This window comes from Geovibrio sp. ADMFC3 (assembly GCF_054687035.1).
Genome location: NZ_BAAFZG010000002.1, coordinates 2,818,100 through 2,875,235 on the forward strand (window position 1 = coordinate 2,818,100; position 57,136 = coordinate 2,875,235).

Consider the following 57,136-nt stretch of genomic DNA (forward strand, 5'->3'; position numbering starts at 1 on the left):
TCTTGGTGCTATAAGGGTGCAGTGTTGCCCTAATTCTATATAAGTTTTTATAGTTGAGATTTCCTTTTCTCTGCCTATGACGATAGATGAAAGTCCACCAGCGTTTATTCTCATGCTACACCTTTTATTATTTTATCTGAGCAGGTAAACTGTAATATAGGTAAATATGCCATTTATGTCAAATGCTATAAATTTTATTTATCAAAATCAATAAAAAACTATTGCATTAATATTGCAAAAGACTATCTTAGAAAGTATAAACAGGGTGGGAATACTGTTTGGGAGAATATCATGGATAAAATAACTGATGACAGAAAACCAAGAACTTTTATGGACGCTTCTGGAGAGGAAATATTTGATAAGTATGTCGATATTTCTATTGCAGGAATGACCAAAGGAAAAGCGTATGAAAAAGCAATGTGGTTGTATTTCATGAAGCTCCTTTTATATTTAGTTGTAAGTGGAGTGGTTATTTTATGTTTCTCTCTCTACATTGCCAAAGATTTTAATGAGGCTCTTGGGTTCGCTTTTTCATTATTTCTTCCCGCAGTTTTTGTCATTATATTTATCTGGGGAGCTAGAATGAATACTGTCCTTGCTCGTAATTTTATTGATATACGCCAGAAGCAAAAGAGTAAAGATTAAAAAAGAGGGGTAGCCTTCCACGGCTACCCTGTTAATTCATCCAGTATCTTATTTTAAGTCTGCAAGGGTTGCTTTTGTTTCAGGAGTCCCTGTGTCACTGCTTTCAGGGTCTCCGTGAGCTTGCACATCTTTATAGTTTTTGCCTACCTCTGAATAGAAATTGCCAGCTTCTTGGATAGTGTCCAAGCCTTTTTTGCCAAGCTCAATCAAGGGTGCATCTTTTGATATGTCACCTCTTATGTCGTTCATTTCGCTCCTAAGAACATCTGAGACAGTTTGTCCATATCTCTCAGTTGAAAAACCACCACCAATTCCTGCTTTTGTTGCTATTTTTTCCATATCATATACTGCATCCATTTTTTCATCTATTCTGGACACGATCTCATTCCGTGAGCGACCTTGATCGGCAGAACCGTGAACATCAATCTTAGCTCCAATGCTAGCACCCGCATTAACTCCTCCGACCACGGGGATTTTATCATTAAGTTTCTTTTCAAATCCTGCGTGTGCTTCTCCATATCCTTGTACTCCCATACCCATCTTGTAGTCACTGGATATTTTCCCTTCCTTCTCAAGTGTATCTGCGAGGTTTTGTTTTACTGCTGTTGTGAATATTTCCTGACGACCATCACCTGATGCTCCAAACTGGGATGCGAGTGATGCAAAGTGCTTACGGCCGTCCTCAGTAGAGAGCATGTTTGCCACAGCATTTTTCTCAAAGATGATCTGCTCCCCATTAATTTCATAACCGTAAGCTTCATTTTTGTATGAATCTTTTATTTGAATTTCGTTACCCGTTTTCAGTGTCGTTGAATCATCTTTCATTACGCTCCTATCAATAACAGTTTTCGCCGTATCAATATTGTCACGGTTCTTTTCGGTTTTAGCAGTGTCCACCTGATTGTGATTGCGTTCCCAAGAACCATCTTCCTTATAAGCCCCTTTATAAACGGTTTCTTTGTCACCGCTTACATCGCTTCTGTAGTTAATGCTTCCGTCATCATTGAACGATGCTGTAGTAGTACGATCTCCATTCGACCATGTGACATTAGCAAGTTTTTCTTGACGCATGAACCCGGCAATTTCATCATTATTCATATCGCTGAAATTCTTACCTAGAGTTGTTTCATATTTTTGCATAGATGAAGCTGTTTGTGCCGCATTGAAGCGTCCATGATCAGACGCAGTTACGCCCTGCTGCTCCAGATTCCTTATTTGTTTAGTTCCTGATTCAGCATCCCAAGCGGCTTTAGCGCCTATATCCTGCTCAGTAACTCCGTTTGCCTCTTTATTTATAGCTCCTGCATACTGCTCTGTTTTTTGACGAGTGGACACAAAGTTCATCATGTCTTGTTCTTTGCCGGGATCTAGGATGCCGTTCTGATTTCTATCCCACTGCCCTATCATATCTCGCATATTATCAGCCTTTTCAAAATGCTGCTGTGCTCGTCCTACATCCCCTGCACTGAGAGCTCGTTCGCCCATCTGCCTATGATAAGACTCTTCTTTCATCAATCCCTCAAAAGCTTTCTGAGGAGCATCCAGTGTACTTTTTGCACCCGCAAAACTGTCACTTGCTCCTGCCTTTGCCATTACCTGTGAATAATCTCCGAAGCGATCCATTCCTTGATTGGCGGCAATCTCACTTTCCGCTGCAAACCTGTTTGCCGCATCTATATTCCTTGCTGCTCCTGCGTTGTGCATATTCTGTATCATGAACATCTTCTCTATACCGCTTTCGTTGAGTGCTTTTTCTTCTGCGGTCAGATACCCTGCGCCTTTAACGGCGTTCGGGTCTACGCTCATTGCTCCGGCGCCCATCGCTGCCGATGCAAGCCCCTGACCGAGCTGAGCGCCCATGAATTTACCACCCCGGAGAACCAAGTGGGCCAGCATTGGTACGGAGATCATCATATACCCGGCAACTGCAAGATAAGAGTTCGAGAAATCACCCCAGTAGCCGAAGCTGTGTATTGTGAAACCGCCGATTTCCGTTACTTTCCCTGCTGCTGAGGCTTCCATTACCGCTGATAAGTTCATAACCATCTGCATAACAGCAAGAATAGGGTTCCATAACTGGAGCCATATGAGTGACAAGATATACTCCCATATCAGTTTGTAACCGTTTGGCAGAAGGAACAGGAGAAACACTATAGGCAGCGTGGCGATCATTAATATTTCCATCACATTCCGGAAAATGGGAATAAGCTTCATTGCGACTCTCGAAATGACTTCTCCCTGCTGTTCGAATTTAGCAATGCCCAGTTCTGCCATGAACTGATTATATTCCTCTCGTCCGTTTGCGAGACTGCCGCTGAGGCTTCGGATAGCCGTTTTTACCACTGCCGATTGGGTCATAGCGTTATATGTAGTAAGCGATTCGCCGGTAAAGAATGCCATTGAGCTCGACAAGCCTGACATATAATTCAGCAGTTTCGGTTCACTGCTTAAAATGGCCTCAGAACCTCCAATTGACGCAACTATACGGGGGTAAAGATTGGCTACGTAGTACGTAGCGCATTGGGACTTTACTCCGCCGATAGTTACCGGCACATAGAAGCGTGACGAGAGCCCATTAGGTATCACGTCAGGACTTGACAGCTTGAGGTTCTCCTTAAAAATCTTCATTTCTGAACTATTCAGCCCCATCACATCCCATTTTGCGCATTTTTTGACATATTCATAAAAGTCGGCCTGAATCTGCTGATCAGGGAGCTCAAAACTCCCTAAATCTTTGATCATTTTGAACGGACCTGCAAACCCTGACTTCGAGTATGTAAGATTTAATGGCATGGCGTTACTTTTTCCAAAAAGCAAGGTTGTTATGGGAACCGCAAAAGCTGTATCGAATTTCTCTGTAATGAAATGGCCGGCAGATGAAACGGACTCGCCAAGGAACCCAAAAGCCTTTGGGACATTATCCACAACGTACAGTTCATCCTGTATAACATCATGAATTACTACTCTGTCTTTTGAGTAAAGAAAAAGACCGAGTATAAAAAAGCTTATGATGGCATATTTGAGCACGTCCCAGCGTTTAAGAAACGCTGTCATATAAAAAGATGCCAGGAATGCCAGAATGAACACGAACCGAGTCAGGTTAATGAAGCCGCTGTCATTGAAGATCATCGCAATTGCATTGTATGTTGAATGCAGCATAGCCCCGTTACCGTAGGTGTAAAAATTATACTCTGCAAATGCTGAAGCAGGTACGACTGCCAGCATTATAAGAAAAAGTATTTTTTTCATCTTAAAACCCTCCATTAAGGGCATGTTTAACCCATAGGGAAATAGCACACGCAATTCCTATCAGAATACCGCTGTTGAAGATAAAAGAAGCAACCCCGTGATGAGTTGTTTTCAGCCTCAAAACGACAGATGAGGCGAGAGCAATGAGTGATACCACCGCTATAGTAATGTTTGTCTTAGCGCTGAAATCCAGCATGAACACAGTAAATATAACTATTGCAAACAATCCGAATGTAAGCGCTGCGAGCGCTGTATAAGCCGATTTGATTTTGTTGACTGCACTATTTTTCCCTTTTTTCTGCGGATTGAACGGAACAATCGTGAATATCAACCATGAGATCACATAGGCTCCTACTATGATGTAAGGCAGACTTATAATGAGCTTTTCCATATAATCCTCCTATCTCTGTCCGGCGCCGCTTAGGCTATTGCTAAAGCTGCCGGAAGTGAGAAAGTATCCGCTCTCAGAAGCTTTTATTTTGCCGAGTTCAAACTCTTTGTTAAATAATTCCATATCTTTAACGAAATCCATTCTGGCCTGATAGAATCTTCTATTCAGGCTCGAATAAGAGCCTTTAAAGTTTTCAAGCCACTCTGTAAGTGCTCTATTTACATTCTCGGTAGGGGTTTTGCGTTTTTGGAATTCAGGTACGCTGTAAGTTACTGAGTCCCAAAGATATGAAAGTATGTACTCAAGCAGAATGTAGCCATAGTGTGATGAAAGCACTTCAATATCACTCAAAATAGGCACACCCATTTTTTTCTGTATTGCCAGATACAGAATAATGTCCGTAATATTAGGGACAACTGCGACTTCAAGATATTTGATATCATCTGTGTCGATAGGATATCCGAGTACAAGCCGGTCAACTGCTTTAATTAACACTGTTTGTACATCATTTTTTATGCCTGTAACTGTTATTTCCCCGACGGAAAGATCAAGACAGGTGGTGTTGATAATACCTATGGCAGCGCATTTTACTCCACATAAATAACCAGTGATTTTTCCACCGTTTATGAGCTTATTAAGAGTGTCTTTTGCATCAATTTTTGCCGGATATACTGAAATTGATGCTGTGGCTTCAGAGACTTCAGTTGGAGACGGATTGCAATCCCCTGATTCATCTGTGCTGGGGTGCCACTCAATAGTGCCAAACAGCGCCATCATTGCCTCTATTGTTTCTTCATCCAGCGGCAGTCCCGGTATATCTGCTATTGTGTCGTAAACAATATTACCTCTTTGTTTTTTGACCATTCTTCCGGGATCATCGTATAAGTTTTTCAACGCCGTTTCGAACGTGCTTGAGCTTCCTGAGGCAACATCTTCACCCTGCTTTTCTTGCCGTGCATTACTCCACAGCTCGTCCCCGATTTTTCTTCCAAGGTTTTCGCCAATCTGGCACAGATTCCCTGACAATTCCTGCATCATGCGTACATACTTTTGAATTTTCTCAAAAACATTCGCAACTGTCGGGAGAGAGTAAGACAGCCCGATTAAGAGCCCCCATGCAAGAGTGGTTCCGCCTCGTGACAGCAAGTCTTGGATCACATCGAGACTAAGGATTGAAACGAGTCCAGCATTAAAATCCAGTCCTGAGCACGACACCCGCAACGATGGTGGCTGGAATGTGGCAATAGGCGGAATATTATTATTAAAACGCATGCTCAGGCTGCCGCCGCTGAATACATGTCTGCCTCCAGCTTCAAACGAACCCGGGGTTGTGATATTTGACATCACGCCCAGATCATCAAGAAAACCGTGCATATCATCACTCAGCCCAGCGTAAGCCGGCGCCGTTGTAACCGTTAAATATGTAAGCGTAAGCAGTAATGCTATTGTCTTTTTCATTGAACTATCCTCATTGATTTAAAGTTTGCTGATACTGCTGGAGGGCTTGCTGGAGGACCTCTGTGTCTTCTGTCCGCCAAATATTGATAAAATCATCCTCGGTGATGAGCTTCTGCTCCAGCAGAAAGGCCTTGAGATTCAATTCGATTTGGTCCGCAGGGGTGTAACCCTTGGCAATCACTCTCATCTGTTTTGTGACGTTGTTGAAGGCGCCTAAGGTGGGAACAGACGTTATTGTATGTTGCTCAAAGAGACGGGGAGCTACGCGCGTCTCAAAAGGCATATCCGCTTTTGCATCAGCGGCGTCATAAACTACACCGATAATTGTGAAGTTATATCTTCCCTGAATAACCTGAAGCGGACGTATGATTGCATCACAGTAATCGCACCCTTTTTTATAAAAGAAAAATAAGCCAACCCTGTCTGCTACGCTGTTGAACACATCTTTGTATTTCTTCTGTGCTACTCCGGCAGCCACAATCTGACCAATAGGCTGATCAGCCATGCCCTCAAAGCGGTAGACGATATCGCCGTATGTCAAATACGCATTGCGAAGGCTTCTCGCTATCTGCTCATTGTGCTTAAAGTATTTACCCTGCCATGCAAGCCACTCTTTTGCGTTCTCTTCTGTCGGCTCTTTGAGCCATTTGGCGAGAACCGGAATACTCTTTGCTTCGTCAGTCAGCGGAAACTCAAAATCCCTGACAGATGTGTTCACTGTAGGGGTCTTGTTATCCTGCTTGGGTTCCTCCGGAGCCTTTACAATTTCTTCTTTGGGTTTTTCTTCCTTTTTCTGAACAGGCTTTGTTTCGACTTCCTTGGCGGGATCATCATACCAATGCCAACCGCGCCTCGGATCATCCTTCGCCAACTGAGCGAATACCGAAGCTGCTACAAGGACGAAGAAAGCAACAAAAACAACTTTCCGCATAGTCCACCTCTGAATTTTTTTCAATTCAGCGTAGAGCACCGCGCGACTTTTTTTTGTGTCTTTTTTAAAAATAGGGGGGTGGAAGAAAGATTTTTTAGTCCCGTGCCCTGCAATAAGAAACAGGGCACGGGTGGAAGAGGGGGACTATGTCGCCTTAACTGCGTAAATCAGCAAGGACTCTCTGAATTGTTTTATCTCCGGGATTTGCTTTATAGATTTGCTCAACTAAGTAATCCAATCTACTGTCTCCATAAACAATGTAGTGGTAATCACAATTGACCGGCTGGCTGCTGCATGACGCATAGACAAGAGCCGGAACTTTTTTCACATTCAGATCCCTGAAAAAGAATGGATCCATTCTGACTTCTTGGTTATCAATCTTGCCTTTCTCAACCTGATGCTCAATAAATCTACGGAGATCTTTGTCTGTCTTGCCCTTAAATCCTCTTATGCAGCCAGTGAACTCCAGTGAGGTGATTTTTTTTGCCTGAGCAAAAACGTTTTCCATTGTGATTGCAGGAACACTGTCCGAAAAAAGATAAATCAATTGGGGTGTCTTTGTAGGACCTTCTTTTCTGAATTTATCCGTAAACTCCTGCATTTGCCCATAAACCTTGTCCATATCATATGTTATTTCCGGCTGCGGCATATTATTGAACTTAAAACCTTCGGAATATGCCACGGCAGTAAGGGCGGTTATCATAATTACACTTATTATAAGCTTTCTCATCTTGTGCCTCCTATTCATTATCTGTATCCGGATGAGCACCGCGGTCATCCATCTGCTCTGAAAAGTCCGTATAAAAATTACCTATTTTATCTTTTACTGAGTCCTGTAATTTTGTTGCTTCAACATCAATCTTATTTTCCAGTTCATCAATTATTTCAGACAAGTCCATTGCTCCGAAATCAAGATTGTTCAGATCATCCAGAGTCAGTCCGTTGCAACCCGAATCCCAGCTTTTCCCGAGCTGAAGGTAAGATTGCTCAACGAGAACTCTGGCGAGCTTTGAGTCATAGCAGCAAAACTTTTTAGTGTGTTCGAGGCAAACCGAACCAAAACCCATTTCAATGCGGTTTGTACAATCGGTTTTCAGGAAATGACATAGTCCCTTTTTATTTAACTCATAGGACTTTTGCTGTTCAGGTTTTTGCTGGAAGCACAGGAAACCGCCTTCTCCTGTGCAGTTATTGCAATAGACACCGCCAAGACCATTAACAAAGTATCCATAGGAGCATTTTTCATATTCACCACTCCAGATAGAGTTTATATCATCCAAAATACCCAGAATTCCGAGCGATTCAGAGAAACCTGTCATATTGTCACTTTCCAGTGCAACATTCGGCAGTGTTACTACCTGATCTCCGCATATAACTTCTTCTTCCCAATCTTCGCAGACTAAACGACTACCTGTTTCCGTGCAGTCCATATAAAATGCACTCTGTGTGCAAACTGCTTTAGTTATATCATGTATATCTTCAAGCCATCTTGTACACAATGGAGGCTCTGAGTTTTGAACACAATTAGAAGGGGAGTCCAACAAATTATAATCATTGTAACAATAATATGTTTCCTGTGTATTAATAGGAAACTCAAAGAAAGCATATCCTTCACCACCGCCTTCCACAGACACCCTGAGCAGTAAATTATTAACTCCTTCAGTCAGGTACTGCTTTACATCAACATTTGGCGAACGGGTCCAGCTTGTACTTGGTTTCCAACAACTGCCAGTTTCCGGCGGAAAATGTCCTTCGACTCTTGTTCCTTCGCCTTTATAAACCAAATTGTCATTAACATATATCTGTACAAAGTCATCCCACTTCACAGTCTTTAAAATTGCTTCGTGAATTCGTTCCAGATTAGTAATATTGATTGAGTAGTAAAATTCAAAAATTGTACAATTTCCTCTGAGGCTGTTATCATCGATCCTGCCAAGCGTCACTATAATAGAGTTTTGACCTGTAGATATATTACCCGTGCCTCCGATTATTTGCACGGGTGGGTTTGAGTCTGACTGAACAAGTACACATTGATTATTATTTTTATATTGCTCACAGCCGCCGTCCTCTACCGTACATTTGTTTACATCAAAGTTTCTGTTAGCAACGAGTGGCCGTGCAATCGTTTCAGTATATGTTTCAGTGATCTGTTTCAAGCAGGTTTTTTCAGTTTGGCAGATTGTTTCAGTTCCGTCAGGACAAACCATCTTGTATTCTTTATTTTCGCATGTACGCACGTCAGTGGCTTCGCACTTATAAGTTTCGACTTCGACATCATACAGCCTTCTGTCATCAGTGAGCGCCGCTATTTCATTCGGATCATCCGTACATATTCTTCCGCCGGTTCCGGGGTTAGTAACCCACACACAATCGGTATTGAGGATGGTTGCTTCGTCTCCTATCTGTGTCGCATCATAAATCCGTTCACAACGAGGATTGTTAGCCAAATCAGCACATTCATCGACATAACATGCCGCCGGGCGTGAGCCGTTCGCGAGCATAGATGTACAATCAGTATTCTCACGCGGGCTATAGTATTTTTGGCACGTTACCTCCCCTCCTCTCAGACTGAGAGTTCCTCCGCCTGTGAAGAAGCCATAATCAAATTTTGAGAGTGTGAGTGTTCCCGATTGTCCATAATTCGAGCAATCGACATCTCTTGTTTCTCCCGTCGCTCTGACATCATAGGTCGATGGGCAATTATCTTGATAAAGCCCGGGGAAGCACCCTGCGCCGCGCTCACATTGCCCCTGAATACTGATTTCATCCGAACATATGACTTCAAGATTGCAATGCTCCTGATTGATCATAGAGAGCACATTCCCTAAGTCGCACCCTGAAGAATATCTTGTGAGCTCACGTTCAGCTTTCTTGCAATATGTATCCGAATCAGCACAAACGCCATCGACCTCGTGCTCACATATAATATCAACAGGCTCTAAACACTGCCATGTTTCTGCATAAGCTAAAGTATTAATGCAGAGGAGCATAAGTATAATTATTCTCTTCATAAAAAGCTCCTAGTTGATTTGCTGTGCAGTTATGTTGTAACTGCACTCAGTATAGATGTTGGTAATTTTACGCTGGCACGTTCCATTGCGTTCATAAGTCCAGCAGATATTTTCATTTCTGAGGCATGATTCAGGCGGCGGAGTTTTGCTTACACAGGTATTTCTCCAATCAACGCACGCATAGGAACCAAATGTACAATTAATCAATGGAGCAAACGATTCAGGTTCCAGTCTGTATATCAAACTGGCCTCATAACGTGTGTGCTCTTCGAGAATCGGCATATCCGAGCAGGAAACTGTTTTAAGGCATGTATCATCATTTATTTTTACATATCCTGTAGGGCATGTGTAATTTGTAGTTGCTTGCATAGTACACATGTTTGTCGTGCCATTAATCGTTGTACCCGGTACGCAGTATGCTGCTCTGTAGCAAATGGAACCAGACATGGTGAAACCAGAGGGGCAGCTCGATGTTAATGAAATTGTGCATTTATTCGTGGAAGCATTGAATGTTCCGCCGTTGTTGCATGTGGGCGTTTTAACGCACATGCCGAGAGCTGCATCATAGGTAAAGCCAGAGGGGCAGGATGTAGAAGCCGTCAGTTCGCATTTATTCGCGGCAGCGCTGAATGTTCCGCCGTTGTTGCATGTGGGTGTTTTAACACACATCTGAAAGGCGGCATCGTAGGTAAAGCCTGTTGCGCAGGAAGGTTCCGGTTTCGGCGCAGTTTCAATGACTGTGCAGATATTGTAAGAAGCTTTTCCGCCGTTGGGGCATATATACGTATTATTTTCAACACAATTATGTCCATCAAGCGGAGCCCATGATGAACCATTACAATACCATGATTGGTGTGTTCCGGATTTTCTGCACTTATATGGACATTCGGGATCCAGTCCGTATGATGCACCATATGTAGTAGTTTTAACGCACTGATTTCCTGATTCCGTATATCCTGCTGGGCAGGTTGCCGGAATTGCTGCAGTTGTACATTTCTTCAGAGACGAATTGTATGTTCCAGTGGAACAAACCGGATTAGCCTGACATTTATTCAAGCTGCTGTTGTATGTGTACCCGCTGGGGCAGCTTGTATTGGCACCGATAACACACTTCTTCGCAGTCGAGTTGTATATCCCCGTGGAGCAGACAGGGTTGGCCTGACAAATTGAACCGTTTTTAGTATATCCAGTAGGGCAAGATGTCGTTACAGGTGCTTCGCAACGATCAGTTGTGGTGTTATAGCTTCCACCGTTGGGGCATGACGGTGATGTTTCGCACACTCCTCTTGTCGGATTATATGAGCCGGCAGGACAAGTATAAACTATATCTGTTGATTGACTATCTTGGCACTCATTTGCACATTCAGCTTGATTCTCATAAGTCTGGCCATTCAATGCACAACGATAAACAGTTTTTTCAGACCAGTAATTTTCAGCATCCCAGACTATTTCATCAAGGATTCTTTTTTGCACAACTGCCACATTTTCATAAGTATATTCAGTGCGATTATCACACACCAACTCTCTTGTTTCTCGTGTTGTGATCACTGTGCATGAGTTAGTCAGATCAGTTCCGTAGTCATAAAACTGCTGTGCTGCGTCATTATCACCTACATCAGCAGAATTGGTGCGGGATTCATCATATTGTGGAGCAGTGTCTTTCATTTCATTTATTCCGCTCTCAGTCAGATTCCCGCTGTTTTTTGTTTTGTTTTGCATGTCTTTATAGTAGTTCTTTGAATAATTACTATTCCAAGTTTCACGGTAATCAGCAAATGATGTAGTTGATACTGCTATCACACATAAGATTGCAGTAATCTTCTTTATAAGAGACAACATTCTCTTTTCCTCCATAGTACATGAACATAATCCTCAAACCCCGGAGCCTTAGCAAAAAACTCGGAAACAAGAGGAATTACACCTATGGGCAAGCCATATCTGACAACCGGGCAAGCTGGCTGAAGCCAGTATTGAGACTTTATGATTCGTGGAAACGGTACGGGGTTACATATTGAATCTGGTACACCTTCTCCGGCTATGGCCTCACCGGGGCTTGTTGCCCAGAGCATGACCGCGTTATGCAGCTTATCAATCATGCGTGTGGAGACAAGATGCGAACCAACCACATCATTGCGCTTCTGTTCCTGCACATTACCACTGTCTGGAAATATGCTACCCCAGCAACCGGCACACCAATAGAGAGGGTTAAGCGGTCTGTTGAACGATGATGCAACGCAATCTGCGATGCACGCAGCCTGAGCGACAGGGTTTGCAAAAAGCAATTTTTCAGGCTGGACCAAATGGTTTAATTCATCGAATTCATGGTATGGATCGAGCTCCGACATATATCCGATATCAATAGAGGTTGGGTCTACCTGCAAACACAGTACGCTGGATAAAATATTTAAAACCCACATCACTGGATACCAGAGATAATGGCTCTGAATAGTGGAGCCACTATCACTAACCTGTGAACCGACTTTGTATAAACCAGAAAATACCCCTAAATTTAAATTGAAGCTTGGGAAAAAGAAGGGCTTCTGAGTTGTTTCGATCAGTGCTATCGGCTCAGCATAGCGAATTTTAAATCCTACTCTAGGCACTGGTGTTGTGCATATGCATATGCCGAGAAAGCGGAACTCACGTATGAACATTGACCAGTCAACATTCGTGATCGGATTGAAAAACGGCACACAGCCGGCAGCATGGGCGGTTTGAAAATTCGGAACTGCTGTAAATAGCATTATGGCCACAAGAGTTGATGCGATGAGACGTTTCATTTTTTCACCTTTTCTGTCCTGAACGACTGAACGCGAACCATTTTCCCCTCCTGGGATATCAGAGAAGGAGCGCATGAAAGATTAAACTTTTTCAGCATCCCTTCATTTGCTTTTCCGGCAGGTACATTAACTCCGTTTTTCTGGCTGAGTTCGAAGAACACCTGAAGGTCTCCGTTTATTGCAATAGGCTGAATGGGGTGTTCAGGGTTAGCTTTCACTTTTGAGAAATAGACCTTGAGGTGTTCGTTGTTATCTACATCAAGAAACATGTAGTTTCGCTGAAGATTGAAGTAGTCTAGCGGATTTACAGTTGTTCCTTTTGAGTACAGAATGTTTTGTGAGGCATCTGTGATGTTTCTTTCGAGTACATAGGTTGGGTCGACCAGCCTTATACTGTTATCTGTACAATCAGATACGTTAAGCCCTTCAAGTTTCATTACTTGTCCTAATTTTTTGGATAACTCGTCTTTTCCGAAGCCTTTCACAAGGTGCTGCTTTTTGGAAATCTCGGACATTAGCCAGTCATAGAAATCATTCTCTTCGATCTGATAGGTCTTGCCGTGGGTGCCAAGGTCAGTTACCGCATGAGCTGAAGCTGTCAAAAGCATCATAAATGCCAGAATCAGGTTAATACATTTCATGATTGGCCTCTGCTAAAAAGCTGTATCCTTTCGCAACGAGTCTTTTCCTCAGCTCATCAGTAAAGTCATAAAAGCCGCTGCCGATTACCGCGCCCTGTTCAAGGAAAACAGCAATCTCGTACTCTTCCTGAATCTCGGTTACTGTTTTTGTCATATCTGCCAAAAACTTCTTTGTGTATTCCTCTGTTATAGGATTGTTCTTTGATGTTGCCTGATCGAAGGCCCATATTTTGTATTGCTGAATAAGCTGTGTGGTGTTAACCGTTTTGATACTGTTCCTGACATCTGTTTTTATATACAGAATGCGATACTGGGTAATCGTTATTGCCGATATCAGCACAGCGATAATCAGAGTGAAAATATAGATTCCTATTCCTGAGTTCTTTTTGTTCTTCTTGGCTTCTTCTGACATGGGGAACCTCCGCTTCTTATTCGTTCCCCTTCCATACATTTTTTTTCTGATGGAAAGTGTGTCTTTTTATGCAGAAGCGGACTATCTGAAGGATTATAGAGATATGTCGTAAGTTTGATGGCAGGAGGGTTCACTCTTGATGTTGTTCGGATTGCACCTCTTTTTCTCTATGAACTTGTGCGAACCACTCAAGGAATTCATCTTCTACAAGGTATGATACCCCATCAAATGCTACTTCATTAATAAAAAGTCTTGTATCATCTCCAATAGCATCATCATCAAGCAGTAAATTAGCTAGCTCATAAGGGGTTTTGTGAGTGTAGACATATATAGTGTTTTCAAGTTCTTTCAGTTTGTATGGTTTAAATTTCCTCCGTTTTAATATTCCAAATATACTCTTAGCTTCATTTTTATACAGGATACATAAGACCCTTTTTAATTTCTTGGTTTTCATTCTTTGCCTCTCAATTTCTCACACAGTCTCATTTTAATTAAAAAAGACACGCATTGCATTGAATTTCTATCCTAGTATGAACGCAAGGAGGTGTCCAAATGAATGAACTACTCGAATGTTACAAAATGCTGGAAGATATATTTAATCGCTTTGAACAGGTAAAAGCAGAGATGAAAGAAATAATCAATAATCAAAAGTCTCGCTACAAGACAGGCGCTCTTTATGCAAGCCTCCATTATTGCTCAAAAAAGAATACTGGCTGTCTTTACTGTCCGCATCATTTCGAATGGCGCATGAGAATCAGCAAAGAGAAAGCAGATACTGAAGGAGAAGGGAAGTTTCGCAGCATCAGAGTGGCAACTAAAAAAATTACTCACGCCGATCTCCGTAAGATAGACAAAGACCGATTATACCCAATGCTGAAAGAACTGGAAAATAAGCTGAGTCCACTCCAAGAGGAACGTGATTTCCTTGCAAAAAAAATCCGTCAGATTCAGACAATATTAAAAGCTACATCTAAAAAAATCTGATCCTCGTTTGCTAATAAGGGGGGGAACACATGGGCTGATCAAAAGGGTACGGTTTAAATAGCAAACGAGCTTTTTGTTTTTTCTGAAAATGAAGATTTATAAAATTCAGAATCACTGTTCTTTATGCTGAATTTTATTCGCCCTCGTTCCCAAGATACTCCCGCCGAACCCGCATGACACTCCGCATATCAATTTCCTGTCTGGAAGCTCAGTCGCGTCCGTGTAGTCCCTGTTTGGTGAAATGACAGACAGGGACTCGTGAACTGATAATATCAATTAATAATCACAATGTACTCGAATAAGATACAGTGTTTATCCGTTAAAGTAGTCCTTTAAATATTAAAGGGGAATTTGACGGGTCTTTAAGAATGGGAAAAATTAAAGCCTTAGCATTATAAATTGTTAGCACTAATCATATTTTCTACAAATCATGTTGATTCAATATTTTTGCCAGATAACAAAAAAGACACGAAAATGAGGTCGTAAGAAATGTATGCTACTCCTGATAACTCTTATCCGGAGGTAGAGATGAGCAATAAGCAAAACCATAAGGAAAACCCGCCGAGGTATTGTATTTGCGGTAAAGAACTCCCGCCTTACCGCAAGTCGGCTTGCTCAAAAGAATGTAGGCAGAAGCTTGAAGAGCAGCGGAGAGAGGAGCGTGGTCTGTATATTCACCGTTGTATCGTTTGCGGTAAAGAATTCAGTTCTGCGAAGAAAGAGCGCCTTCTATGCGGCAGCCGTGAATGCCGTAGTAAACACGCCAAGATGTGCTTGACGAATAATGAGCGTAACCAGATAAAAGAGCCCTCCATAACAAGGGTAATAAAGCACAATGACCCACTTCTCGACAATCAAATACAATGGTTACTCATTCAAGGCAAAGATGCCGAAGCAAGGCATATCTCTCAGTTCAAGGACTATGAGGAATATAAGGAATACGAACGCAGTATTAAAAAGAATGGCCTTCCATGCCGTTCGTCTATTCTGGGTACGAGGGTACTGAAATGACAAAAGAAATAGTAAAGGCAAAGACAATCATCAATGAAACACTTGGCAAGAGTGTAGATGTGGTCACTTTTAAGGGCGCAGTATGGTTTTTCGGACGTGACGTGGCGAAAGCCTTGGGGTATCGCGGCAGCCGTCTTGCTAGTTGTATTTATAAATACTGCAAAGAGTCAGTTATGGTCAGGAGCGGGAGGGATTTTGCTATTGAGCCCATTGAGCTCCAGAACAGATGGTTTATCCACTTGAAGGGGGTTATTGAGCTCGCCAAACACTCGCCAGAGGACCCTACACCAGTGCTTGATTGGATTAACTCTTTAGCGCTTACTGAGAGCGGCGACCAAAGATTACCTTTGTTGGCAAGAGAAACATTTTTAAACTGGATGTTGTTATTAGACAAGTTGTTGAAAGGCGAAAAGCTAGAGTCAATCACTGTTGAAGCTTGGTATAGAACCCTGTCGGATATTAACGATTCTGATTTTGAGAAAGCTGCAATGTGGCATCTTTATAATTCTGAATTTCGCCCTACGCCAGCAGAAATACGGGCAACGGTAACGAGGTTTTCAGAACCAGTCAAGAAAGCTATAGATAAGGTAACGGTATTGAGGTTTTCAGAACCAGAGGAAGAACAGTCAGTTGAGTCAGTAAAACCAGCGGTTCCATCCGAAACAGACTTAATCGAAAGCGACTCACCCGTGAAGGGGAACACACCGGAACACCCTGTAGGCAATTCAACAGAAAGCTCCGAAACACAGGTATTGCAGGCTTTTCAGCACACTCAGTTCGGTCAGATAAGGATTATCGACAAAGACGGCGCGCCGTGGTTTGTGGCCAAAGATGTTGCAGAGGTTTTAGGTTATAAGGATACAACCAATGCTATCAAAGCACATTGTAGGGGGGTGGTAAAACACCACCCCTATGAACAGCGGGTTTCAGGCAGTCAACCGATAAACATCATCCCTGAATCTGACCTTTACCGCCTTATTCTGCGTTCCAAACTGCCGCAAGCTGAAGCATTTCAGGACTGGGTAACAATGGAAGTTCTTCCTTCAATCCGCAAGACCGGCAAATACCGTATCGACGACAGGAATATTAACAATCCAGCGCAGAAGGAAGCACCTTACTGGTATCAGTCTTTGGATAAAATGCACCCCGAAGCCCTTGCAGAGCTTGAAGGCGTAACCGCAGGGTATATACACCGTCTTGCTCAAATAGCAGAAGAAACGGTGTACAGCATGAGCTTTCTTAACGATTACTTCCTTCGTCAGATGGGCGTCAAAGACATTATGCACATCCAGACAGTTCCATTGCAGGATAAGGCAGATTATATCCTTGAAGAGCTCTCCGAATGGGCTCTTAGGCGCATGAAGAATGCACGCCTTATTTGCGATATTCTCGAAAAAGCCAAGAAGGACAACAATGGCCTTTCTTCAGAAGAAATATTCAGAGCAACTAATTACGCAGTGAGCCTGAGAGATTGTTACAGCATTCTCAATCTGCTGTGCAGTAAGGGCTATGCCACATATCGAAACGAGAAGTCTGGAAAGAGGGTGAAAATCAGGAAGTACTTCCTGAACAAGCACATAGACACAGATTATTTTGAAGACGATATCCCTTTTAAGGAGTTCTAAATGAAGCAACATGAAATTATTCAATATATTCGCAAGGCTAGGGGACTTACACAAAGAGAACTGTCAGAAAAGATTAATGTTGCCAGTTCGGTAATGTCACGTGCAGAGAATAGTGCCGCTAACAAAGAAAATACTGAGGCAATATGCAGAGCACTCGGTATAAACAAGCTGGAAGAACTAGAATTTACAGATGAGATAATTTATTTCGAATTAACTGAAACAGTTAATTCGGATATAGACCTCGCTTTTATCTATTTTCTGGCGCAAAAAAAGTCAAAGGTGTATTTGCTGCACTCGGATTTGAATTTATCTTTAAAAAATAAGAAGAAGTATTTCGGTTCTACGTGGATCGGGTTTGCAATCGATTATAAGGGCTCTTTGCTTGTTTTTCTTCGTGAGGAACGAATGCCGTTGCCTTGCGCACTGGGAGACTTCTTGCGGCAGTTTGCTTTAAATAAACACCCAGAAACTGAATTATTTATTACAGAGATTCGAAGAGAGATAGATTCTCTTTATAACCATGCAAGGTCTGCTGATAGCTTACGTGTCGTGTTACAGGAGTGCCAATCTACTCAATTGGAAATGTCTCTGATAGGTGACGAAAGGGAAAGCAGACCATATCAGGCAAAAAAAGATGCGGACGGGTTGATATGAACATATTGAAGCAGTTATCCAGCAATCTCAAAAATATAAGCAAAGGCTTTTTTATTAACGATTCGGCTCAAGAAAAGACTGTCTTTATGGAATTGACTCACCTGAACGGTTTTTGGTACGGCGGTCTTACTGCTCGGTTAAGCGCCGCCCGTGTGAAGATGTCTGTTGCCGATGAGTTTTGCAATAAAATCTCAGAAGACACGCCAACCTTGGAACCGCATATCAAGTGGTGGAGAGACAAATACTTGCCTCAAGAACACGACTATATAGGAGAGATATTAGAGCGCTGGGAAAGCTTTATGTATTCTTTAGGGCAGGGGATACACGAAAATGCTGTAAAAGTTGGCTCAACAGCGAAATCTTATGACTGGAAAGCATTTAATAATCATTTATTCTTTGAGGCTCAGTATGCCTCGAAACTGGGATATATGCTTGCTCTGAGTCAAATAAGCGGAGAAATCATAAGTGCTTCCAGTGTGCTGAAAAGCAAAATAAGCACTCCGCATGAGCACGGCTACACCAACAGGTGGCGTGATTATCTGCAAGGATTACTCAATGTACAAAAACATGTACGAAAAGGACTGTACGGAGAACAACGGCTGGCCTACGAAGCAACCATAAACACTGTTGTTGAAAAAATAATAAAAAAAGAGATCGGAGATTGGAGGGGGATATGACAGGTAATACAATCTCAGTTGATAAGGATACGAGAGACCCCGTTTTCGATATGCAAAAAGTATTTAAGGATTACCCGGATTTTACAAAACAATTGAATGATTATATCAAAATACACGGCAGACAAGTTCCTTCTCATATTTTTATGCCCGATCTTTTCTGGGCATTTATACTTGTAGAGCGTCGTAAACAACAATCATTTCCTGTTCCTATAGACATAGAAGGGATACAGAAAACCCAAATAATTCTAGGTGCTTTAGGAACATGGCGTTTTTCCCAAGGAATTTACAAATTCGACAACACACTTTTAGACGAAATTCTGAAAACAAAAATGGATGGAGATATTCCTTTTTTTATTTTTGAACACCTGCCTGAATGGTGCATATATATTGAGACGCAAGGGGTGATGTTTAAACAAAAAGCACTTCTTGGCTTTTGGGTTTACCATACTGAATTAGGCTTGTGTTTGATCTTTAATTTTGAAGACTCTTATCATTATGAGCTTATTTACTCAGACATGAAAACACTTAAAGACCGAAATATCCCTCTATCTGGCTGCGATAGTGAAGAATATGAACAAGAGCTCGGCGGATTGCTGGCTTTAGTGTTGTATATTTGCTCTCAGGAGCCGGAAATTAAACCAAGCAGATTGTGGGCGGGGAAACCTGTGCCCAAAAGGACAAAGAAGGGTTTACGCTTTTTTCCTGCGGACAAACCTTTGATATTTACAGTCGGCGAAAGCATAGGACAAAAGCTCAGAGAGCAATCCTCCCCCACGCATGGGAAAGAGGGTAAGGCCAAGAGACCCCACCTCAGAAGGGCGCATTGGCACGGGTATTGGACAGGACCAAGAGACGGAGAGCGGTCATTTATCTTGAAATGGTTGCCGCCTGTGTTTGTGGATAGCGAACAATATTTATAAGTATAAAGAGGTTATTATGTCAACAAGCAGAATTATCACAAGAATAGTATTATCTGATTCTTGGTATTATATCAAGCTCGCTGGGATGGTGGAGTACGAGGGGTACGATTGTTTTTATGAATTTCCTTTCGATTTGCACATAGAGCAGGGCAGTGATATATTTTTGCCTTGTATAGATAAATACGAGGAAGATGCCGCAAAGCTCGGAAAACCTAAATATTGGGTGCAGAAAGACGGAACTGTTGTTAAGGTTTATTTGTTACATATTGACGGAGATCCAGAAGATTCGATAACATTTAGCTCTGAAGAACACCCAATGGTATGGGACGATTTAAGAAAAGCGGGATGGATTTTTGGTAAGGATTATAGATGGTTAGGGTGATAAATAAAGTAAGCATAGGAAAAGGTTGGGAGAGCAGTCATGAGCTTATTGGAAATTAAACGTGACGAAAATAGAGGGAAAATCTGGAGCCACGTGCGCAGTAAATGGCTGATAGAAACACCTGAAGAGACAGTGCGCCAAGAATACTTGCTGGTGCTGGTCAACGAGTACGGATTCTCCCTTGATCAGATCTCTGAAGAGATGGATCTGACTGGAAGAGGTTCCGCCTCTGCCCGCGCCGACTTTGTCCTCTGGCGCACCGCGCAGGATAAGACCGATGACAACGCCCCCTTCATCATCGTTGAATGCAAATCCGATAACGTCACCATCAAGCCGCAAGACTACAGCCAGGGTGAAAACTACGCTCGCATCTGCGGCGCACCGTTCTTTGTCACCCACAATTCGCGGGAAACCAAATACTGGCGGGTCAAAAAAGACAAAGTGCCGGGCTACACGGAGGAAATCGAGAATATCCCCCATGGCAACGCTTCGGATAAGGATATCGAAGAGCTGTTCTCCAAGCTCCGCGCCTTTAAGGAAAAAGAGTTCGCCGACCTGTTGCACAAGTGCCACAATATCATCCGCAACCGCGAGAAAAAAGATCCGGCGGCCGCCTTTGACGAAATCGCCAAGGTTCTGTTCATCAAGGTTTACGTGGAACGCTCCCTGCTCACACGGCGCAACAAGACCAACCTTTTTACCGTCGATGTGCTGAAAGGCCAGATCGCTGAAAACCCGTTGGACAACCTCTTTCAGGAGACCAAACGAGCCTATGCTGCCGATAAGATTTTTGATGACGATGAACGCATTAACCTGAAACCAGCTACCGGCGAGGCCATCGTCAAGGAACTGGAGAAGTACAACCTCTCCGATACCAGCGAAGATGTGAAGGGAGTCGCCTTTGAGCGCTTCCTTGGCCGCACTTTCCGGGGCGAGATAGGCCAATTCTTCACCCCTCGCACCATTGTTGAATTCATGGTGCACATGGTTGATCCTCATGAGGGTGAGATTGTCTGCGACCCAGCAAGCGGTTCAGGCGGCTTTCTAATCAGAGTGTTCGAGATTGTACGTGAAAAGATCCTCGCCGATGCCGATCGCGAGTATAACGCCTTCAAAACTGAAGTAGAAGCCGACAAGTCACTCTCCGAGGCTCAGTGTGCCAAGAAACTCCAAGATAAATTCACCGAGGTGCAGGCGCTCATAGACCAGAAGCGCGAAGGCTCTCGTCTATGGAATCTCTCCAATCGTTGCATCTACGGCACCGACGCCAACGACCGTATGGCTCGCACCAGTAAGATGAATATGATCATGCATGGCGACGGTCACGGCGGCGTCCACCACCACGACGGCTTTCTGAATGTCAACGGCATATTTGAAGGACGTTTTGACATCATCCTCACCAATCCTCCCTTTGGAGCCAATGTCGAGCCCACCGACAAAGTACTGGATGTGGATATCAAGGTCAATCCGGTCGCAGAAGAGCGCTATCTGAAGGAATACGGCGACCTCTACCGTGAAGCCCAAAACAGGGTGAAAGCTGCTATAAATAAGCCCATCGCCAGCCTGTTCGAACTTCCCAAAAGCGACAAGGCCAAGATTAAGACTGAGGTGCTTTTCATTGAACGCTGCCTAGATCTGCTCAAACCCGGCGGTCGCCTTGGCATCGTGTTGCCGGAAGGCATTTTCAACAATCCATCCCTTGCTTACGTGCGCGAATTCACCGAAGACCGCGCCTTCCTGCGCGCCGTGGTCAGTCTGCCGCAGGAGACCTTTGTCAGCTCGGGGGCCAGCGTGAAATGCTCGTTGCTCTTCCTTCAAAAGTTTACCGAGGAGGAACAGCAGAGGTTTGACGAGACCTACGCCATCGCTAAGACGGAAATCGAAGCCCTTTACGCTGATGAGATCAAGGTGGAGCGGGAGCGGCTGGAAAATGAAATAGAGGCGGCAAAGCTGGCCAAGGACGCCGAGCGGCGCAAGGCCCTGCAAAAGGAACTCAAGGACTACCTGAAGGCGATGGAAGTCCGGCAGATTACCGAGACTCGCCAACTGCTCAAGGAGCGGTTCGACTACCCCATCTTCATGTACGAGGCGGAAAAGGTCGGCATCTCCGCCACCGGCGAGGAGGATCAAAACGAGCTTTACCCCAACGACCGCCAGCCCGCCGATTGTGACAAGACCTGCCTGGAGTGGTATCGGGAGTTTCTCGCCGATCCGAGCGCCTTTGCTCAAGCGGGAGGGGCTGAGTGATGGGCGAAGTGGCCTTTCGTGTTATTCAATACAGTGAGCTTGAACGCTGGGACGTCAAGTATTTCGCTGGCCGAATCAAATCGCAATATCCGCTTGTGTCTCTGGCTGATTTTGTTACGGAACATAACGAAAAAATCCGGCCATTTGATAATCCGAATGAGACTTTTAAAATACTCGGTGTGAATAATGTTGAGGGCATTTTTCATGCGTATGACGCACTTGGTAAGGATATTAAACAACCTTATAAAAAGGTGAATGCCGGTGATTTCGCTTACAACCCTTACCGCATCAATATTGGTTCTATTGGACGAGTACCACCAGAGCATGACGGTGCATACATAAGTCCAGCTTACGTCGTTTTTTCAGTAAATAGCTCTGTCATTCTCCCTGAAGTCTTCTGGTTCATACTCAAGTCGGATTTCTTCAATCAAACGCTTCGTGCAGCTACCGCAGGTTCCGTTCGGATGAACCTGACTTATCCATTGCTTGAAACGCTGAAAATCCCCATCCCGCCGCTGCCGATCCAACGGAAGATTGTGGACCATTGGGAGGCGGCGCAAAAATCCATAACAGCTGCCAAAGCACGTGTTGCTGAAATTGAAAAGGAGACACAGGCGCGGTTTCTCTCAGACTTGGGACTGCCTAAACCAAAGCGTTCCGCTCCGCCCAAATGCTTCGCGGCGACCTGGGAAAGTTTCGAACGCTGGAGCGTCAGTTACAACCAGGCCGCCATGTCGATGATAGAACTGACGCGTGGGAGGTATCCGGTTGTTGAGCTGGGTTCCATTCTCGAAATGGTCCAGTATGGAACCAGCGAAAAGGCGAATACCTCTGAAAAAGGCACGACTGTTTTGCGAATGAACAATATCAAGGACGGCTACCTTGATTATTCGAATTTAAAACACGTAGTCCTTTCGGAAAAAACACGAGAATCCCTCTTGCTTGTTGATGGAGATATTCTCTTCAACCGGACTAATAGCAAGGAACTGGTTGGGAAGTGCGCTGTCTTTCATAGCGTCGATGAATATGTTTTTGCTTCATATCTCATACGGGTTAGGCCAAAGCCAAGTACCGCAAATTCAGATTTTGTCGCTTACTGCATAAATTCCGTAATTGGTCGTCAGCAAATTGATGCACTAAGTCGCCAAATTATCGGTCAAGCGAATATCAATAGCCATGAATTGCGTAGCCTCCGGCTTCCACTCCCGCCGCTCAATGTTCAAAAAGAAATCATGGCACATATTGAGGCTGGTCGTGACGAGATCCTTGGTCAGATCGAAATTGTCAACAAGCTGAATTCCCAAACTCAGCTTGATATAGAAAAAATGATCCTAGGTATCCGTAAAATGGAGGAATGCTGATATGTCCAGAGTCCGCCAATACATCGAGTTCGAGGGACTGTTTTCGGAAAGCGTGTTGGGCATCTATGGAGACGCCTTCTCCACTAAAGCTATTACCGCAGGTATAAGCGAAAAAATAAATCACTCAAGAAGTACCCCGTCTCTTATAGGCGGGGTTTTCTATTTAATTACCTTTTATAAAAGAATGCGTTAAACCACTTCACCTTTTAAAAAATAACATTAATAATCTCTATTAAATTTAAGCCTCAAATTACGGTTTCAAAGTTCCCATGCCCCGCTTCGGCGGGGCTTTTTTTATCTCAAAATAAATCTAAAAATATTTAGATTTAAGTGTTGACAATCTAAAAATATTTAGATATTATTATCTCATAGACAGGGTGGACGGGAACACCGCCCTGAAAAAAAAAGAAAGGAGAAAGAAAATGGCAACAGTTACAATCAAAGGGGTCACAGGTTTTTGGAACGGTAAAACGTACAAATCAGAGAAAGCAGATCATAGAATCTATGTAGGAGAACAGGAATTGCATGTAACAAAAGAAGAATATCAGTCTCTTCTCGATGAAAGCACAAGAGCATCCGAAGCGGCAGTAGCGGCAAAATGTCGTCAGATTCGGGAGCTTTTTGATAGCCTTCCTAAAGAAAAAAAATGGAGCATAATAGGGGATATGGCTATAGATGCTGCTGAATCAACAGGGGATGAGAATATAGAAAAATCAGCGTTTGATTTCGATCATATGTTTTTTGAACTGCTGACAAACAAAAAATAATTACACGCCCCGCTCCGGCGGGGCTATAAAAAGGCGGTAAGCGGTCAAATGAAAGACAAAGAATTGGCTAAAATGTTGGGTATCACACCCAACGCTGTATATCTTATGGGGAAAAATGACCCAGTAAGAAAAGAGCTGCTGAAACATGCAGCGGAGGATTTTATGAAAACTACGTATGTGATAGACTATATAAAATGGGAACTCGGAGAGGGCGGTTTCTGCATCCCCGCAGACTACAAAGAAAGGGAAAAAAAAGGTGAGGGCTGGTCAGCTATCTGCATGACAGATAGCCAACGTGACCGTCTGCTAAACGAAGCAACAAGAGCGGGGGTAGAAATGGTCTATTGCCCCTATTCTGTCAAAATCATGAGTGCGTCCGGGGCAACATTTTTTGAGCATTTCCCTACTTTTGAAGAGGGGAAAGACTATATAGAAAAACTTCTCTCTGAGGGTGCTATGTTCAATCATTGCACTCATAGTGATCTGATAGAAAGATATCCGAAGGTGAAGAGGGTGTCAAAAGAGCTTTGGGACGCTCTGGGCAGATGAAGCACCTGCCTGATCTACACCTGAAGCTTGAAAAGGGGGCGGTTTTGCCCCCTGTTTCCCTCGGTGTGCTGACCGCTCACAGGGATTCCGGAAAGGTTGTGATCCGTATTCCCGCCGATCTGGTGGAAATGCTGAAAGAGACAGATTCACTGAAGCTCTCCGGAAACTGTCTTGAGTCTGTGGGTGGGTTCGGCTGTGTCTATATAGCAATGGATGCAGAACAAAAAACAAAAAGAGAAAAAAACGAAAGCGATGTAGAGGGCTTCTTTGTCTGGAATTCTCCGGACGGGGAAAAGGGGTTCTATCCCCTTGCTGAAACTGATGAAGGGGTATCTATATTTCCTCTCTGCGGCTTGCCGAGTGATGATGAACCGATGCTGAATCATGTCCGCAGACAAGCGAGGGCTTTTGACCCGGCGGATTTTGAAGCGGCTGTGAACTGGATAGTTTCTATATATTTCTTTGTTCAGGAGAGCTTCAGGGCTGAACCTGTCTCTATAGAAAAGGAATATACCGAAGCGCTTCAGCGCAAATACACAAATCTGAAAAAACGGGCTGTGGCGCACGCAAACGCTTTCAACAGGGTTTATCTGCAAGGCTGGAAGTCAATATCGGAAAAGCGGGAAGCCTTCGGAATAGGCAGATCACTTCAGGGTGCTTGGATTGTCCGTGGACACTGGCGGCAACAGGCGCACGGAAGCGGGCATAAAGAGCGCCGCTTGACATGGATTGCGCCCCACTGGAAGGGCAGCGGGGTTGTCACAGGCAAGGAATATGTCTTGCCAAAGCCGAAATAGATATGTATTTTTTCTTATGGTTGGATTCTTTCTCCTTCCATGTTCCCAAGCCCCGCTTCGGCGGGGCTTTTTCTTTTGAATCCCACATAATACAAGCGGTGGCTCGGAGAAATAATAGATTTTGTGGATAAGGCCCTTAATAAATACGTTAATGGCGTATTTTCCTATTGACTAATATACGCTGATAACGTATATTATGAATATAAAGCGGAATAGTAAATTAAGCCCCTTCGGGGGGCTTTTTTATATGGAGCGGAATATGGATTTTAAAGATTTGAAAAAAGAGCTGAAGCTGACATCGCAGGAGATATCCGACTTAACCGGCACTCCTAAGAGGTCAATAGACAACTGGAGCGCAGGGCGGAATGCGCCGCCTGAGGTTATGATTGCATGGCTGAAGATGGAGCGGATGCGCCGCGCCGCGCTCGATGCGATAGAGGCGGGGGAACCTGACAAGGCGGCTGAAATTTTGAGAGCTCCTTGAGATGAGAGAGTTTGAAAAATATATCTCCCAGAGATATCCGCAATGTTGGCGGGAGCTTGACGGTTTTTTAAACGCGCCTGAGTTATCATGGCCGGATTGGTGTCTTTATCCGCTTGCGGCGGCAATCGCCGTTGCTTCACGCGGCGGGCGTGTTGATCTGCCTATTGTTGCCGATGCTCAGGATCTGGCTTGTCTTGCCGCTTGGCGGGTGACAAGGGGGGTGTATCGTTTTGATGATTGGCTTTATGGTGAGCTCGTCAAGACGGATATTAAGACCGATTTGCCTATGTCGGTCTTTTTTAACTTGCCTCAGCATTGTATTTATATTGAGCTCAGTGGTGTGCCGTTCTGCGGGGTGTTTGTCTGGCTTGAGTATGACGTTAATACTCAGGAGGCGGAGCTTAGGCTTGCTTTTGATGATGGTCGGTCTCTTTTGCATGTGCCGTTATCTCTGGTTTTTGAGCAGAGTTTAGAGGATGCGGTTAAATATGCTCTGCGGGATGCGGCGCAAAATGCGGAAAAACACGGTATAAAAATAGCTGATACGCAGGCTCTGATGCCTGATTTTGATGCTATGGCGCATGTGGTTAACCTTTTGCTGTTTATCTGCTCTGACAGTATAACGGATATTGCCGCTGCTGACGGCGGATCTCCCCGCAGGGCTGTAAAATCCAAGACTAAGCAGGGGTGGCGATATTTTCCGGCGGATAAAGAGACTTTGTTTTTTGTGGGCAATAAAATTGCCGCATCATTGCGAGCGGAGGCACAGGGGTCAGGGGTTGCGCCGCATGTTCGGCGGGCTCATTGGCATGGGTATTGGGTAGGGCAGGGGCGCACTCAGTTTGTTTATCGCTGGATTCCTCCGGTAATTGTGTCCGCTTCAAAATGACTTTTTAAAAAAAATACGTTAATGGCGTATTTTTCTATTGACTTATATACGCTGATAACGTATATTATGAATATAAAGCGGACGGGAACACCGCTAAAAAAGAAAGGAGTTAGTTATGAAATTGGAAGTGGGTAAAATTTATCTTTATACAAAATTATCTAATATGGCAATGCGTGTTATTGTACCTTTTGCTCTTGGAGCTTCTTATGATGAACTTGGAATCTGGTATATAAGTTATAAAGAAAAGGAATCTTTGTATGAACATGAATATAATGGAATGGTTCATACAAAGGGTAGAATTAGTGTTTTTAATACTTCTGACCCGATGAATACTTTTTATGAATCGTTAAAATCTGGTAATTTTACATTAAGTGAAATATCACCTGATGATTTTGTCTTAGAAACTTTTAATATCAATTTGCCTGTTTTATGCAATGAATATGCCGTTACGGATGATGATACTACTGTTCGCTTATTGGTTAAAAATGTTGGCTATTCGGTTGATTCTCGTGAGCCTGTTTTTTATATCGGGCTTACTCGCAATGTCTTACATCCTTCTACTATAATGCCGGTCTTTTTTAATAAAGAGGGTCGATTAATTGATTGCGGTGGCGGGTTTGCTGGAAATTTAGTTTAAAAATAACGATGAATGTATATAATTTTGCAGATTTAAAAAATTGAAGTCGGAATCTCCTTTTCCGATTTCAATGTTCCCGTGCCCCGCTTCGGCGGGGCTTTTATTGTTAAATACTTCTCAAAGGTAAATCAAAACAGACAAAGAGCATCTTGCCCCTATACTTAGTTTTTCTAAAAAGACACATTTTCCTCTTCAATTTTCTTTTAGAGTCATGTTGAGGTGAATGATGATTACAGTAAATATTGCATCCAGCTTAAAATCGCCGTTAAAGTGGGCCGGGGGAAAAGGGCGGTTAATCCCTCAGTTATCATGCTATCTGCCCGCAGAAATGAAGCACGGACGTCTGCCGGTCTATTTTGAACCTTTCCTCGGCGGTGGTGCTATGTTTTTTTATCTTGCATCGCACGGACTGATCAAATCAGCTTATTTGTCGGACGCAAACGCAGATTTAATTAATTTCTATACTGCCTTAATGAAGAGCACTCAACGCCTCATCACCGAGGCGGGTATACTTCAGGACGCTTATAACGGGCTATCTAACGAATTCAGGGCAGATTTCTATAATTCCCGCCGGGCAGATTTTAATTCCTACGGAAGCGTTTATGACGTTGAACGCGCAGCCCTGTTTCTTTTTCTGAATAAGACCTGCTTCAATGGTCTTTACAGAGTGAACAGCAGAGGGGAGTTCAACACAGCCTTCGGGAAATATAAATCAATCTGTCTTATAGATAGTGACCTTGCATTTTATTTCAGAGATTTAATGGTCAATTCCCGCGCAGAAATCTTTATAGGCGATTATTCCACTATTGATTATGCTCATGCTTTCATTGAGCCGGAGCGAACATTTGTTTACTACGACCCACCTTACCGCGCACTCAGCGCATCAGCATGTTTCACCAGTTATACAGAAAATGGCTTCAGTGATACTGACCACAAGCAACTTGCAGAGCACTTTTTTTTACTCAGCAAATACCGTATCAGGCAGATGCTCAGTAATTCAAACCCGAAAAACACAAATGAAAATGATCACTTCTTTGATGACCTCTACGCTTCCTGTCGTATCGGTTATATCGAAGCTTCACGGGCTATCAGCTGCAAAGCTGAAAGCAGAGGGAAAATTACTGAACTCGTAATCACCAATTACGTACCTGGGCAATAAAAATACAAATACAAGGAGACAGATGATGGGAAATAACAAAAAAGGCTCAAAGGAGAATAAAATGATACCAAAGAAAAATACATTCACAGAGGCAACGCCGGAAAAGGCACTGTATAGGGCTATTAGCGATTATCTTCAAACTATTTCTTCCGAAGATAATCAACTTGAATTTGCTCTTATAGATAAAACCCGTATGGCTGACATAAAAACATACTTTTCAGAAAGTAAAAAAAGTGAAGAGCTAGCGTATCTTTCGATACTAATTCCTTTCAATTTAACAGTTATGGATGAAGATAGAGATTTAAGCTGCTTTGATCTTGAAAAGGAGTTTGATAAGGAAACGAAAATATACAAGAAAGAAATAAAATCAATGCTAGTCGATCTATATTTGAAGACGATTGAAGATTACATACATCTGTTCCATGAAAGACTTAGCAATGGCCAAATTAGAGCCAACGATACACGCCTTCTTGATTTTTTGAATCGCAATGTGCTCAGGGTTACAATGCTGCAATCTGGCGGGTTATTCCAACCAAGCAAAGAACCAAGAATAAAAAGAGCAATCCGTACACTGGGTATCCTGAAGTATGTGGCATCTGGCTCTCCGGAACGAGACCAAAATACTCCTTCATTTGAAGAGAAAGTTTTGAGAAATAAAGAAGCTTTGTAGTCCGGAGATAAAAAATATGAACTGGATAAATATAGTTTGGTTAACATATAGATGCGTATGAATAATATTTTCTCATTATTACGAAGCTCTAAACTTGATATTACAAATGAAAAACGGCTCCAGAATGAAATTATGCAGTTATTCGAAAAGTACGGTGTCCAGATTATCAAAGAATATCGACTGGAGAACGGGATAATTGATTTCTTTCTCCCTGATTCATCCACTGGTGTTGAGGTGAAAATAAAAGGACGCCCTGTGGATATCCTCCGGCAACTCCAGAAGTACGCCGAGGATGATAAGATTAAGGTTTTGGTGCTCGTTACATCAAAATCTTTTGCAATGCCGACAAACATCATCGGGAAGCCTCTGTTCGTTCTGAATGTCGCCCGTGCATGGTTCTAAGGGAGGGTGCAAATGACGGCATCTACACTCATCCAGAAGACGTACGGTAGGCTCATATACAACAACGGTTGGGAAATACGTGAAGCCGCACCACACGTTTCAATCAAGCTGAAGAACTTGTTCAGAAAAATACCTGAATATGCAGTTCCCCCTTATTGTTTGGCAGACACTCATGAAATAGCCGCGGATCTCTGTTGGTTTATTCAGCGGTATCCTTTTCAGATGTCAGACTCTGATTATATGCTGCTTAAACAGAATAGTGACGCCTACGAGAGGAATATTGCCGAATCAGAACAAATCCTGCTTCCGAACTGGGAGCCCATGTATTCATCTGCTCTTCTTAAAGGCACACCAAGGCATTATCAGGAACAGTTTGCGCAAATAATACTGAAACACTACGTTGCCATTTGCGGTGACGATGTAGGCCTCGGTAAGACGTATGCCGGGGTAACTACTCTTTGCTCTGGGGAAATGCTGCCCGCTGCCGTGGTGGTTCAAACGCATAATCAAAAGCAATGGAAAGAAAAAATAGAGGATTTCAGCCACCTGCGCGCACATATTGTAAAGAGCAAAAAACCTTATAATTTGCCACCTGCGGATGTGTATATTTTTAAATACACTTCTCTTGCAGGTTGGACTGACATCTTTGCAAAAGGTATTTTCAAGGCAGTTATATTTGACGAAATTCAGGAGCTGAGGACCGGGACAAAATCCGATAAGGGAGTGGCCGCCAGTATATTATGCAGACATGTGACATATAAAATCGGGTTGAGCGCAAGCCCCATATATAACTACGCCGCGGAAATATGGAATATTTACGATATTTTACACGAAGGCTCCCTTTTCTCTTATGGAGAATTCATGAGAGAGTGGTTTAATGGATATAAAGACAAAGACGGCAAAGCTCTCTGTAGCGATCCTCAGGCGCTTGGTTCATACCTTCGGGAAAGGTATTTGCTCATCCGTCGCACAAGAGAGGAAGTCGGCCGTGAATTGCCTCCGTTGAGCACGGCAATATATACCGTTGATTATGATGAAGCTGCTGTTGCAAGTCATGAAGATATGCTTAAAAAACTTGCCCAGAAAACGTTATATGCTGAACAGTTTTTCGAGAGAGGGCAGTCTGGCCGCGAACTGGATATGAGGCTGCGGCAAATCACAGGAATATCAAAAGCAAGATATGTAGCTGAGTTTGTCAAGGTCATGCTTGATAATAACGAACCCGTCTTGCTCGCAGGTTGGCACAGAGAAGTCTATAACATCTGGCTGGAAGCTCTCAAGGACTACAAGCCAATGATGTACACCGGAAGTGAGACACCGAAGCAGAAAGAAATAGCTAAAAAAGCTTTCATAAGCGGAGAAACGAATCTTTTGATAATCTCTCTTCGTTCCGGGGTCGGTATTGACGGTTTCCAGTTTAACCGCTGCTCAACTGCCGTGTTCGGAGAGCTGGATTGGTCTCCGGAAGTACATAATCAAGTAACCGGACGGCTTCGCAGAGACGGACAAGAAAAAAAGATTCTACAAGTTTTTCTGCTCTCCGAATACGGCAGCGACCCTGTTATCACCGATGTGCTGGGTATTAAAGCTTCTCAATCAGATGGCGTTTTGAACCCTGAACGCAGCATATTAAAAACGACAAACTTCGATGATTCCAGAGTTCAGATGCTCGCAAGAAAGATTCTGAATGAAAAAAAGAATCAATAGAAGTGTTTTTTATGCTTAAAAAAAGACACGAACAAGGTGATACCTTTTCTGTAATATGCGGTTATAAATATTTCAGAGTTGGTGCATAACAATGAACAGTAGGTATCTCATAGATGATATTCCTTTATTCGTCTCTCCGACTCTCGCAAAACAAATTGGTTTTAACGAAGCGCTTGTCTTGCAGAAAGTCCATTTTTGGCTCAAGCACACAGACAACGTAAGAGATGGCCAGAAATGGGTTTACAACACGTATGCCGACTGGCAAAAACAATTCCCTTTTTGGTCTGATATGACTATACGCAGAACCTTCACTAATCTTGAAAAAAAGCAGTTCTTTGTTTCGACGACAAAGTACAATAAATCACACATTAATAAAACAAAATGGTACACAATTAATTATGAAAAACTATCAGAAACAACAGGCATATCTGTAATCGGTGAATTTCTAATTGATGAACCTCCCGTAATTGCATTACCGAAGCTCGCGGACGCAGTCGGACTGAACGAAGCTATGTTTCTGCAACAGTTGCATTTCTATCAAGTTTGCAAGGCTATAGACACCGATGATAACAAGCCAGACGGAATCTGGATCAAGCGAACACAGAAGGGCTGGTTAAGGATTTTTACCTTTTGGAGCAGAGCTACGCTGCATAGGGCAATCAAGAAACTACTCGACATGGGACTTGTGCAGTTGACAGATGCAGAGAAAAAATCAGAGTTGGATAACACTAAATCTCTGACCATTTGTTACGATGCGGTCAAGGCTCTCAGGGAGCAAGTTGAGAAAATGCCCGAAAGTCAGGAAATTCGCTTGTTGCAATCTGAACAGTCGATGTTGCAAAGTGAACAGTCGGACATATCGGCGATTTCATCTACAGGAAGAAGAATACGCCCTGAAAGTCAGGAAATTCGCTTGTTGCAATCTGAACAGTCGATGTTGCAATCTGAACAGTCGATGTTGCAAAGTGAACAGTCGATGTTGCAAAGTGAACAGATCATCTATATAGATCATATTACTAATACATATTATGATGATCATATTAGGGAAAAAGATAAAAGTGGAAGAATAGCAGAAACCCTGAATTTGCCCCCCAGTACCTGTTTTTCAGGGCAACTAAGCCCTGTGCCTTCTTTGACTCGCTATGTCGCGGCAGAGGGCGAAATAGAGCTTCTCAGTAAAGAGTTTCTCGTCTTCTTTGATAAAATAATCGGCGGTAAACGTTCAGCTGATGATTTTGCCCTGAGTGCTATACGTGATCATCTTCGGTATACTTTCGAAAAATACGGAAGAAATGTCTTAGACGATATCTTCGGTGCAATCAAAGAATCAGACTATCTGCTCGGCCAAACGGGTGTAGTGCCCACTCTGAGTTGGCTACTCGAGAACATAGATGCAGTGTTATGCGGAAAATACGCCGGACAGACAGAGAGTCTGTATATGCTTGCTCAGAAATGCAACGAGATAAACATTAACTGCTCTCCTTCTGATGAAAAGCATCAAAAATACTGCATTTACTGCCAACGTTGGGTTGAAAGAAAAAATAACACGGCACTCAATCTCGCTGATGAATCTGAAAAGTGCTACCAAAATTTTATGCAAGCACCAAACCTATTGGCAAAACAATTGCGCTGCCCGGTTTCCAGTGGTCGTGACACTGTCTTTCAACGCTGCTATATATGCCCGCAATATAAGAAGAAAAATATATTAACGGATTAAAACAAACCATATATTAAACTCTTTAAAATAACCTTTCAAAAATAACCAGCTATCGCTATCAAACGCTTCACGGCCGATAAAAAGACACAAAATTATCACGGTTTTTCAGATACAACATACCCGAGGTGTCGTGAGGTGTTGTATGGAGAATAACCGCAGGCAGAATATCCGTTCAAAAATCGTAACAAGAATGTGTGCTCTTGGCTTTATAGAAGAAAATGAACAGCGGGTATATCAAGACTGCTTCCCATTAAAAACCATTGATCTAAGTGAAGGTGGAGCGAGAATATTACACGACGGGCTTTTAAAGCCGGGAAATAAGATTGAGCTGCGTACTAAGGACAAGCTGTCGTTGCGCAGGTGTATTGACTGCAAATACGCCATGCAAAACAGATCCGCCCTTGTTCTTGAGCCGGCAACCGCAATCGTTGTCTGGACCAATAGACCGTATGCAGGCATACGATTTGAGTCTCTAAGCAATAAAAACAAACAAATCATCGGCTCTATCGTTTGGAAAAAGCACATTAAAGATGTCCGTTTACAGAGGGCTTCTTTATGAAATTCACATCACATAAGGCAATCAATGGTTCTGTAGCGGTTTTTCTAGGTTTTGATTTAATGGGAATCGTTACAATGACTCTCGGCAGCGTCCTTCCGGATATTATCGATAAGACATTGTCGGGAAACAGTGAAATAGTGTGGAGCAGGGTACATAGAACCCTCAGTCACTGGTGGTTTATCTGGGCACTTATTCTTTATTTCTCTCACAGAAATTCAGATATTTTCGTATTAAGTATGCCTGTTTTCAAGATAGTCAGCCATTTGGCATTCGGCAGCTTACTGCACATTCTATGTGACAGTATGACACTTGGCGGTGTGCCACTGTTTAACCCATTCCGGCAGTCTTTCGGGCTAAGGCTTTTTTATACCGGCTCTCCTCAGGAATATGTTTTCGTTACTATCATTGCATCGACATTACTTTATTTCGGGGTCGGAAAATGAAATTCAGTCTTTGTCTATTAATAATCATGCTTTACACGTGTGTGCATGCCGATGATGAGGTGCTGAAGTGTGTTTCCGAAGCATCAAAAAAGTATAATATAGCCGAGGAAATTATAGATGCGATTATTTCAGAAGAAAGCGGCTGTGTATATACTGCAATCAATATTGCAGGGACCGGGTATTATCCGATTGATGAGAACAAGGCGAAAGAACTGATTACGGCTGCAAGTAGTGATGGCAGAAGCTTTGACATCGGGGTTATGCAGATCAACAAGTGGTGGTTTGACCGCTTTCAGTATGAGTATTCATGGGGTCTGGATAAATGTTTTAACGTACATTTTGGTACGTGGATACTGGCTTATGAAGTGAGCAGACATGGATACACATACGAGGCAATTGGACGCTATCACTCTCATACTGATAAATATAAGTTAAGCTATGTAGATAAAATTAAAAAAAGGATTCGAAGTAGAATAAGTGCTTGTAGGCCTTAAAGTTGTCTCGACATCCAGACTACACGCCCGACAACCGGCGAGTAACTTTTTTCTTCTTCGAGATCGATTTGCATTACATCATGTGATGTGTTGATCGGTATCAGTAACAAATATCTATTTTTCATAATCTGTATTTTCTTGAGCGTATATCCTATCCCTAACCCATCATCAATCTGACAGAAATAAATACTGTGACGACTGTAGTTATTCAAATCGGGTGCTGTTTTATAAATGCTGACGCCGACAATATCAGCTTCTTCTAGCACGGGCGACATTGAGTCTCCTATCACTCTGAACGCTTCCATGTGTGGGTATTTCTGTGTAATTGCCCTCGGCATACAGACATAATCGTTTTTTTGCCCATCAGCAATATCCATGACGGCCGGCGTTGCAGCAGCTTTTGTATCATGCAATGGAATAAATTCATAATCACCTGGATTTACATGTTCTGGAGCAATGCTCCCGTAATGGATATGTATAGATGGAGGCTCAGGTGTCTGTATAATTTTATTGTCAGATATTTCAGATGAGTTGAGATCGAAAATCGTATTGAAATCACAGGCAAGGACAGGCGCCAGCTTCAGTAATTTATGAGTGTCGAAATTTCCCGTTTTTTCATGATACTGATATGTCTGATGAGTTATACCTAAGACGTCCGCAAGTTTTTGTTGCGAAATATTTTTAATCCGCCTTATATCCCTGATTTTTTCGCCTACATGTTTGTACATAAATCATATTATCACGTACGCATCGTCTCTTCTCTCAGAAAATATCTGAATAATCCCATTGACACACCGATACTATGCAGATATATTCTGAATTATGCAGAAAATATCTTCTTTATGTAATGATAAACCGTGAGGGTATTACCATGATGATTATTACTGATACTGCTTTAAATTCTTTTGCTGAAGAATTTGAAAAGCTATCACATAACAATCTCTCTTTTTCAGACTATGTTGATTTGCGGGTCAGAAAAATAAATATCAGCTTATATAGCAAGCCCTCCTCTAGGCATGGATTCATTGTTTTTTTTAAAAAGTTTTTTGTATTAAGGAGTAAAGCATGACTGCTATCAGATTGAAAAGTAGTGTTTTTTATAACATGCTCATTATTAATAATAAAGATAATATTTCTCACTTAATAAGTGTTTATCTGTAGGTTTTTGAGATGATTAACTCTACTCATACAACACAAATTCTTTCAAAAAAGCTTCTGACTATTATCAATGCAAGATTCAAAAGCTCAATAAAAGATACTATTTACCATCTTTCCCGCGTTGAACGTATGCTTAGCGCACGCGGGCTACACATAGACATATTCTGCGGTGGAGGTGGGGGAAGCCTTGGTTTTCAGCTCGTAACGGGTCGTAGCCCTGATATTGCTATTAATCACTCTGCGCAGGCTGTGTCAATGCACAAAGTAAACCACCCGCACACGATACATTATAAATGCGATGTGCGGGAAGTTGATCCTGTCAAGGTATGCAAAGGACGCCCAGTAGACAGTCTCTGGCTTTCTCCTGATTGCACACATTTCTCAGTTGCCCTTGGCGAAGCTCCTGTCGATAAAAATATTCGTTCTCTACCGTGGGTTGCACTTCTCTGGGCAGCGTCAGTTCGTCCGAAAGTAATTTTCATGGAAAATGTTCCTGAAATACAGACGTGGGGCCCGCTTGTTGCAAAAAGGAAACATGGCAAAGTCGTCAAGCTCGATGAATACCGCAAAGAAAAACTGCTTGCAGAAAAAGGTGAGTATGTTCCGGTGAATGAGCAAGCTCTTCGTCCTGATAAAAAGCGGCTTGGGAAGACATACCGTAGGTTTATTCAGTCTCTTGAGAATCTCGGATACAACGTAGAAACCCGTGTGCTTTGTGCCGCTGACTACGGTGTGCCGACAATCCGCACCCGTTGGTTCCTGATTGCACGCTGCGATGGGCAACCTATTGTGTGGCCAGATGCGACACATGCGCCGGAAGGCCATGCTGATGTTGTTTCAGGTAAGAAAAAGCCATGGGTGCCAGCATCAAGTGTGATTGATTGGAATGAGCCAGCATACAGCATTTTTTTAACGAAAGAAGAAGTTAAAAAGCGCAAACTCTCATGCCGTCGCCCGTTGGCAGACAAAACAATGGCGCGCATAGCGAAAGGACTCCGGAAGTTTGTAATAGAAAATCCCCGGCCGTTTATCGTCAAAGTTTTAAAGAAAGAGGATGTCAGTGCAACGGTGGCTGCGGCCCATATCGCGAAAAACTACACAGGCGTAACCGGCAGTTCAGTTGATGCGCCGCTAGGCACTGTTACAACTATTGACCACAACTCACTCATACTGACAGAGCTTCAGCCGATTGACTCAATCCTTCCTTTCATATCCACGTACTATGGAGGAGAAGCAGACAAAGACCGCGGGCAACTTCTTTCTGAACCTCTTAAAACAATCACTGCGGGAGGAGGACGTCACGGGCTCATAGTAGCGCATGTGAAACGGGATTTCGGGCAGAGTATTGGTTCCAGTATAAATGAACCGCTCGGAAGCATCACTGCGGGTGGCGCCGGTAAGGCTGATCTCGTCATGTCATACATCACAAAGCTGAAGGGAACAAATATCGGCGATAGTCTTGATGCGCCGCTTCATACTGTTACAGCAGGTGGCCTCCACTTCGGCGCTATTTCAGCATTTCTTGTCAGATACCACGGTGCGGAAAATGGCGGCCACAGTATTGAAAAGCCTCTCGGGACTATAACAACAAAGGACGAGTTTGGGCTTGTTATCGTTGTTGTAGACGGTGAACAGTACGTGATTACAGACATTTGTATGCGCATGCTTACACCGCGGGAATTGTACAGAGCACAAGGTTTCCCTGATTGGTACATCATTGAATACGGCCACGACGGTAAAAAATTCACAAAGGCAACTCAGGTCAATAACGTCGGTAATTCAGTGCCACCGTTATGGGCTGCTCAGATCTTTGGGCACAATGTTCTGAGCGCAGAAGAGATTGAAGAATTATGGCAAGAGGTCGCATAAAATATAGAGGTGAGTGATGGAAGTAATCATATTTAAAGTAAGCGCGCTGTTCATAATATCAATAATGATATGTGTAAGCATTACCGCTTTTTTTTATTACCTTTATCAGTATGACTTTAAGCTGACACCTGAACAGTACGCACTACTGGAAATAATATCACAGGACAGCAATGTACCAGAAAGCATGCGTGATGAAATCGATGAAATCAAAGACGGCGATGTCAGTCAGAATGAGTACAGATATTTTATTAAGAGGAGCTACGAATACAGCGCCGCAGTTAAAAACAGCTATGATGAGGAAAAATTGGAGTATATCAAAAAGGTCGTACCGATGTTGCTAGCAATGATTGTGAGCAGTTTAGCGGCATTGTTTATTGTCGCGGCAACTGGCGGCATAACCCATATATATTTAATCGTGCCGTTTGTTGTTATCCCGATTGTAATGGGTGTTCTCAACGCTCTACTGCTTGATAATATTATTTTGATGCTGATGTGAGTAGGTGATACATGAGCTATTTTGGAAACAAACTCAAACTCGTCATAAGAAACAGCGGGATGAAGCAGGTCGATGTTTGTCGCGAGCTCGGTATCAGCCAGTCTCGTTTGTCTAGCTATGTCGTCGGAACACGCGAGCCAGATTTTGAATTGATATGTAAAATTGCATCGTATTTCGGTAAGCCCATATCGTATTTCTCGGAACATTACAGCAAAATGAAAACATACGAATATGTATCTGACAGGGAAAAAATATTCACCGCTTTACGTTTAATGGCAGCAAGGAATCAGAATAGAACCATTATTGAAGGTTTGATTGAGCTGTTAGAACAACATCTCTGTAATAAAGGTGCTGAAGATGAAACCAACGCATGAGCAGAGTCTCATTATGAATGCACTTCCGAAACTGAGGAACTGCATGAAAATAAATGCGTTTGCGGGAACCGGAAAAACATCAACGCTTGTTCACCTTGCTGATGCGTTCCCTGAGTGCAAATTTCTCTATTTGGCGTTCAATAAAGCTATCTCAGATGAAGCAAAGGTGCGTTTCCCGATAAATACTGTTGCGAAAACTACCCATGCACTGGCTTTTCCCTTTATTGTCAAGAAAGGAGAGACGGTCAGGGGCGATTACGGAACAATGGAAATATCAAAAATGTTTTCATTGTCTTTCCAGATCGCCGATTTGACTCGTTCGTTTCTTAGTTCCTATTGCAACTCTTCATTTATAAAAATGGATGATATGCGTGATTATATTGCAAGCTATGGAACAAAAGTACCTGATCTGGCTTATAAACATGCTTACACGTTGTATGGAGCAATGCTAAATCGGAAGGTAGATATTACTTACAGCTTTTTCCTCAAAGAGTTCCAGCGCCGTCTGTATAAAATCAGGACAATTGATTTTGATTACATACTTCTTGATGAGGGCCAAGATACAAATGACGTGACCATCGATATATTTCAGAAACTACCAGGCAAAAAAATCATAGTCGGCGATAGCCACCAGCAGATCTATGCTTTTCGCGGTGCTGTTGATGCAATGCGAAGAATTCAAGCCGAGAAAGAGCTTTACTTGACAGAAACGTTTCGTTGTCGTCCTGGTGTTGTTAATATGGCAAATCATATATTATCAACATATAAGGGTGAGGAACGTAAACTTAAAGCTGTATTCGACAACCTTAATCACGTTGATACAATAGCCTATATTACAAGGACAAACGCTTCCTTGATTGATTATATTCACAAATTTGATGAGTTTAAGCTTACAAGAGACGCTAATGAGATATTTAAAAGCGCTCTTTCTGTATTTTATTTTCTTCGCGGCGATTACGACTCGATTTACCCCGAGTATAAATATCTCTCAGCATTCTCAAGGTCAGATTTAGAAAGCTATATCAGCGAAACAGGTGATCTTGAGCTTAGGAAAGCTTTCGAACAGGCAACAAAATACGGCACTGGTCTAATTAGGCTATTTGAGAAAGCAAAACAACAGAAAAACAGTAATGCTGTGATAACTCTTACAACTGCTCATTCAGCGAAGGGGCTCGAGTTTGATGCCGTGCATCTTTGTGATGATTTTCCGTCCCTTGACCAAATCGCAGGGATGGACGAGTTGTCTCAAATAGAAAAAGATAACGAGTACAATCTTTTCTATGTGGCTGTAACACGAGCAAAATACGCTGTAAGTAACAATACCCCGAATTATTTACCTTCTCAGGAAAAGCAACGTATTCAAACTATAGAAGATTTCATGGAGGACATGTAATGGAAGAAGTTGTAGAAACAATGACAGCATTGAATGGACGGATCGAAAGTGAAATCTCGCATGTGCTCGACGGTTTGAGTTGGCATATTTTTATGGGACAGGAGGTTTTGTCAGCTGCTGAAGTCGCCTTGCTTACAAAGTGGTCAATTAAGACCCTCAGGAGAAAAACAACTAAGTGTTCAATCCCTGTTTCTCAGATCGGAGGACGTAACTATTATCCAAAAGAGTCAGTGCGGCTGATACTTTTCGAATTGTACAATCTAAAAGGGTAGGTTGTGAGATTTCAAAGAGGCGGACAATATGTCCATAATGGTGGACAGGTTGTCCATATCACTCTCGTAAAGCAAAAAGGACATGTTGTCTATGAAGATGGACAGGTTGTCCTTAGGGGTCGGTTGACAAAAGGTGCTGTATGGAATTGATAGAAGTCGAAGTTAATCAACTTAAAGAACATCCAGATAATAAAAAATATTTCGATGATATCGTTGGTATTGAGTTTGAAGAACTCAAAGAAAGTATCAGGGAAAAGGGTTTTATGAATCCGCTTGTAATTGTACGTGAAAATAGTGGGTATTTAGTCATCGCAGGGAATCAACGTCTGAGGGCGGCACGGGAACTCGGTATTACTTCGGTACCATGTTTAATCAAAGAATTTCATTCAAAGAACGAAGAGATCCAGTTTCTTGTTGAAGATAATCTAAGACGGAGACATTTGACTCCTGTGCAGCGTATTAAAGCCCAATACGCTTTTTACAAAACAATAGATGGAAAAAACAAGACCGAAAAAGTCAAGCGTGCATCAAAAATACTTTCTGTCGGAAAATACGATCTGGATACCGTGGTTTCTGTTGAAGAAAACATGATCCCTGAACTAAAATCGATTTTTTATAAACTTAATTTCAAAATCAAGGATGTTAGGTTGATAGCTAACATGCCAGCAGAAGAACAATACAAGTTTTACGAAGCTGTAAAAGAATGTTCTTCTGATGATATTCTCAGTGAGCTAAACGCACTTGTAGGCACAATACGTTCATTGAACGCAAAACAAAAGGCACTCCAAAAAGAGAATATCCGACTTAAAACCGAAAATAAGAAGCTCCAGCGTCAGAACGAGGAAATGCACTTTGTCACGGTGCAATCTGTCAGCCGTACTGAAAAGAAAATGTCCGAGATCGTCGCGACTATTACAAGAATAAATTTATCTATATTTGAACTTTTGCGGTTATTAAGTGAATGCGATTTGTCTCTTAAAGAGCTTGCGTTAGCTGACTATGATAAGCTTGATGTTGGATTCTTCGACGATTTCTGCCCTCCACCAATGCCTATATTCCGCCTTGTCTCTGAAGATGTGATCAAAGACTATCTGAAGAAACGTGATAAAAAAGAAGTGGAAGAGATGCTCCAGACGTATATTTTTCGCTATCTAAGAGTATAAAATGCTGCTTGATGGGAAGATACTTAAAAGCTTGATTGATTCTGGATTAACCCCGATCAACGTATCCGAAATAACAAGAGTATCGAGAACGGTCCTTCAGCGTATTTATGAAGAAGAACATGTGACTTTAAAATGTGCACTTCGAGCGCCGACTGAACGCGAAGTGACAATTGCCCTCATGCTAATGAAGCGAGAAAATTTTGATACAGTGCTGTCTCGTTTTACTGATGTAGATCCGAACATTCTCTACGACATGATTAAAGACCGAGGTGTAATACCATTCATTGATATCAAAAGGGCATTTAGTTATAAATGCTCGCGCCTGATCAGAGAAGGGTTGTCTTTCCGAAACCTTTCATTGTTATGTGCCGAAATGAATGATGGCGTGGCTCCAGAACCCGCCGCCTTGAGGCGCCGTATACTAAATGATGGGTTCTCTATAAAAAAAGACAACGATAACAAACGTGTTCCAACTGACTTTGAAAAAGCGACATGTTTACGCTATATTCAACTACTCAAGTATCGCCCAGTTTTAGATGATTTTGTAAAAATCTATTTTTATCACAGCTTCAGTGAGTACAAGGCTAATAATATTTTTAGAATGCTCTTAAAAAGCAATGAGTTGCACATTCATGAGTGCTTAATCTGTAATAGCAGATTTATTGGAACACGCCATGTCCGGTTTTGTAAGAAACATCAAGATTTAGACTAATATCAGAGTTTTATTTCAAAAAAGTCTGTAAATTTTTCAACTTCAATTGTTTTAAAGTGCCCGCAGCTCATACAGCACAAAGAATACTTAATTTTATATATTTCATGCCACAAGGCCGTTGTTCTCATTACTGCTCCGCAATTCGGGCATGTATCATGTTTTCTTTTAATCTCTGGCTTATCCATTTCTGATCTCCAACTACATTTACGTTATTGAATACTACGATTTTTTTTTGTGTCTATTTCACCAAAAGACGTGAGCTAAAAAGACACAAAAAAAAGTCGTTCATGCCGCTACTTTCGTGGAAAGGAGCGGAAACATGGATTCAATCAATTTTGACTATGTACACGATTATGTGCGCGAACAGGCCGTCATCGTTGGTTCTCGGCAGTACATAATCTCTGAAAAACGTGACGACAGAGAAATTGAGAACCCTTTTTCTCTTAAAGTTACCCCAGAAGGTCCGGTAATCATTATCAATCCTGTTAAAGAAGAAGCGGTTCGCCATGACGGGAGCGAGAATAAGGAAATGCTGAAGCAGGATATCGTTATAGAGCCTGCCAGCGTAACACCATCACTGAATGATACTCCTTTGTTTTCAGCGGTTTCACTTGATTCAACGGCTGTATATTTCGCATTTGCATCACATTTCATCACGCCTGCTGGCTACGACATTCTCGCCAGCTTCATACAGTCATTCACAGGCAAAGAAAAACCAGAGTTACGCGTTACCGGCTACACGGATTGCATCGGTACACAAAATCAAAACGACAAGCTCGCACTGAAGCGTGCAGAAGCCGTCGCAAAACATCTCCGGTTTTTCGGTTTTGAAGCAGAACCCGTAGGGAAAGGTTTGTGCTGTTACGAGGAAACACGCGCGCTCTCGCGTAGAGCCGTTGTTGAAATAAAAAAGGAGGTTACAAATGAACAGAGTTCTGGCTGTGCTGAAAGCAGGTCTTCTGAATAAAACTCTGCTTGCCTTTTGCTTTGTGCTGCTGGCGCATATCGGCTTTGCGGCTGACGACCCATTTGAGGTTGGTACTGACACCATCACAGAATATGCAAAAGGCTCATTCGGTGTTCTGGTTGCAGTTATTGTTGTGCTTGCCGGACTGATTACGTCTGCGGTAACGAAACGGTTCGGTCCTCTGGGCTATGCACTGGTTATTGCTGTGTTTGCCGGCGGTATTGTTGACATAGCTCTCATGATGTTCAGTATCGGCAGGACAAGCTTCGGCGGCTAAGCCCACTACCCATGCGGTACTTTAATTACCGCATGGGTAATCTTATTTGGAGGCAGATTTATGGAAAAGGACTACCGTATTCCGCGCGATCTCGATGCAATGCCAATAATAATTTTTCTGGAAGCTGATGAATTTGTTATTTTCATCATTTTTGTTTTCTTGGGCATGTTACTGCACTACACCTTTACGGCCATCTTTGCTGCGGTTATTTTTCTGTTTACGTATCACCGTATTAAAAAAACTCGGCATAAAGGTTTCATTTTCCATTTGCTCTACAAAGCCGGGCTTTTATCTCCGAAGAAACTACCGCCTTATCATATGAAAGAATTCGGAGGTTAGAGGATAAATGAGCCGCTATATTAATGATTTCAAAAACTTACAGAATAAAGCAGATATTGCAATACGCACAGTCATATCCCTTGCGATATTAAATGTGCTGATGATGTGCCTTGTTATTTATGCAATTTCGACAAGAAAAACCGTTATTGAGCTACCGCCTATGCCGATCGAAGATACTCTCGTGTACTCTTCAACCGAAGTATCTGAGAGCGCATTCGACATGTGGTCACGCTTTTTTATTACATATGCAGCAAACTATGCACCGGAAAACATTGAAGATAATCATCATGTATTGTTGAAGCGTGCACACCCCGAGTACTACGCACCGATATCATCAAACTTATCGGAGCTTGAAGAACATGTCAAAAAGAACCGCATACGCCAATTTTTCCACCCTAACTGGAAAAAAACATCAATCGAAATCCGTAAGAATTTTGCTTTAGTAATTATCGAGGGCAAAGCAACGCGTGAAATAGGATCAAAACGTAATGAACTCACGATGATATATAAAATGAAGCTGGCTGCGGAAGATGGACGTATGTATCTAATAGAACTGAGTAAAGAGGAGAAGTGATGAAGAAGATTATATTGTTAATAACTCTTTTAGTGTGTGCAACTGTACCAGTATTTTCAGCAGAAAACGTACACGACATAAAAGTGCTTGCCGGAAATGAAAGGTTTTTCGATGTGTCATTGTCGGATATAAATCTGCTCAAATTCCCGTATGATGTCAAAGAGGTGAAGACGTCTAAAAAACTCTCAATGACAATCGAAAAGAGCAATGTCTTTTTGTCGATGGGCGCCCACAATCAGCCTGTCGAGCTATTTGTGGTTTTTAACACAAAAGAGCTCAAGACAGTGAATATAATCCTCGTCCCGAAGCGAATACCCAGCAAGACGTTGACATTTTTTGATTCAGACAAAAAAAACGATGCAATCGTTGATGCAGAGAAGTCTTTGCCCTATGAAGTTGCTCTGCGTAACATGATTCTCGCCGCGAAGGACAACTCTAACGACGGGTATTTCGCCAAGAAAATCCAAGGTAATCACAAAAAAACAAGCCAGCTTTTCCTCCAGCAAATCAAAGAACTTGCAGGTTATCGGTTCCGACTCGAGGTCTGGGAGGTAAAGAATATCTCCGGAGAAAATCTGTATCTCGAGGAAACCGATTTTTACGTGCACGGAATGCGCGCTTTATCCTTGGATACAAATAAGCTGGACATAGGCAAGTCAACAAAACTTTATATCGTCTATAGAACAAATGATTAGGAGACTGAAATGGGCAAATTAAAAACTTTTTTCAGTAAACTATTCAAAACAAAAGGCATAAAAACAAACGAGGATATACTGAAGCAGAAAAGAATGATCATTGTCGGTGTAATCGTAGGTTTTGCATTCCTTGGACTGGGTACATCATTTTATTCTTTTTCTCAGAAACAAAAGAAATTGCTGGCAAATCAGCCCATCAAGTCGCCGAAGCTGATCACTGAGCGCGACAAGGAATACGACTGGAAAGACAATATAGAGCAAAAAGTAAATACGCTTAAAACTGAAAATACTAATCTGTCTGAAGAAAACTCAGCGCTCAGGACAGAGATAAACGAACTCAAGAATATGTTTTCGGAAAAAACACTCACACGTGATGAGTTAGAAGAGTACCTGGCAGGACAGTCAGTTGTTCAAAATAATACAACAACTGATAATTCATCAAGCAAAGATGAACCTGCGCTTCCGGCTCCTCCGTTCGAAGAAAACGAGAGTGGCAAGCCAGTTGTTAATCTCGATTTGCTTCCGGCTCCTCCAAGTCCTTACCCTGGGTATTCCGCCCCGGGATATGTGGCGCCGGACGTCGCCAGAAAGTCATCTGAGACAGAAGCGGCAGTAGCACCTGAGTCAGGGTCCTCAATCCATGTGTACCGTCCAGAAAATCCTCCAGTCTCGGAAGAAGACAATGCCTCTGAAAAGTTCTTTCTGCCCGCAGGCACATTTATGTCGGGTGTGTTACTTGGAGGACTGAATGCCCCGACTTCAGCCGGAGGGAACACAAACCCCTTGCCGGTATTCATCAACGTCAGGAGCGAGTCATTCATGCCAAACAGCGCCATTTCAAATAATCTTGACTGTTTTGTTATTGGTTCGGCCATGGGCGAGCTTTCAGATTACAGAGTGTACATCCGTCTAGTCAAGCTCTCATGTGTCAACAAAGCACGCACGCATGCAATCTCCGCAGAAATCCAGGGCGGTGTACTGGGCGAAGACGGTAAGCATGGGGTTGAGGGCCGCGCGGTGTCAAAACAGGGAGCATTGCTGGCAAAAACATTTCTCGCGGGTTTCATGGAAGGGTTTGGAAAAGTTTTTCAGAACGCCGCAAGTTCGGTGTCCACCGACTCATCAGGCTCTGTATCGACTATTGACCCCGGAAAAAGCTTTGAAGCTGCGGGCTTCGGCGGACTGGCGGAGTCATTTGATAAACTGTCGGATTTTTATCTGAACATGGCAAAGAGAATTTTCCCCGTCATTGAGCTGAATGCCGGAAGGAAAGTAACTGTTGTTTTGCAAAATGAAAAAGAGGTTGTCTGGGAAAAACGCAATATTGTTCGTAACCCGCTTGATATGCCGATTGGAGGAGAATAATGAGAACACTTAATATAGCAGTAATTTTATCTTGTGCCATTCTTTTTGGCGGTTGTTCGGCAAAAATACTCAACCCTGTCGGCGAGTCCGAGTTCGGTTGTTCAATACAAGGTGAAGGAGGGGTGTGCGCCTCTTTTGAAGATGTTTATCACAATCGTAGTGATGTTGATGCGTTAAAGAGATCAAAAGAGCTCCCTGCAATAGACATATATATTGAAGAAAAGTGCACAATTTATCAGCTTACTGAAGAGCAAGAGCGCTATGACAACTGCGTTAAAGATGCAAGGAAAGCTTATAAACTTCAAAGCAAGAGCTCAACAGACATTTCTGTAGCTACGAAAAATGCTCAGACATTTGAAACAGCGGGTTCACTGAGAAACATCGTTAAAGCAAAAGAAGGTATACCTCTCAGGCAACCAGAATCTGTTACACGAATCTGGATAGCGCCCTACCAGAACGATATGGGGGATCTGGTATATTCGCACTTTATCTATGTTGTTCAGAAACGTCCTCATTGGCTGTTTGTTCCTGAGGAAGATGCATTGATGATTAAAGAAAACAGTAACAGGCTTTTCGGGGAGTAAGCTATGAGTGTCACCCGGAAAAACTTCGAAGCTATTTTCGATCGAGGATATCTACCCGATTATCTTTTTTGCGATGCCTACATCGGAGACGGGATATATGCCCTCGGAGAAAACTGGGGCTTGATTATTGAGTGCGATCCAATCCCTTATGCGGGTAACATGGCATCAGAAGCTCTTGAGTCCCTGTTTACGGCGACGAGAACATCTGACGACTGGTATATGAGCTTAATGATGTATGCGTCGCCGAACATCAAAAATATCGTTGATGAGTTTGTTGCGCATAAGTCCTCAGGTACGACAAATATTGACGATGATGTTATCCGCGAACTCTTCAGGCAGCGCGGCAAATTTTATCTGTCACACACAAAGAAATCTCTATTCAGTATGTTCGATTCCCGGATCAGGAACTTTAGGCTTTTTCTCTCTGTTATCATACCGATGCATAGCAGAGATGTGGATGACGAAATCTCAAATATAAAGAAAGCCAAAAATGAGATTTTCGGAGTCCTTGAGCCGGCCGGTTTTACTCCCCGTGTGTGTGGGCCTGAAACATATATAGAGGTTATGCGTGAAATCTTAAATGTGGAGACACCTGATTTTACTTACAACCCCTTGAAGTCCATATCAGCACAGATTGTATCGCCTGAAACGAGGTTAAAAATCCTCGATACAGGGGATATAGATATAAATGGATCTCCGCACAGGGTGTTTTCCATCAGAGACTACCCGCGCGAAATTGCATTGTTCCAATTCGGAGAATTGTTAGGTTCTTTCAAAGAGAATATGAAGCAGATTCCCGTGCCGTTCTGTGTCACGCTGAACATGCGTTTGCCAGACAGACTGAAAATGAAGGATAAATGTACTGCTAAAGCTGCATTTACGACATATCAGTTCGACGGCAACCCCGCAGGGAAGTACATCCCTGCACTGCATAAATCTTATCAGCAGCATCAGATTGCAATGGAACTGTACGACAAAGGTAAAATGCAAACCCCTTTGCAGCTCAGTCTCTGGGTACGCGGCGATAACCAATCACATGTTGATTACCTTGGCACCCAGATCCGCAACATGTGGCAGACAAAGAGTTTTAATATAGTTCGTGAGCTGGATGATGCGTCTTTCCCGACTTTTCTTTCAATGTTGCCACTGAATTATAATAAATATTTTGAAAAGCATCTGCGGCGTACAGAGCCGCTTTTTTCATCTAACGCAGCCAACCTCGCTCCTGTCACATCAGACTGGAAAGGTAAAGGTAGGCCATTCATGAAGTTTGTGTCTCGGCGCGGGCAGTTGATAAACTTTGATCCATTCGAGTCCGACGGCAATTATAACGTTTGTGTTGTTGCTGAATCAGGGAAAGGCAAGTCTTTCCTGACAAACGAGATGGTAATAGCTTGTCTGGCAGAAGGCGGCAAAGTCTTCCTTGTCGATGTGGGTCGCAGTTATGAAAAACTGTGCGAAGAAATCGGGGGAGAATTCATTGAGTTTGACCCGGATGCCAAGAATATAGTTATCAACCCGTTTTCATCGGCAAAAATTGATATTGACGGCAATCTGCATCCTTCGGAGTACGAATTGTTGATTCCGCTTGTTGGGCAGATGCTCGGGATTAATCTCTATTCGAGTAATTCTCACGAGCAGCAAACGGAAGATGCAAAACTCGCAGCCTCGCTGATTGAACAGGCGATTTATGTGGCTTTTAAGAAGCATCAGAACGATACGTGCTGGCATGAAGTCATTAACGAGCTTTTTAATCTCGAGAATGAGCGCGCAAAGAAAATTGCAATTACTCTGCATCCCTATAGCAGAGGCGGGCGCTATGGCCGCTACGTCAACGGTAAAGACACATTTAGCTACGAGAAAGACTTTGTTGTACTGGAGATGGATACTTTGGAGCAAATGGAAGATCTCAAAGGTATGTTTCTCATGATGATGATCTACCGTATTTCACAAGACATCTTCCTTGATTTTGAAAGACCGAAAATGGTTATTCTCGAAGAGGCGTGGGATCTCATGCGTCAGCAGTTGTCGGCAGCGTTTATTGAGAAAGGTTTCCGCCGATTCAGGAAGCATAATGCAAGCGCTGTTGTAGTGACTCAGTCAATCCTAGACTTCTTCTCATCGCCTGTAACTCAAGCGATATGGCAAAACTGCGAGTGGAAACTGATGCTTGGACAGAGACCTGAAGCGGTAGAGCAGGCTAAGCAGGAAAAGAAGCTCGCAATCCACGACTATTTCTTCGACCAACTCCTCAGCGTTCATACTGTAAAAGGTAAATATAGTGAGGTTATGGTCTACGGCTCTTCAGGTATTGTTATCGCACGACACATTGTCGATCGTTACACCTATTATCTATATACCACTAATGCTACAGACAAAAAGCTTATCAAGCAGATTCGCTCACAGCAAAATTGTAGTTTACGGGATGCTATCAGCTTCATTATTCACCAAGAAGAGAATGCGCATATCGACGAACAGATACAGCAACGAGAAACCATACGCAATCTACTGAAGGGGATTAATAAGAGGGAGGCTATCAAGTATTTATCTGAAGATGAAGAGGAGGGGGAATATGAAAGAACTTAGATTTCAACTCGAAGCTATAAAAAATATAAACACGTATGATACCATCGGTTTTGATGTTCTTCTGCGTGCAGGGATACCTAATCATCTTCTTTTCAGCGAATATTGCTCAATAAACCCAGATCTGGATGAGTATATTTTACAGAAGGCTCTTGAAACTGTCTGTAATTCGTATAGCTCAGAGCATATCTATCTTTTGAAAGTATCTCTGGCGCTACTCGTAAGATCCCCTGAGTATCTTTCGAAGGTGCCGACGAACTTTTTCTTTGATCTGAATTCAAACTGTTTTATTTCAAATGTCGATTATATTGAGGCTTTGCAAAAAATCAATGAACGCATTTTCATTGATGGCATGGCTCTCGGCCATTCGAACATCGATATACTGCGGCGGATCAAGCCGTATGGCATCAAAATAGATCGAGAGATTCTTGGCACATCCGACGATGACATGAAGCGTTATCTTGAAACAGCAAATAATATCGCAGAAATAGCGATAGTTAAACGCATAGAGAATCATCATGAGCTTGATCGTATTCGTTCTCTTGGAGCGTCCTATGCTCACGGTTATGTTTTCTATGAAGGAGGAGAATGATGTTTAAAGCTGAAGAAATATATGCGTATGACAGACAAAAACAGGCCTATATCGTTGTCGGCTGTGAAGTGCTTGCTGATACATCTATACCGAATCAATATCTGTTCTCAGCGGAAAACAACGCTCTTGAATTCTTTTTATTTAAAGAGTTAATGACAAAGCACAGAGCCTCATTGCCGTATATATATTCCTCTGATTTTTTCTGGACAGTTAATTTTTCACCTTCAACGATCTGTTTGCATAAACAAGATTTGATGAAGTTGCCACGAAATCTCTTTATAGAGATCACTGAACGCGGAAGCTTTGATGATTTTGAAGCATTCCGCCCTTTTGCAGATCGATTAATATTCGATGATTTTGGTACAGGCCACTCTAACATGGATGCTATACATCGCATCAAACCATACGGTGTGAAAATAGAAAAAGAGCTCCTCGAAAACTGTTCAGCAGCATTTCTTACATCTCTTGTCACAGAGCTAAGAAAATCAGTCAAAGTTGTCTTCGCCGAAAAAGTCGAAACAGAAGAACAGTTGTCAATGATGCAGAGCATCGGAGCAGATTTTTTTCAGGGATGGCATATGAAAAATAAAATCCTATGCCTTAAATAGTCCATAGACATAGGCATATAATCCATTTCACCGCGATAAAATAACCATAATAAACACTGGTATCGTTATACGTTTAAAGTAGTCTCTCAAAAATACTCATTTAAATAAAAAGACACGTTTTTGTTCCCGAATATCTCCTATGATGAAACATCATAGGAGGCAGATATGAATACAATTGCAGTTGATATCGGGTACGGTCGCACGAAAGTTGTTACAAGCAGCAAGACAGCTATATTCCCGTCTCATCTTGTAACATTCAAACAAAGCAGCGGGCTCGAAGTGCTCAAGAAAACTGATTTTGTTGAAGTTGACGGAGCCAAGTATTATGTGGGTGAAAAAGCAGTATCGGAAGGTTCGCCGCGCTCGTTGATCGGAGATGCGTTTCATGGCAGCAAAGAGTGGAAAGCTCTTCTCGCATACTCACTGTACAGTTTCAGGGATTTTTTCAAAGAAGGTAATGAGCATCGCCTAGTTTTAGGGCTCCCGTTTTCTCAATTTAATAATCAGCGCAGGCTGGCCATCAAAGAAGCCGCAAAAGACATCAAATGCTTAATCAACAATGAAAGTTATCACTTCCCTTTCACCGACGTGTACACGTTGCCTCAAGGGGCCGGCGCAATAATGGAGCATATCGGCGATGAAGACGGCGGTATTACTGCGATAGTTGATATCGGGTTCTACACTCTCGATCTCGTGGTGTTCGTGGACGCAGAATTCAGCCTCAGTAAATCTACATCGCTGAACTACGGCGTCGAACACCTTTACAAAGACGTAGGGAAGCTGCTGACGACAGACTACAACATAACATACGACGTGAACCGCATCGAAAAGGTTGTCAGAAGCGGCAAGATAACGTTTAAAGGCAGCGAAATCGACCTGCGCGAACCTATCGCCAGTCATATTTACTACTACTCAACAGAAATGATGAACAAATTGCAGGAGCAGTGGCAAGACGTTTTAAACGATGCGAATAAGATCATCTTTATCGGCGGCGGAGCAGAGATTGTCAGAAGCACATTGCCGAAACAATCCAATTTCTCAATACCCGAAAACCCGTCTCTTGCAAATGCTCTTGGTTTTCATTTGTACGGTGAGAACAAGAAATAGGCTTAAAGAAGGTCAAGATGAAACAGCCAGTTTGGAAAAAATGGGTTGAGAAAGAACGAAAAGAAGTAAAGCTGACTTTTACTTTTGCACTCAAACATGCAGACGACAAAGAGCTGATTGCTTTGTTAAAGAGTGTACCGCGCCGCCGCCGCGGGCAAGTAATACGCTATCTTCTTCTTCAGGGTCTTAAAGCTGAAAATATCACGAAAAACAGTAAAGATAATACTCCGGAGCAACCGGAACAGCAACAGCCCATTCCAGCTTCAACGGCAACGGATATTCCAGCAGAAAAAATCAATCGCTTATTTGGCGACATGGACTTATAGGAGGTTCAAATGAGTAAAAACAAGAAAAGGGAAAAGAGAGGTTCAGGAGGCAATTACGTAAATATCAGGACACTGGATTTTCGTAAAGAGTTTATGACGGGGACAGGGCTGCCAAAAGAAGTTGCCGACAAGGTCTTTGACTTTTTCACAAGAGACATTGATCGCAATTTCGCAAGATGCATGAAAGCGTTTCTTGCTCAGCAGGGTGGAGCTGTTATTATAACAACAGAAATACCGGCAATCAAAGCCATTGCACTCCAGAGCCAGGCGGCAGAAGGAACGGCACAGGCGATTACCCGGATGCGCTGGGCTACATCAAACAGGGTTGCTGAGGGCGACAAGGACACGGCCGTAAATGTACTTTTTGACAAAGCAAGCGCGGGGTATATAAAGCTCGCAAATGATATGGATGAGCTGACGAAGAAACTCCAGTCGGAAATCAAGAACATGTCAGTAAAGAAAACGGCGGATAAAAAATCGGAGGCGTCCTCCTCTGAAAATTCAAACGAACTCAAGAAAACGAAAGACCCTGAGAAGGTATCGGACGAGGTTGTTCCCGAGAAAAAGAGTGCCAAGAAAGCAGCAGAGCCGGTCTCTGTAGGAGATCCTTTGGGAGTTTAATCAGGCAAAGAAAAAAGGGGGTTTGCGCCCCCTTTTTTTGTTGGTTATATTAATGGATACAACGAACGTATAGTTCAGCGTTTTCGAAAGTGTAGCCTGTTACGCCTGTAAGGAAATTGACATAATAAGGCATCGGAGAGCCTTCACCTGTCCAGTACTCACCAAAAAAACTTACGGGTGTATATACAAATTCAGGGTGCAGATACCGATTTGGAGAAACATACTGAATAATTGATTCGAGTTCTGCTTTAGTTGGGAGTCTCCAGTTCAAATAACCTCCGAGTGTCAGTGATGCACAATATGCGTTTCCATCGCTCCATGTCATTCTTGTTGCCATCTGGTCATCCTGCCACATTCTTCCTGTAGATGACTGCACCACAATACCTGTTATCAATCTCGTGAATTCATTTGCTGATGAGTCTGTCACGATTATTGAAAAAGATTGGCTGTTGCTGCCACCGCGGTTATCACTTACTGTTATTGTTATGTTGAATGTCCCTGTCGCGGTCGGTGTTCCAGAAATACTGCCAGTGGTACTGTCAATGGATAACCATGCTGGCATACCTGAAGCACTCCATGTTAATACGTCTCCATCGAGATCCAACGCATAAGGCCTGTAAGAATATACTTCATTGACTTCTGCTACAGGAGCTGAACTGGCAATTATTAAAGGGTTGTTATTTGAGGACGTAAAGTTTTGTACAACATTGCTGATGGTTAAGGCAGCTTCTGAACCCGATACGCCATACTCTTGCCATGTACCCGTTGCCGCGCCCTGTGATATTATGATATTGAAAACAAGCCTCTGGACAGATAATTCATCTGAAGCAACAACTGTTGCTTCGCCGTTTTCATCGACCGAGCCTGACAGCGTGTACGTATCGCTATTGCTTGTTGCTGTACCTGCGACGTCATAATCGCTATCAACAGTAAACATCCAGATTTCGCCGTCATCATAATAGCCCGCATAATAACCAGCATAGGAAGATGAGGGCGGAGTAGAGGAGTCTCCGCTACTGGAGCCTCCACCGCCGCACGCCACAACTGTGGAAAGTAACACAAATGCCATAATAATTGTTGACCACTTTCTTCTCATAAGAGACCTCCTGTTGTAGTTAGTTATCACTAATACTATGCAACTTTTCGCATAGTGACAAGCCTAAGCCATGTGTGACGCTCTTTTTTTGTAATATTTGTGCATGAACGCCTCATCGCATAATCTTCAGCGACCATAATGAGCTTGCTTTTAGCTCTTGTGATAGCTGTGTAGAACCAGCGATTATCAAGCATTGTATAGTGTGATGCCGTTAAGGGTATAATAACTGTTTTGAACTCGCTGCCTTGTGCTTTGTGGACTGTTAATGTGTATGCTAGCTCAAGTATGTCGCCAATATGTATAAAGTCATAGACCACAACAACTCCTGTGTTCATTTCAACATATACAGTTTCATCATCATGATTTATGTTGGTAATAACACCGAGTGTTCCGTTGTAAATTTTTGTATCTTCCGCTGAAATACTGCTCCCAGACAACGTTTTCATATCTTTGTTTGAGGTGTGGACGACTTTGTCGCCGACGCAGTACACATCCCCCTTTCTTGTGACCATTTTTTCATTTGCACTTTTCTGTTCAGGATTGTTTAAGATCTCCTGGCAGAGTTCATTTAAAGATTTTGTGCCAAGTATGCTTTTATGCATCGGAGTGAGTATCTGGAAGTCAGTCAGTATATTGTCTATATTGTTTGATAAGTTTTTAACTATTTCCGCAATATGTTCAAATATATTGCGATTTACATCATCTCTGATTTGCTGTTTTTCGGCATCGGATGATGCGCTATTTCGTTTTGACCAATAGTTCTTATCTGTGCAGTCGACGTACTCCCAATCTTTAAAATTGTGATTACAGTTTTCGGGGATTTTGCCTTTCCTGACTTCCTGAGCAAATACATTGATTACACTTTCATCATTTTGCCTGAAGACCTTATCCAGCTTAATGGTTGTTGTTAAATTATTGTTGATAATATCTGCAAAAACGTTCCCTGCTCCGATTGGAGGCAACTGAGCATCATCGCCAATTATAATAAATATAGCATCGTCGGCGAGTGCGCTGATAAGTGCATGGAAGACCTCTATATTAACCATTCCTGCTTCATCAAGGACGACGACTTTGTACGGGAGTCTATTATCTTTATTGTATTCAAAGCCTTGTCCAGAGAACTTTAAAAGAGAGTGTATTGTATAGGCAGGATACCCGGAAACTTCTGATAAACGTCTGGCCGCAATACCAGATAAAGCGCAGCCAACTATTTGTTCAGGGTATAACTTATTAAGTATTGACATAAAGACTTTAGATACAGAGCTTTTTCCTGTTCCTGCATAGCCGGTCATGCTAAATATTTTCTTGGTACACGCATAAAAGATTGCATATTTCTGTTTGTTGGAAAATTCAATCCCTGATTCTTTTTCATGTTCTGTAATAAATCTTCTGACATCCTCTTTGTCGAAATAATTTAAATCAATAGCAGCGTTTTTTTCGATGTAACTGTAAATGTGATTTTCATAATCATGGTGCTTCTTGGTGCCAATTATTGGAGTTGCTCCAATAGAAGAAAAATGTAATTTATTATTGTAATGTCGCAGTTCCTGCATCACACTGCGACCTATTTCGATTTTCAGCAGATCCTGCATTAATCTTATGCAATGGTCCAGATTAATGAAAGTATGCCCATTAACCACAGCTTCTTCAGAGAGAACGTAATCACAGCAAGCGCTTATTCTCTCTATTGAGTATCTATCTATGCCCATTTTCAGAGCAATATTATCTGCTGTGGGGAAACCTATTCCGGATACATCTGCTATCCTATATGGGTTTTCGGATATAGTTGATACTGCATCGTTACCGAAACGATTATGTATCTTTGTTGTAAGAGCGGGCGATATACCATATTTGCTAGTGAATTTTGATAACTCTCTCAAATGTTTATGCCTTTCCCAAGATTCAACTATTTTTAAGAGCTTCTTTTCTTTTATCCCTTTAACCTCAAGTAATCTGTCCGGCTCTTCATCCAGTATTTTTTCGAGCTCTGCATCACCGTAGCGTTCAACAAGTTCATTTGCGAGCTTTTCACCAATGTTTTTTACAGTTTTAGTAAGGAAATAGATTATTTCTGAGGTTTGTATTTTAGCCGATTCCGCAATAAAAATTCTTCCATATTTTGAAGACTCCCACTCGCCAGTAAAAGAACACTGTAACCCTGACAAGTCATGATTGTCTGAACAGTAGTCAAAAATGCTACATTTGATATTGCCTGCATCCGTTTTCAGTATAAAAAAATTATCTTTATTGAAAATGACACTTTCGACAACAGCGGTGATAATCGGCATCTTTCCCTCGCAATAACTCTACAAATAAAGATATTAATCACAAGAATTATTTCAATAGTTATTTCAATGTTTTTTTATATTGTATTTTTAATTGACTAAGGGTCGTAGCCTATTATATTGACGATAAAGAATAGGAGGAATATTATGAAAATCAGCGATCATATTGTCTTGCTTATCGTTGTAGGGTGTACAATTTTCTCTCAAATACCGTTTGTAAAGCGAGGTTTTGAGATTAACCACAATCAGTATTCGGAGCTCTTTCAGTTAAGAGAACATGGCCACATTAAATTTGGGCACAAACGCTACAAGCTTAAAGACAGAGCAATATATAATGAGCACTTGTCACATATGCTGGACGATAATAAAATCACAATCTTTGAGTATGACCAGTTACTCTTTGTACATCTATCCGAGTGATTAAACCGCTTGATTTTGTTTATCTTTCGCACTACAAAACGATACGATAAGAGGATGAAACATAAATGGCAAAACAAAAAGATAAAGCACCGGTGCAGACTTTTATCCCGCTTTCAGTGCTTAACGAATATAAACGTATGTACCCCGCATATTCACATGGAATACAAGCAGCAGTTCTCGGCTGGATAGAACTCTCGCACGCCACAATTAAAGAAATATCAAATAAGCTTACACGCGAGGAATTACTGCTTTGCGCAAATTCTCTTGAGCTCAGAGAATACGATGTGTATTCATTTGTCGATTTTGAGTATTTTAAAAAAAGTCTGGAGTTATATCTCAGGCTGGAGAATGAAACTCATTTAGATATTGAGTCTTTGCTTGGCAAGATCCATTCTTTCACAGCCGCTCAGCGTGTGTTTTTCGCAGACTGGTGTTTTCAATACAATAAAAGATTAGATGCAAGGGACCAATTATTAAGCTTACTCCTCAATACTACGCCTTAACCAAATAGATAAGAACCTAATTCAATAAATAGTATATATGCTATAAGGTTATGGCGTTCACCCTTTAATCAACCTATTTAAAAACAATCGGTTAAAATGACCGT

General features: G+C 42.4%; 62 protein-coding genes (1 of these 62 only partly in view). 47 read left to right on the top strand and 15 right to left on the bottom strand.

Features of this window, described 5'->3' with window-relative positions; translation table 11 throughout:
• On the bottom strand, positions 1-114 hold the 5' end (the start) of the coding sequence (locus tag ACYRYY_RS13675) for an AAA family ATPase (protein ID WP_460216149.1). It extends 969 nt beyond the left edge of the window; only the first 114 of its 1,083 coding nucleotides appear in the window; its start codon is at positions 112-114; its stop codon lies beyond the left edge, outside the window.
• 177 nt (positions 115-291) lie between these two features.
• Here ACYRYY_RS13675 and ACYRYY_RS13680 point away from each other — a divergent pair, with 177 nt between their 5' ends.
• Positions 292-645: a hypothetical protein gene (locus ACYRYY_RS13680; protein WP_460216150.1), complete on the top strand. Its 354-nt coding sequence runs from the start codon at positions 292-294 to the stop codon at positions 643-645.
• 48 nt (positions 646-693) lie between these two features.
• On the opposite strand, the gene ACYRYY_RS13685 is transcribed toward ACYRYY_RS13680, so the two are convergent.
• From ACYRYY_RS13685 to ACYRYY_RS13735, 11 genes are all read right to left on the bottom strand, one after another.
• Positions 694-3,894, bottom strand: coding sequence for a conjugal transfer protein TraG N-terminal domain-containing protein (locus ACYRYY_RS13685; protein ID WP_460216151.1), 3,201 nt, complete (start codon positions 3,892-3,894; stop codon positions 694-696).
• Position 3,895: 1 nt separating this feature from the next.
• Positions 3,896-4,285 (bottom strand): hypothetical protein, encoded by a 390-nt coding sequence (locus tag ACYRYY_RS13690; RefSeq protein WP_460216152.1) that lies wholly within the window; start codon positions 4,283-4,285, stop codon positions 3,896-3,898.
• A 9-nt stretch (positions 4,286-4,294) separates the two neighbouring features.
• Positions 4,295-5,743, bottom strand: a complete 1,449-nt coding sequence (locus ACYRYY_RS13695) for a conjugal transfer protein TraH (protein WP_460216153.1) — start codon at positions 5,741-5,743, stop codon at positions 4,295-4,297.
• Between the two features lie 10 nt (positions 5,744-5,753).
• Positions 5,754-6,674 (bottom strand): conjugal transfer protein TraF, encoded by a 921-nt coding sequence (gene traF, locus ACYRYY_RS13700; protein ID WP_460216154.1) that lies wholly within the window; start codon positions 6,672-6,674, stop codon positions 5,754-5,756.
• Between the two features lie 154 nt (positions 6,675-6,828).
• A complete protein-coding gene (locus ACYRYY_RS13705) occupies positions 6,829-7,404 on the bottom strand; it encodes a TrbC family F-type conjugative pilus assembly protein (protein WP_460216155.1) in 576 nt (191 codons plus the stop codon).
• A 10-nt stretch (positions 7,405-7,414) separates the two neighbouring features.
• Positions 7,415-9,685, bottom strand: coding sequence for a conjugal transfer protein TraN (gene traN / locus ACYRYY_RS13710; RefSeq protein ID WP_460216156.1), 2,271 nt, complete (start codon positions 9,683-9,685; stop codon positions 7,415-7,417).
• A gap of 9 nt (positions 9,686-9,694) precedes the next feature.
• Positions 9,695-11,524, bottom strand: a complete 1,830-nt coding sequence (locus ACYRYY_RS13715) for a hypothetical protein (RefSeq protein ID WP_460216157.1) — start codon at positions 11,522-11,524, stop codon at positions 9,695-9,697.
• Positions 11,509-12,465: a TraU family protein gene (locus tag ACYRYY_RS13720; protein ID WP_460216158.1), complete on the bottom strand. Its 957-nt coding sequence runs from the start codon at positions 12,463-12,465 to the stop codon at positions 11,509-11,511. The genes ACYRYY_RS13715 and ACYRYY_RS13720 overlap by 16 nt, the downstream gene beginning before the upstream one ends.
• On the bottom strand, positions 12,462-13,106 hold the full coding sequence (locus ACYRYY_RS13725; RefSeq protein WP_460216159.1) for a hypothetical protein: 645 nt from the start codon (positions 13,104-13,106) through the stop codon (positions 12,462-12,464). Before ACYRYY_RS13725 ends, ACYRYY_RS13720 begins: the two co-directional genes overlap by 4 nt.
• Positions 13,093-13,518, bottom strand: coding sequence for a hypothetical protein (locus ACYRYY_RS13730; protein WP_460216160.1), 426 nt, complete (start codon positions 13,516-13,518; stop codon positions 13,093-13,095). Before ACYRYY_RS13730 ends, ACYRYY_RS13725 begins: the two co-directional genes overlap by 14 nt.
• A gap of 130 nt (positions 13,519-13,648) precedes the next feature.
• Positions 13,649-13,972 (bottom strand): hypothetical protein, encoded by a 324-nt coding sequence (locus tag ACYRYY_RS13735; RefSeq protein WP_460216161.1) that lies wholly within the window; start codon positions 13,970-13,972, stop codon positions 13,649-13,651.
• Positions 13,973-14,070: 98 nt separating this feature from the next.
• Between ACYRYY_RS13735 and ACYRYY_RS13740 the strand changes: the two genes are divergently transcribed.
• The 24 genes from ACYRYY_RS13740 (at position 14,071) to ACYRYY_RS13855 (ending at position 34,653) form a co-directional block, all read left to right on the top strand.
• A complete protein-coding gene (locus tag ACYRYY_RS13740) occupies positions 14,071-14,502 on the top strand; it encodes a hypothetical protein (RefSeq protein ID WP_460216162.1) in 432 nt (143 codons plus the stop codon).
• A gap of 528 nt (positions 14,503-15,030) precedes the next feature.
• Positions 15,031-15,513, top strand: a complete 483-nt coding sequence (locus ACYRYY_RS13745; protein WP_460216163.1) for a hypothetical protein — start codon at positions 15,031-15,033, stop codon at positions 15,511-15,513.
• Positions 15,510-17,138 (top strand): BRO family protein, encoded by a 1,629-nt coding sequence (locus ACYRYY_RS13750; protein WP_460216164.1) that lies wholly within the window; start codon positions 15,510-15,512, stop codon positions 17,136-17,138. The genes ACYRYY_RS13745 and ACYRYY_RS13750 overlap by 4 nt, the downstream gene beginning before the upstream one ends.
• Positions 17,139-17,792 carry a helix-turn-helix domain-containing protein gene (locus ACYRYY_RS13755; RefSeq protein ID WP_460216165.1) on the top strand — a complete coding sequence of 218 codons (654 nt, stop codon included), beginning with the start codon at positions 17,139-17,141 and terminating at the stop codon, positions 17,790-17,792. It abuts the gene before it with no gap.
• Complete coding sequence (locus tag ACYRYY_RS13760; RefSeq protein WP_460216166.1) at positions 17,789-18,469, top strand: hypothetical protein; 681 nt, start codon at positions 17,789-17,791, stop codon at positions 18,467-18,469. The genes ACYRYY_RS13755 and ACYRYY_RS13760 overlap by 4 nt, the downstream gene beginning before the upstream one ends.
• Complete coding sequence (locus ACYRYY_RS13765) at positions 18,466-19,389, top strand: AcrVA2 family anti-CRISPR protein (protein WP_460216167.1); 924 nt, start codon at positions 18,466-18,468, stop codon at positions 19,387-19,389. The genes ACYRYY_RS13760 and ACYRYY_RS13765 overlap by 4 nt, the downstream gene beginning before the upstream one ends.
• Positions 19,390-19,405: 16 nt before the next feature.
• Complete coding sequence (locus ACYRYY_RS13770; protein ID WP_460216168.1) at positions 19,406-19,771, top strand: hypothetical protein; 366 nt, start codon at positions 19,406-19,408, stop codon at positions 19,769-19,771.
• 39 nt (positions 19,772-19,810) lie between these two features.
• On the top strand, positions 19,811-22,018 hold the full coding sequence (locus tag ACYRYY_RS13775; RefSeq protein WP_460216169.1) for an N-6 DNA methylase: 2,208 nt from the start codon (positions 19,811-19,813) through the stop codon (positions 22,016-22,018).
• Positions 22,018-23,379, top strand: coding sequence for a restriction endonuclease subunit S (locus tag ACYRYY_RS13780; RefSeq protein ID WP_460216505.1), 1,362 nt, complete (start codon positions 22,018-22,020; stop codon positions 23,377-23,379). The genes ACYRYY_RS13775 and ACYRYY_RS13780 overlap by 1 nt, the downstream gene beginning before the upstream one ends.
• A gap of 1 nt (position 23,380) precedes the next feature.
• Complete coding sequence (locus ACYRYY_RS13785) at positions 23,381-23,572, top strand: hypothetical protein (RefSeq protein ID WP_460216170.1); 192 nt, start codon at positions 23,381-23,383, stop codon at positions 23,570-23,572.
• Between the two features lie 229 nt (positions 23,573-23,801).
• On the top strand, positions 23,802-24,146 hold the full coding sequence (locus tag ACYRYY_RS13790) for a hypothetical protein (protein ID WP_460216171.1): 345 nt from the start codon (positions 23,802-23,804) through the stop codon (positions 24,144-24,146).
• A 48-nt stretch (positions 24,147-24,194) separates the two neighbouring features.
• Positions 24,195-24,695, top strand: coding sequence for a hypothetical protein (locus ACYRYY_RS13795; protein WP_460216172.1), 501 nt, complete (start codon positions 24,195-24,197; stop codon positions 24,693-24,695).
• On the top strand, positions 24,692-25,492 hold the full coding sequence (locus ACYRYY_RS13800; RefSeq protein WP_460216173.1) for a hypothetical protein: 801 nt from the start codon (positions 24,692-24,694) through the stop codon (positions 25,490-25,492). The genes ACYRYY_RS13795 and ACYRYY_RS13800 overlap by 4 nt, the downstream gene beginning before the upstream one ends.
• Before the next feature lie 259 nt (positions 25,493-25,751).
• Positions 25,752-25,976, top strand: coding sequence for a hypothetical protein (locus tag ACYRYY_RS13805; protein WP_460216174.1), 225 nt, complete (start codon positions 25,752-25,754; stop codon positions 25,974-25,976).
• A 1-nt stretch (position 25,977) separates the two neighbouring features.
• On the top strand, positions 25,978-26,865 hold the full coding sequence (locus ACYRYY_RS13810) for an AcrVA2 family anti-CRISPR protein (protein ID WP_460216175.1): 888 nt from the start codon (positions 25,978-25,980) through the stop codon (positions 26,863-26,865).
• A 115-nt stretch (positions 26,866-26,980) separates the two neighbouring features.
• Positions 26,981-27,502 carry a hypothetical protein gene (locus ACYRYY_RS13815; protein ID WP_460216176.1) on the top strand — a complete coding sequence of 174 codons (522 nt, stop codon included), beginning with the start codon at positions 26,981-26,983 and terminating at the stop codon, positions 27,500-27,502.
• Positions 27,503-27,725: 223 nt separating this feature from the next.
• A complete protein-coding gene (locus tag ACYRYY_RS13820; protein WP_460216177.1) occupies positions 27,726-28,661 on the top strand; it encodes a DNA adenine methylase in 936 nt (311 codons plus the stop codon).
• A gap of 22 nt (positions 28,662-28,683) precedes the next feature.
• Entirely contained in the window at positions 28,684-29,331 is a 648-nt protein-coding gene (locus tag ACYRYY_RS13825) for a hypothetical protein (RefSeq protein ID WP_460216178.1), read from the top strand.
• 132 nt (positions 29,332-29,463) lie between these two features.
• Complete coding sequence (locus ACYRYY_RS13830) at positions 29,464-29,733, top strand: hypothetical protein (protein WP_460216179.1); 270 nt, start codon at positions 29,464-29,466, stop codon at positions 29,731-29,733.
• Positions 29,734-29,745: 12 nt separating this feature from the next.
• Positions 29,746-31,440, top strand: a complete 1,695-nt coding sequence (locus ACYRYY_RS13835) for an SNF2-related protein (protein ID WP_460216180.1) — start codon at positions 29,746-29,748, stop codon at positions 31,438-31,440.
• Positions 31,441-31,531: 91 nt separating this feature from the next.
• Positions 31,532-33,157, top strand: coding sequence for a hypothetical protein (locus ACYRYY_RS13840; protein WP_460216181.1), 1,626 nt, complete (start codon positions 31,532-31,534; stop codon positions 33,155-33,157).
• Between the two features lie 142 nt (positions 33,158-33,299).
• Positions 33,300-33,716, top strand: a complete 417-nt coding sequence (locus ACYRYY_RS13845) for a PilZ domain-containing protein (RefSeq protein WP_460216182.1) — start codon at positions 33,300-33,302, stop codon at positions 33,714-33,716.
• Positions 33,713-34,159 carry a metal-dependent hydrolase gene (locus tag ACYRYY_RS13850; RefSeq protein ID WP_460216183.1) on the top strand — a complete coding sequence of 149 codons (447 nt, stop codon included), beginning with the start codon at positions 33,713-33,715 and terminating at the stop codon, positions 34,157-34,159. Before ACYRYY_RS13845 ends, ACYRYY_RS13850 begins: the two co-directional genes overlap by 4 nt.
• Positions 34,156-34,653, top strand: coding sequence for a lytic transglycosylase domain-containing protein (locus ACYRYY_RS13855; protein WP_460216184.1), 498 nt, complete (start codon positions 34,156-34,158; stop codon positions 34,651-34,653). Before ACYRYY_RS13850 ends, ACYRYY_RS13855 begins: the two co-directional genes overlap by 4 nt.
• Here the strand turns inward: ACYRYY_RS13855 and ACYRYY_RS13860 are convergent.
• Positions 34,650-35,381: a S24 family peptidase gene (locus ACYRYY_RS13860; RefSeq protein ID WP_460216185.1), complete on the bottom strand. Its 732-nt coding sequence runs from the start codon at positions 35,379-35,381 to the stop codon at positions 34,650-34,652. The genes ACYRYY_RS13855 and ACYRYY_RS13860 overlap by 4 nt on opposite strands.
• A 442-nt stretch (positions 35,382-35,823) precedes the next feature.
• On the opposite strand from ACYRYY_RS13860, the gene ACYRYY_RS13865 reads away from it, so the two are divergent.
• From ACYRYY_RS13865 to ACYRYY_RS13960, 20 genes are all read left to right on the top strand, one after another.
• Positions 35,824-37,680 (top strand): DNA cytosine methyltransferase, encoded by a 1,857-nt coding sequence (locus ACYRYY_RS13865; RefSeq protein WP_460216186.1) that lies wholly within the window; start codon positions 35,824-35,826, stop codon positions 37,678-37,680.
• A gap of 16 nt (positions 37,681-37,696) precedes the next feature.
• A complete protein-coding gene (locus tag ACYRYY_RS13870) occupies positions 37,697-38,176 on the top strand; it encodes a hypothetical protein (RefSeq protein ID WP_460216187.1) in 480 nt (159 codons plus the stop codon).
• An 11-nt stretch (positions 38,177-38,187) separates the two neighbouring features.
• Positions 38,188-38,550: a helix-turn-helix domain-containing protein gene (locus tag ACYRYY_RS13875; protein WP_460216188.1), complete on the top strand. Its 363-nt coding sequence runs from the start codon at positions 38,188-38,190 to the stop codon at positions 38,548-38,550.
• Positions 38,551-38,593: 43 nt separating this feature from the next.
• Positions 38,594-39,943, top strand: a complete 1,350-nt coding sequence (locus ACYRYY_RS13880) for a 3'-5' exonuclease (protein ID WP_460216189.1) — start codon at positions 38,594-38,596, stop codon at positions 39,941-39,943.
• Complete coding sequence (locus tag ACYRYY_RS13885; protein WP_460216190.1) at positions 39,943-40,215, top strand: hypothetical protein; 273 nt, start codon at positions 39,943-39,945, stop codon at positions 40,213-40,215. The genes ACYRYY_RS13880 and ACYRYY_RS13885 overlap by 1 nt, the downstream gene beginning before the upstream one ends.
• A gap of 140 nt (positions 40,216-40,355) precedes the next feature.
• Complete coding sequence (locus ACYRYY_RS13890) at positions 40,356-41,378, top strand: ParB/RepB/Spo0J family partition protein (protein WP_460216191.1); 1,023 nt, start codon at positions 40,356-40,358, stop codon at positions 41,376-41,378.
• A 1-nt stretch (position 41,379) separates the two neighbouring features.
• The gene (locus tag ACYRYY_RS13895) at positions 41,380-42,090 is read left to right on the top strand and encodes a hypothetical protein (protein ID WP_460216192.1); all 711 of its coding nucleotides are present in this window, start codon (positions 41,380-41,382) and stop codon (positions 42,088-42,090) included.
• Between the two features lie 319 nt (positions 42,091-42,409).
• A complete protein-coding gene (locus ACYRYY_RS13900; protein ID WP_460216193.1) occupies positions 42,410-43,057 on the top strand; it encodes an OmpA family protein in 648 nt (215 codons plus the stop codon).
• Positions 43,014-43,334 (top strand): hypothetical protein, encoded by a 321-nt coding sequence (locus ACYRYY_RS13905; protein ID WP_460216194.1) that lies wholly within the window; start codon positions 43,014-43,016, stop codon positions 43,332-43,334. Before ACYRYY_RS13900 ends, ACYRYY_RS13905 begins: the two co-directional genes overlap by 44 nt.
• Before the next feature lie 60 nt (positions 43,335-43,394).
• Entirely contained in the window at positions 43,395-43,673 is a 279-nt protein-coding gene (gene traL / locus ACYRYY_RS13910) for a type IV conjugative transfer system protein TraL (protein WP_460216195.1), read from the top strand.
• 7 nt (positions 43,674-43,680) lie between these two features.
• Positions 43,681-44,247, top strand: coding sequence for a TraE/TraK family type IV conjugative transfer system protein (locus ACYRYY_RS13915; RefSeq protein ID WP_460216196.1), 567 nt, complete (start codon positions 43,681-43,683; stop codon positions 44,245-44,247).
• Positions 44,247-44,942, top strand: a complete 696-nt coding sequence (locus ACYRYY_RS13920; protein ID WP_460216197.1) for a hypothetical protein — start codon at positions 44,247-44,249, stop codon at positions 44,940-44,942. Before ACYRYY_RS13915 ends, ACYRYY_RS13920 begins: the two co-directional genes overlap by 1 nt.
• 9 nt (positions 44,943-44,951) lie before the next feature.
• On the top strand, positions 44,952-46,307 hold the full coding sequence (locus ACYRYY_RS13925; protein ID WP_460216198.1) for a TraB/TrbI/VirB10 family type IV secretion system protein: 1,356 nt from the start codon (positions 44,952-44,954) through the stop codon (positions 46,305-46,307).
• Positions 46,307-46,891 carry a type IV conjugative transfer system lipoprotein TraV gene (gene traV / locus ACYRYY_RS13930; protein ID WP_460216199.1) on the top strand — a complete coding sequence of 195 codons (585 nt, stop codon included), beginning with the start codon at positions 46,307-46,309 and terminating at the stop codon, positions 46,889-46,891. The genes ACYRYY_RS13925 and traV overlap by 1 nt, the downstream gene beginning before the upstream one ends.
• A gap of 3 nt (positions 46,892-46,894) precedes the next feature.
• On the top strand, positions 46,895-49,477 hold the full coding sequence (traC, locus tag ACYRYY_RS13935; RefSeq protein WP_460216200.1) for a type IV secretion system protein TraC: 2,583 nt from the start codon (positions 46,895-46,897) through the stop codon (positions 49,475-49,477).
• Positions 49,464-50,066 carry an EAL domain-containing protein gene (locus ACYRYY_RS13940; RefSeq protein WP_460216201.1) on the top strand — a complete coding sequence of 201 codons (603 nt, stop codon included), beginning with the start codon at positions 49,464-49,466 and terminating at the stop codon, positions 50,064-50,066. The genes traC and ACYRYY_RS13940 overlap by 14 nt, the downstream gene beginning before the upstream one ends.
• Positions 50,063-50,674 (top strand): EAL domain-containing protein, encoded by a 612-nt coding sequence (locus tag ACYRYY_RS13945; RefSeq protein ID WP_460216202.1) that lies wholly within the window; start codon positions 50,063-50,065, stop codon positions 50,672-50,674. The genes ACYRYY_RS13940 and ACYRYY_RS13945 overlap by 4 nt, the downstream gene beginning before the upstream one ends.
• 165 nt (positions 50,675-50,839) lie before the next feature.
• A complete protein-coding gene (locus ACYRYY_RS13950) occupies positions 50,840-51,781 on the top strand; it encodes a ParM/StbA family protein (protein ID WP_460216203.1) in 942 nt (313 codons plus the stop codon).
• 17 nt (positions 51,782-51,798) lie between these two features.
• On the top strand, positions 51,799-52,107 hold the full coding sequence (locus ACYRYY_RS13955) for a hypothetical protein (RefSeq protein WP_460216204.1): 309 nt from the start codon (positions 51,799-51,801) through the stop codon (positions 52,105-52,107).
• 9 nt (positions 52,108-52,116) lie between these two features.
• Positions 52,117-52,728: a hypothetical protein gene (locus ACYRYY_RS13960; RefSeq protein ID WP_460216205.1), complete on the top strand. Its 612-nt coding sequence runs from the start codon at positions 52,117-52,119 to the stop codon at positions 52,726-52,728.
• A 49-nt stretch (positions 52,729-52,777) separates the two neighbouring features.
• On the opposite strand, the gene ACYRYY_RS13965 is transcribed toward ACYRYY_RS13960, so the two are convergent.
• Entirely contained in the window at positions 52,778-53,824 is a 1,047-nt protein-coding gene (locus ACYRYY_RS13965) for a putative Ig domain-containing protein (protein ID WP_460216206.1), read from the bottom strand.
• Between the two features lie 35 nt (positions 53,825-53,859).
• Positions 53,860-56,112: an SF1B family DNA helicase RecD2 gene (gene recD2 / locus ACYRYY_RS13970; protein WP_460216207.1), complete on the bottom strand. Its 2,253-nt coding sequence runs from the start codon at positions 56,110-56,112 to the stop codon at positions 53,860-53,862.
• Positions 56,113-56,256: 144 nt separating this feature from the next.
• Here recD2 and ACYRYY_RS13975 point away from each other — a divergent pair, with 144 nt between their 5' ends.
• Complete coding sequence (locus ACYRYY_RS13975; RefSeq protein WP_460216208.1) at positions 56,257-56,529, top strand: hypothetical protein; 273 nt, start codon at positions 56,257-56,259, stop codon at positions 56,527-56,529.
• Between the two features lie 65 nt (positions 56,530-56,594).
• On the top strand, positions 56,595-57,032 hold the full coding sequence (locus ACYRYY_RS13980) for a hypothetical protein (protein ID WP_460216209.1): 438 nt from the start codon (positions 56,595-56,597) through the stop codon (positions 57,030-57,032).
• The last annotated feature ends 104 nt before the right edge of the window (positions 57,033-57,136 follow it).

What these genes read in the sequence shown, in the direction of transcription:
- ACYRYY_RS13680 (WP_460216150.1), top strand. Translation starts at nt 292, where the DNA reads ATGGATAAAATAACTGATGACAGAAAACCAAGAACTTTTATGGACGCT.
- ACYRYY_RS13685 (WP_460216151.1), bottom strand. Translation starts at nt 3,894, where the DNA reads ATGAAAAAAATACTTTTTCTTATAATGCTGGCAGTCGTACCTGCTTCA.
- ACYRYY_RS13690 (WP_460216152.1), bottom strand. Translation starts at nt 4,285, where the DNA reads ATGGAAAAGCTCATTATAAGTCTGCCTTACATCATAGTAGGAGCCTAT.
- ACYRYY_RS13695 (WP_460216153.1), bottom strand. Translation starts at nt 5,743, where the DNA reads ATGAAAAAGACAATAGCATTACTGCTTACGCTTACATATTTAACGGTT.
- traF (WP_460216154.1), bottom strand. Translation starts at nt 6,674, where the DNA reads ATGCGGAAAGTTGTTTTTGTTGCTTTCTTCGTCCTTGTAGCAGCTTCG.
- ACYRYY_RS13705 (WP_460216155.1), bottom strand. Translation starts at nt 7,404, where the DNA reads ATGAGAAAGCTTATAATAAGTGTAATTATGATAACCGCCCTTACTGCC.
- traN (WP_460216156.1), bottom strand. Translation starts at nt 9,685, where the DNA reads ATGAAGAGAATAATTATACTTATGCTCCTCTGCATTAATACTTTAGCT.
- ACYRYY_RS13715 (WP_460216157.1), bottom strand. Translation starts at nt 11,524, where the DNA reads ATGTTGTCTCTTATAAAGAAGATTACTGCAATCTTATGTGTGATAGCA.
- ACYRYY_RS13720 (WP_460216158.1), bottom strand. Translation starts at nt 12,465, where the DNA reads ATGAAACGTCTCATCGCATCAACTCTTGTGGCCATAATGCTATTTACA.
- ACYRYY_RS13725 (WP_460216159.1), bottom strand. Translation starts at nt 13,106, where the DNA reads ATGAAATGTATTAACCTGATTCTGGCATTTATGATGCTTTTGACAGCT.
- ACYRYY_RS13730 (WP_460216160.1), bottom strand. Translation starts at nt 13,518, where the DNA reads ATGTCAGAAGAAGCCAAGAAGAACAAAAAGAACTCAGGAATAGGAATC.
- ACYRYY_RS13735 (WP_460216161.1), bottom strand. Translation starts at nt 13,972, where the DNA reads ATGAAAACCAAGAAATTAAAAAGGGTCTTATGTATCCTGTATAAAAAT.
- ACYRYY_RS13740 (WP_460216162.1), top strand. Translation starts at nt 14,071, where the DNA reads ATGAATGAACTACTCGAATGTTACAAAATGCTGGAAGATATATTTAAT.
- ACYRYY_RS13745 (WP_460216163.1), top strand. Translation starts at nt 15,031, where the DNA reads ATGAGCAATAAGCAAAACCATAAGGAAAACCCGCCGAGGTATTGTATT.
- ACYRYY_RS13750 (WP_460216164.1), top strand. Translation starts at nt 15,510, where the DNA reads ATGACAAAAGAAATAGTAAAGGCAAAGACAATCATCAATGAAACACTT.
- ACYRYY_RS13755 (WP_460216165.1), top strand. Translation starts at nt 17,139, where the DNA reads ATGAAGCAACATGAAATTATTCAATATATTCGCAAGGCTAGGGGACTT.
- ACYRYY_RS13760 (WP_460216166.1), top strand. Translation starts at nt 17,789, where the DNA reads ATGAACATATTGAAGCAGTTATCCAGCAATCTCAAAAATATAAGCAAA.
- ACYRYY_RS13765 (WP_460216167.1), top strand. Translation starts at nt 18,466, where the DNA reads ATGACAGGTAATACAATCTCAGTTGATAAGGATACGAGAGACCCCGTT.
- ACYRYY_RS13770 (WP_460216168.1), top strand. Translation starts at nt 19,406, where the DNA reads ATGTCAACAAGCAGAATTATCACAAGAATAGTATTATCTGATTCTTGG.
- ACYRYY_RS13775 (WP_460216169.1), top strand. Translation starts at nt 19,811, where the DNA reads ATGAGCTTATTGGAAATTAAACGTGACGAAAATAGAGGGAAAATCTGG.
- ACYRYY_RS13780 (WP_460216505.1), top strand. Translation starts at nt 22,018, where the DNA reads ATGGGCGAAGTGGCCTTTCGTGTTATTCAATACAGTGAGCTTGAACGC.
- ACYRYY_RS13785 (WP_460216170.1), top strand. Translation starts at nt 23,381, where the DNA reads ATGTCCAGAGTCCGCCAATACATCGAGTTCGAGGGACTGTTTTCGGAA.
- ACYRYY_RS13790 (WP_460216171.1), top strand. Translation starts at nt 23,802, where the DNA reads ATGGCAACAGTTACAATCAAAGGGGTCACAGGTTTTTGGAACGGTAAA.
- ACYRYY_RS13795 (WP_460216172.1), top strand. Translation starts at nt 24,195, where the DNA reads ATGAAAGACAAAGAATTGGCTAAAATGTTGGGTATCACACCCAACGCT.
- ACYRYY_RS13800 (WP_460216173.1), top strand. Translation starts at nt 24,692, where the DNA reads ATGAAGCACCTGCCTGATCTACACCTGAAGCTTGAAAAGGGGGCGGTT.
- ACYRYY_RS13805 (WP_460216174.1), top strand. Translation starts at nt 25,752, where the DNA reads ATGGATTTTAAAGATTTGAAAAAAGAGCTGAAGCTGACATCGCAGGAG.
- ACYRYY_RS13810 (WP_460216175.1), top strand. Translation starts at nt 25,978, where the DNA reads ATGAGAGAGTTTGAAAAATATATCTCCCAGAGATATCCGCAATGTTGG.
- ACYRYY_RS13815 (WP_460216176.1), top strand. Translation starts at nt 26,981, where the DNA reads ATGAAATTGGAAGTGGGTAAAATTTATCTTTATACAAAATTATCTAAT.
- ACYRYY_RS13820 (WP_460216177.1), top strand. Translation starts at nt 27,726, where the DNA reads ATGATGATTACAGTAAATATTGCATCCAGCTTAAAATCGCCGTTAAAG.
- ACYRYY_RS13825 (WP_460216178.1), top strand. Translation starts at nt 28,684, where the DNA reads ATGATGGGAAATAACAAAAAAGGCTCAAAGGAGAATAAAATGATACCA.
- ACYRYY_RS13830 (WP_460216179.1), top strand. Translation starts at nt 29,464, where the DNA reads ATGCAGTTATTCGAAAAGTACGGTGTCCAGATTATCAAAGAATATCGA.
- ACYRYY_RS13835 (WP_460216180.1), top strand. Translation starts at nt 29,746, where the DNA reads ATGACGGCATCTACACTCATCCAGAAGACGTACGGTAGGCTCATATAC.
- ACYRYY_RS13840 (WP_460216181.1), top strand. Translation starts at nt 31,532, where the DNA reads ATGAACAGTAGGTATCTCATAGATGATATTCCTTTATTCGTCTCTCCG.
- ACYRYY_RS13845 (WP_460216182.1), top strand. Translation starts at nt 33,300, where the DNA reads ATGGAGAATAACCGCAGGCAGAATATCCGTTCAAAAATCGTAACAAGA.
- ACYRYY_RS13850 (WP_460216183.1), top strand. Translation starts at nt 33,713, where the DNA reads ATGAAATTCACATCACATAAGGCAATCAATGGTTCTGTAGCGGTTTTT.
- ACYRYY_RS13855 (WP_460216184.1), top strand. Translation starts at nt 34,156, where the DNA reads ATGAAATTCAGTCTTTGTCTATTAATAATCATGCTTTACACGTGTGTG.
- ACYRYY_RS13860 (WP_460216185.1), bottom strand. Translation starts at nt 35,381, where the DNA reads ATGTACAAACATGTAGGCGAAAAAATCAGGGATATAAGGCGGATTAAA.
- ACYRYY_RS13865 (WP_460216186.1), top strand. Translation starts at nt 35,824, where the DNA reads ATGATTAACTCTACTCATACAACACAAATTCTTTCAAAAAAGCTTCTG.
- ACYRYY_RS13870 (WP_460216187.1), top strand. Translation starts at nt 37,697, where the DNA reads ATGGAAGTAATCATATTTAAAGTAAGCGCGCTGTTCATAATATCAATA.
- ACYRYY_RS13875 (WP_460216188.1), top strand. Translation starts at nt 38,188, where the DNA reads ATGAGCTATTTTGGAAACAAACTCAAACTCGTCATAAGAAACAGCGGG.
- ACYRYY_RS13880 (WP_460216189.1), top strand. Translation starts at nt 38,594, where the DNA reads ATGAAAATAAATGCGTTTGCGGGAACCGGAAAAACATCAACGCTTGTT.
- ACYRYY_RS13885 (WP_460216190.1), top strand. Translation starts at nt 39,943, where the DNA reads ATGGAAGAAGTTGTAGAAACAATGACAGCATTGAATGGACGGATCGAA.
- ACYRYY_RS13890 (WP_460216191.1), top strand. Translation starts at nt 40,356, where the DNA reads ATGGAATTGATAGAAGTCGAAGTTAATCAACTTAAAGAACATCCAGAT.
- ACYRYY_RS13895 (WP_460216192.1), top strand. Translation starts at nt 41,380, where the DNA reads ATGCTGCTTGATGGGAAGATACTTAAAAGCTTGATTGATTCTGGATTA.
- ACYRYY_RS13900 (WP_460216193.1), top strand. Translation starts at nt 42,410, where the DNA reads ATGGATTCAATCAATTTTGACTATGTACACGATTATGTGCGCGAACAG.
- ACYRYY_RS13905 (WP_460216194.1), top strand. Translation starts at nt 43,014, where the DNA reads ATGAACAGAGTTCTGGCTGTGCTGAAAGCAGGTCTTCTGAATAAAACT.
- traL (WP_460216195.1), top strand. Translation starts at nt 43,395, where the DNA reads ATGGAAAAGGACTACCGTATTCCGCGCGATCTCGATGCAATGCCAATA.
- ACYRYY_RS13915 (WP_460216196.1), top strand. Translation starts at nt 43,681, where the DNA reads ATGAGCCGCTATATTAATGATTTCAAAAACTTACAGAATAAAGCAGAT.
- ACYRYY_RS13920 (WP_460216197.1), top strand. Translation starts at nt 44,247, where the DNA reads ATGAAGAAGATTATATTGTTAATAACTCTTTTAGTGTGTGCAACTGTA.
- ACYRYY_RS13925 (WP_460216198.1), top strand. Translation starts at nt 44,952, where the DNA reads ATGGGCAAATTAAAAACTTTTTTCAGTAAACTATTCAAAACAAAAGGC.
- traV (WP_460216199.1), top strand. Translation starts at nt 46,307, where the DNA reads ATGAGAACACTTAATATAGCAGTAATTTTATCTTGTGCCATTCTTTTT.
- traC (WP_460216200.1), top strand. Translation starts at nt 46,895, where the DNA reads ATGAGTGTCACCCGGAAAAACTTCGAAGCTATTTTCGATCGAGGATAT.
- ACYRYY_RS13940 (WP_460216201.1), top strand. Translation starts at nt 49,464, where the DNA reads ATGAAAGAACTTAGATTTCAACTCGAAGCTATAAAAAATATAAACACG.
- ACYRYY_RS13945 (WP_460216202.1), top strand. Translation starts at nt 50,063, where the DNA reads ATGATGTTTAAAGCTGAAGAAATATATGCGTATGACAGACAAAAACAG.
- ACYRYY_RS13950 (WP_460216203.1), top strand. Translation starts at nt 50,840, where the DNA reads ATGAATACAATTGCAGTTGATATCGGGTACGGTCGCACGAAAGTTGTT.
- ACYRYY_RS13955 (WP_460216204.1), top strand. Translation starts at nt 51,799, where the DNA reads ATGAAACAGCCAGTTTGGAAAAAATGGGTTGAGAAAGAACGAAAAGAA.
- ACYRYY_RS13960 (WP_460216205.1), top strand. Translation starts at nt 52,117, where the DNA reads ATGAGTAAAAACAAGAAAAGGGAAAAGAGAGGTTCAGGAGGCAATTAC.
- ACYRYY_RS13965 (WP_460216206.1), bottom strand. Translation starts at nt 53,824, where the DNA reads ATGAGAAGAAAGTGGTCAACAATTATTATGGCATTTGTGTTACTTTCC.
- recD2 (WP_460216207.1), bottom strand. Translation starts at nt 56,112, where the DNA reads ATGCCGATTATCACCGCTGTTGTCGAAAGTGTCATTTTCAATAAAGAT.
- ACYRYY_RS13975 (WP_460216208.1), top strand. Translation starts at nt 56,257, where the DNA reads ATGAAAATCAGCGATCATATTGTCTTGCTTATCGTTGTAGGGTGTACA.
- ACYRYY_RS13980 (WP_460216209.1), top strand. Translation starts at nt 56,595, where the DNA reads ATGGCAAAACAAAAAGATAAAGCACCGGTGCAGACTTTTATCCCGCTT.